Here is a 56858-nt window from a genome sequence, read left to right as displayed (position 1 = left end):
CATATGGTTTGCCTGCATTAATCCGTCCTTATCACTCAGATTTACCCGATTGTTGATAGCTGATCATTGATAGTTGCTGGTTGCTGGTTGCTGGTTGTTAATAATCGATTGTGCCAGCGTTTAACAACGGCTACGCTGTTTTGAATAGCGCTTTGCTTTCAAGAGGTTGTGCATGACGGATAAGATCGGCTGGATTGATAACCTGCGGGCGTTGGCCTGCATGATGGTCGTTCTGATTCATAGCACAACGTACTATATTACGGCGGGTGGCACGCCGGGCGACGGGCACTGGGATGTGGCGAATATCCTGAATTCTGCCTCGCGCGTCTGCGTTCCGCTGTTTTTCATGATCTCGGGCTATTTATTCTTTGGTGAACGTCGCGCGGGGAAGAAACATTTTCTGCGTATCGGCTTATGTCTGCTTTTCTACAGTACGGTCGCGCTGATCTATATTGCGACGCTCACGCCGATTAATGGCCTGAATTCATTGCATCATGCACTGCAAAAACCGATCTTTTATCACTTATGGTTTTTCTACGCGATTATCGTGATTTATCTACTCTCTCCACTTATTACTATTAAGCCAGTATCGGGTAAATATTTAGCCGTCTTGATTATCTTGCTGGCCGTTTTCGCTAACCCCAATACGGGACGAGTGGAATTTGAAGGATTTAAATTACTGCCCGTGAATCTCTATATTTACGGCGATACGTTTTACTATGTGCTGTACGCCGCGCTGGGGCGTGCGCTGGGCATGCTGGAAGTACCAAAGAAAGTTGTGCTAGCCGCTATCCCCTTCTTCATTGCGTGTGTCGCGTTGATTGCGATGGGAACGAAGCACCACACATTACTGAACGATACGTTCACCCAGACATTTTACATCTACTGTGGCCCGCTGGTGTTTCTTGCTGCGGTCAGCCTTCTGGTGGTGTTTAAGCATTACGGAAGCCAGCGGATTTTACCGGGCTTCGCCACCATTTCGCGCCACTCGCTGGCGATTTACGGTTTCCACGCGCTGATCATTCACTATCTGCGTACGCATGATGTGATGCTGCCATCCCACCCGGTTCTCGACATCTTCTCTGTTTTCGCCATCGCGCTGGGGGCCAGCCTGCTGCTTTCGATGGCGTTACAGAAAATCGATGTGCGTCGCTGGGTGAGTTGACGATTGGTGCTACATCAGCGGACTAAGCTGCTGGTAGAGCGCTTTAAATGTACGCCTCCGTTCGGCATAGTTGGCGTGACGCTGGGGATCCGGTTGATGAATTTGTTCCAGCGGTAGCGGCGGCAGGAGTGCTGCCAGTGGCGTATGCGGATGCATGGCGATTTGCGCCAGACGTGCGGCACCCAGCGCAGGGCCGACATCCCCTCCCGTGCGGTATTCCAGCGTTTGACCGCTGATATCCGCCAGCATTTGCCGCCAGTAGGCGCTACGTGCGCCGCCGCCAATCAGCGTAATACTATCGGGCTTGAGCCCCGTCATATGCAGTGCATCCATGCCGTCGGCAAGCGCAAAGCCCACCCCTTCCAATACCGCTTTTGCCAGTTCCGGGCGTCCGTGCTGATGGGTGAGCCCCCAGAATGCGCCTTTGGCATCGGGATTGTTGTGCGGCGTGCGTTCGCCGGAAAGATAAGGCAAGAACCACACTGGTGTTATCGTGTCATCGGCTGGTGTCGAGGCGATTTCCTGCAGCAGCGCGGGAACGCTCTCCGCGTGCGTCAGACGGGCGACCCAGTCGAGGCAGGATGCGGCGCTTAACATCACGGACATCAGGTGCCAGGTATTCGGCAGCGCGTGGCAGAAACTGTGGACGGCATGCTGCGGATTGCTAAGAAAGCCATCGCTGACGGCGAAGTAAACGCCGGATGTGCCGAGAGACAGCATCGCCTGACCCGTTTGATACAGCCCGACGCCAATTGCACCTGCTGCGTTATCCCCACCGCCAGCAATGACGGGGACGGGATCCATGCCCCAGCGGCTGGCGATGTCAGCTCGCAGATAGCCGGTAATCTGGCTGCCTTCATACAGCGTGGGCATATGCTTGCGGCTCAGCGCGCAGGCTTCCAGCAGGGTATCGCTCCAGTCTCGTTTGGCAACGTCTAGCCAAAGCGTTCCAGCCGCATCGGACATATCGCTGGCAAATTCCCCCGTCAGACGCCAGCGGAGATAGTCTTTCGGCAGCAGAACTTTATCGATTTGGCGGAAGATCTCACTTTCGTTTTCTTGCACCCACTTCAGTTTGGGCGCGGTAAAGCCCGGCATCATCAGGTTGCCGGTAATCTGACGCGATGTTGGTACCTGTTGTTCCAGCGTTCGGCATTGGGCTGCGCTACGTCCGTCATTCCAGAGGATCGCGGGTCGCAGCACATTCTGACGTGCATCCAGCAAGGTCGCCCCGTGCATTTGCCCGGTCAGCCCCAGCGCTTTCACGGCACGAAGGCTATGTGCTGCCGCCAACCCGTGTAGTGCTTGATCGGTTGCCTGCCACCAGTCTTCAGGCGCTTGCTCCGACCAGAGCGGATGCGGACGGGAAATGCTCAGTGCGGCGCTATGGCTGGCAACCACCTTGCCTGCTTCATCCAGCAGGATGGCTTTCACACCGGAAGTACCCAGATCAATACCGATATACATAGTGGCTCCTGATAAGCCCCTGCGACAGGGTTTAGTCTGTCGCAGGAGGTGAGCGTACTGTTTTAGCCAAATAGGTGGCGGTTAACCAGATTTTCCAGCAATTCCTGCTGGCCACTCTGGTGCTGCGGTGCCAGTTGATGGCTTTCCGCATACCGAGCAAGCGATTCCAGCGAGGCTTTACCTTGCAGGATTTGCTGACCCAGTTCCCCGTTCCAGCCTGCATAGCGTTTAGCGACTAGCTGATTGAGCTTATCATCTTCAATCATTCTGGCGGCAGCCTTGAGCGCCAGTGCCATCGTATCCATCGCGCCGATATGCGCATGGAAAAGGTCATAGCGATCGGTACTCTGGCGGCGAACTTTGGCATCAAAGTTCAGGCCACCCGTTGTGAAGCCACCCGCTTTGAGAATTTCGTACATGATCAGCGTGTTCTCTTCCACGCTGTTAGGGAACTGATCGGTGTCCCAGCCGAGCTGCGGATCGCCGCGGTTTGCATCGACAGATCCGAAAATGCCTAGCGCGACAGCGGTGGCGATTTCATGATGGAAGGAATGGCCTGCCAGCGTAGCGTGGTTGGCTTCAACGTTGACTTTAATCTCTTTTTCCAGCCCAAACTGCTTCAGGAAGCCATAAACGGTGGCGACATCATAATCGTATTGATGTTTGGTCGGTTCCTGCGGCTTCGGTTCAATGAGCAGCGTGCCCTGAAAGCCGATTTTGTGTTTATGCTCGACGACCATCTGCATGAAGCGGCCGATCTGTTCACGTTCCTGACGCAGGTCGGTATTGAGCAGGGTTTCATATCCCTCACGCCCGCCCCACAGCACATAGTTTTCGCCCCCCAGTTTTTGGGTCGCGTTCATGGCGGTGAACACCTGCGTGGCGGCCCATGCAAAGACGTCTGGGTCAGGATTGGTCGCCGCGCCTGCGCCGTAGCGGGGATGGGTGAAGCAGTTGGCGGTGCCCCACAGCAGCTTCACACCGCTATCCTGTTGTTTTTCTGCCAGTACATCAGTAATGACCGCAAAGTTATGCAGATACTCTTTCAGTGAGTTCCCTTCCGGTGCCACATCGACGTCATGAAAGCAGTAGTAAGGCACGCTGAGCTTTTGAAAAAATTCGAATGCGATATCCGCCTTGCGCTTCGCCAGCTCCAGTGCATCACCTGACTGCTGCCACGGCCGGGCAAAAGATCCGACGCCGAACATATCCGCGCCGTTCCAGCAGAACGTATGCCAATACGCGACGGCAAAACGCAAGTGGTCCGCCATACGTTTACCGAGTATTTCCTGATCGGGGTTGTAGTGACGAAAGGCGAAGGAATTGTTGCTTTGGCTACCTTCATAACGGACTTTTTCGATCTGTTCAAAATAGGCTTGCATCGTTAACTCCTTAGAAACCACCCAGACGGAAGAGACGGGAATGGGATTAATTTTCGGAGTGGATGAAGGTTTCCTCAATTACGTTATTTCACACTGAAATTCAGAGAATTATTAAATGTGCGCTGTGTCGCAAAAATAAGGGCTTTTACTCTGAATACGCTTCGCAATAGGTAACAAAATGAAAATGTGACTCGACAATAAAATATGACCCGTATCAAAAAACGGAAATTAAACCAAAAAACATAATTGGAGGATAAAAATCTGTAATTGATGGAGGGATGTTTAGCGACAATACTTTGCTGGCGATTGGAGTCTTAGGCCCTGCATCTTAAATAAAAAAGGTACTCTATGATGAAAGTTAACCATTTTTTACTCTCAGCTTGTGCCGTATTCATTCTTGCTTGTCAGCCCGGATTCGCGAAGGACGTTAAAATAGGTATGGCGATTGATGACTTGCGTCTCGAACGCTGGCAGAAAGATCGCGATCTTTTTGTTGAGCAAGCCAAAAAGCAGGGTGCTGATGTTTTTGTTCAATCAGCAAACGGCAATGAAGCGACGCAAATTTCTCAAATAGAAAACATGATCAATCGCGGTGTCGATGTATTAGTGATTATTCCTTATAACGGTCAGGTACTTGGTAATGTTATTGCGGAAGCAAAACGTGAGGGAATAAAAGTGCTTGCTTACGATCGCATGATTAATAATGCGGACGTGGATTTTTATATTTCATTTGATAATGAGAAGGTTGGAGAACTGCAGGCGAAATATCTCGTCGATAAGGTGCCTGGCGGGAACTATTTCTTAATGGGAGGCTCACCGGTCGATAATAATGCGAAGCTGTTTCGTCAGGGGCAAATGAAAGTGCTCACGCCGTTGATCGAAAGTGGGAAAATAAAAGTGGTCGGCGATCAGTGGGTTGATGCCTGGCTACCAGAGAATGCGCTGAAAATTATGGAAAATGCGCTAACGGCGAACAGCAATAAGATTGATGCGGTTGTGGCATCGAACGATGCTACGGCGGGCGGGGCGATTCAGGCGCTTGCCGCACAGGGATTGGCAGGGAAAGTGGCGATTTCCGGTCAGGATGCCGATCTGGCAGCAATCAAACGCATTGTGGCAGGCACGCAAACCATGACGGTCTATAAACCGATCAGCAAGCTGGCGAAAGACGCCGCAGATATCGCCGTGGCGCTCGGTTCCGATAAAGCCCCGGAATCCAACGCTAAATTAAACAATGGGCTGAAAGACATTCCTTCCTTCTTACTGACTCCTATTCCCGTCGATAAATCCAATATCGATTCCACCGTTATTGCCGATGGCTTCCACAAAAAAGCGGATGTGTATTAACGCACTCCACCGCCAATAGATTTCAGGATGTAGGAAAGAAGTTTACGGGCCACGACATAACGTTGTGGCTCGCCACTGTCGCAGGCGAGGCCTGAGACACCTGAATCACGGAGGCCAATGATGCCGCATCTGTTGGAAATGAAAAACATCACCAAGGCGTTTGGCGCGGTGAAAGCCGTAGACAACGTTAGCCTGATGCTGGACGCGGGTCAGGTCTTGTCACTGTGTGGCGAGAATGGCTCAGGGAAATCCACCTTAATGAAGGTGCTGTGTGGCATTTATCCGTATGGCAGCTATGACGGGCAGATCGTGTTCTCTAGTGATGAGCTACGTGCCAACCATATTCGCGATACGGAACAAAAGGGCATCGCGATCATTCATCAGGAACTGGCGCTAGTGAAAGAGATGACGGTGCTGGAGAACCTCTTTTTGGGCAATGAGTGGGCGCGTTTTGGCGTGATGGATTACGACAATATGTATCTCCGCTGCCAGCGCATGCTGGAGCAGGTCAAGCTGGCTGTCGACCCGAATACCAAAGTGGGTGAGCTTGGATTAGGTCAGCAGCAACTGGTGGAAATCGCCAAAGCGCTGAACAAGCAGGTACGTCTGCTGGTGTTGGATGAGCCAACGGCCTCATTGACCGAGCGGGAAACCGCAATCCTGCTGGAGATCATTCAGGATCTGCGCGATCACGGTATTGCCTGCATCTATATCTCGCACAAGCTTAACGAAGTTAAAGCCATTTCCGATGTGATTTGTGTGATTCGCGATGGGAAGCCGATTGGTACGCGTCCGGCTGCCGAGCTGAGCGAGGACCAGATCATTGCCATGATGGTGGGGCGTGAACTGACGGAGCTTTATCCCAATGAACCGCATGTTATTGGTGAAGAAGTGCTGCGCGTAGAACACCTGACCGCCTGGCACCCTGTGAATCGCCACATTCGTCGGGTGGATGATGTCTCGTTTGCTCTACACCGAGGCGAAATTCTCGGCATTGCCGGGCTGGTTGGATCAGGGCGTACGGAGACGGTGCAGTGCCTGTTTGGTGCCTATCACGGTCATTGGCAGGGCGACATCTTTATTGACGGTAAGCCAGTGACCATCAGCAATTGCCAACAGGCGATGGCGCAAAGCATTGCGATGGTGCCGGAGGATCGTAAGAAGGACGGCATCGTTCCGGTGATGAGCGTGGCGCAGAACATGACGCTGGCGGCACTCGACCAATTCACAGGGTCGTTTTCCATGCTGGATGATGCCCGTGAGCAGGACATCATCCGGCAGTCGCTCGCGAATCTGAAAGTGAAAACCTCCAGCCCAGAGCTGGCGATTGCCCGGTTAAGCGGCGGCAACCAGCAAAAAGCGGTGCTGGCAAAGTGTCTGCTGTTGAATCCCCGCATTCTGATTCTCGATGAACCCACGCGCGGCATCGACATCGGTGCTAAATACGAAATTTATAAGCTCATTAATGCGCTGGTAAAACAGCACATTGCCGTCATTGTCATTTCTTCTGAATTGCCCGAAGTGCTGGGGTTGAGCGATCGGGTTTTGGTGATGCATCAGGGGCGGATCAAAGCGGATTTGGTCAATCGTGATTTAACCCAGGAACAGGTTATGGAAGCTGCATTGAGGAGTGAACATCGTGCTGAAAACATCGCAGTCTGAACAACAACATATCGCGGGCTCTGCCTCGATGCTGCAACGGTTGAAAAGCATCAATCTTCAGGTCTACGTGATGATTGCCGCCATCATCGCCATCATGCTCTTTTTCACCTACATGACCGACGGGGCGTATCTCAGCGCACGTAACCTCTCCAACCTGCTGAGGCAAACGGCGATCACCGGCATTCTGGCGGTCGGTATGGTGTTTGTCATTATCTCCGCCGAAATCGATCTGTCGGTCGGTTCGATGATGGGGCTATTGGGCGGTGCGGCGGCGATTTTTGATGTCTGGTTTGGCTGGCCCTTGCCGTTGACCATCGTTGTGACGCTCGCGCTGGGATTATTGCTGGGGGCGTGGAATGGCTGGTGGGTCGCCTACCGGAAAGTCCCTTCTTTTATCGTGACGCTGGCGGGGATGCTGGCTTTTCGCGGCATTCTGATCGGCATCACTAATGGGACCACGGTTTCCCCGACCAGCGAGGCGATGTCGCAGATTGGGCAAAGCTATCTGCCTTCCGGTATGGGTTTTATGTTCGGTGCCATCGGACTAATGGTGTTTATTGCCTGGCAGTGGCGTCGGCGCAGTAGCCGCGCCCGATTAGGGTTACCGGTAAATCCACCTGCAGGCGATATTGGCCGTCAGACATTTACGGCACTGGTGGTGCTGGGCGCGATTTATCTGCTGAATGACTATCGCGGTGTGCCAACGCCGGTTCTGGTGCTGACGCTGTTGATGCTGGGCGGCATTTTTCTGGCGACGCGAACCGCATTTGGCCGCCGCATCTATGCTGTGGGCGGGAATATCGATGCTGCCCGCCTATCGGGCGTGAATGTCGAGCGCACCAAAATGGCGGTGTTCGCGATTAACGGCCTGATGGTCGCGGTTGCCGGGCTGATTCTCAGTTCACGACTGGGGGCGGGGTCGCCATCCGCCGGGAACATTGCCGAGCTGGATGCGATTGCTGCCTGCGTGATTGGCGGCACCAGTCTGGCTGGCGGCATTGGTAGCGTCGCGGGTGCGGTGATGGGGGCATTTATCATGGCGTCGCTGGATAACGGGATGAGCATGCTCGATGTGCCGACGTTCTGGCAATACGTCGTAAAAGGCGGAATCCTGCTGTTGGCGGTGTGGATGGATACCGCAACAAAGCGGCGCGTATGATGCGACGTCGAGTCTGCGAAGGAAATACGTGGCGGCTCGCAATAATCAGCAAATTATTTTGGCCTCTTGGGGCGCTGTGCTATTCAAGGAAGAAGAATTTATTCAAGGAACTTGCGATTAATGAGCGCCAACTGCCATGTTTGAAAAACGCTATCGCATCACGCTGCTGTTCAACGCCAATAAAGTGTATGACCGTCAGGTGGTTGAAGGCGTTGGCGAGTATTTACAGGCTTCCCAGTGTGACTGGGACATCTTCATTGAAGAGGATTTCCGTTGCCGCATTGATAACATCAAAGAGTGGCTGGGCGACGGCGTGATTGCCGATTTTGACGATGGCGAGATCAGGCGGCTGCTACAGGATGTGAATGTTCCGCTGGTGGGTGTGGGCGGTTCCTACCATCAGCCCGAGGATTATCCGCCCGTGCATTATATCGCGACAGATAATTATGCACTGGTGGAAAGCGCGTTTATGCACCTCAAAGAGAAAGGGCTGAACCGCTTTGCTTTTTATGGCCTGCCGGCATCGGGCGGGAAAGGCTGGGCGCAGGAACGGGAGCATGCTTTCCGGCAGTTGGTTGCGGCAGAAAAGTATCAGGGCGTGGTGTATCAGGGAATGGAAACCTCGCCGGATAACTGGCAATACGCGCAAAATCGGCTGGCTGATTGGGTGCAGGGGTTACCACCGCAGACGGGGATTATTGCGGTGACGGATTCCCGCGCGCGCCATCTGTTGCAGGTCTGCGAACACCTGAATATTGCCGTACCGGAAAAGCTGTGCGTCATCGGGATCGATAACGAAGATCTGATTCGCTACCTTTCACGCGTTGCGCTCTCGTCAGTGGCGCAGGGTACGCGCCAAATGGGGTATCGCGCAGCGAAACTGCTGCACCAACTGCTGTTGAATCAGGCCGATGTGCCGCTGCAACGTATTTTAGTGCCGCCGGTTCGGGTGGTTGGACGTCGCTCAACGGATTATCGCTCTGTGCACGATCCTGCCGTTATTCAGGCGATGCACTTTATCCGCTATCACGCTTGCAAAGGGATTAAGGTTGAGCAGGTACTGGATGCAGTAGGGATTTCCCGCTCGAATCTGGAAAAACGCTTCAAAGACGAAGTCGGCCAGACCATTCACGGCATGATTCATGAGGAGAAGCTGGATCGGGCGCGTAACTTGCTGATATCGACCTCGCTCTCGATTGGTGAGATCTCGTTGATGTGTGGCTATCCTTCGCTGCCCTATTTCTATGCCGTCTTTAAGAAAGGGTATGACATCACGCCGAAAGAGTACCGCGAGCGTTATGGGGAAGGTTATTAAGGCTATCCATAAAAGAAGGTCATGCTGGAAGGTCACGCAGGAAGGCGCGAGGGTGCGCGCCTTATCATTAGGTTGGTGAACGGTTACGCTGGCACGCGCCAGTAATCGTAATCGATGTGCTCAACCTGAAAGTTGGCGTTTTCTTTGTCACCGGTCAGACGGCTGGCGAGGGTAAAGGCAAAGTCGAATGTGACTCCCAGCCCTTTGCCGCTGATCAGATTGCCGTCTTCCACGACTTTCTCGTCAACATAAACGCCATCGGTCACGTCCTGCCATAAATTCCCGGAGCAAACGTAGCGGCGGCCTTTCAGCAGTTTGTTACCACCCAGCACGCGGGCGGCGGCGGAACACAGTGGGCAAATCAGTTTTCCCGCGTCGTCGTGGCGACGGATAAACTCGACGACCATCGGGTTTGCGGCCAGATTTACCGTTCCCTGTGGGCCGCCAGGAATGACTACGGCATCAAACAGCGTGTCCTGATTTCTTTCCAGCAGAGCATCGGCAAACATGCGAATATTGTGATAACTGTGCAGCTCCAGTCTGTCATAGCATGACAGCATGGTGACTTCTATCTTCATACGGTGCAGTACATCAATCACCATAATCGCTTCTGCTTCTTCAAACCCAGGAGCCAGCAGAACGGCGACTTTCTTAGACATAGCATCTCCAGCAATATGCAAGGGAAGGTGTTAACCGCAAGAGAATAGCAAAGAAATATCGCCAAAATGAAACGATGTTTTATTAATGTCGGGTGGGTCTCGTAAACGATTTTTGCTGCTTAGCCTGAAGAGAAGATAGCGCTATACTTGCTAACTTGGTCGTGAATTGGCCACGAATTTTTTTGCATGAAAGTATGACTCTTCTCTTCCTGTCCCGCCAAAAAGATGTTTAAATTATCACTCACTTATTTTGCATAAATATGCATTTGTGAGTGTGTCGATGTTGGCCATCGACCGGTCCGTTTGATGCAGGATGTGCACAGGGCCCGAGCGCTCATGAGTGTATGGCGTAACATAATGGTGTGGGCGACTCAGCTTATCTCCAGAGATCTTTCGAGCAGGGATTATATATATGACAACGATTCTCAAGCATCTTCCGGTTGGTCAGCGTATTGGTATTGCGTTCTCGGGTGGTCTGGATACCAGCGCTGCACTGCTTTGGATGCGTCAAAAAGGCGCGGTTCCTTATGCGTATACCGCGAACCTGGGGCAGCCAGACGAGGATGACTACGAGGAAATCCCACGTCGGGCTATGGAATACGGCGCAGAAAATGCTCGCCTGATCGATTGCCGTAAGCAACTGGTTGCTGAAGGTATCGCTGCGATTCAGTGTGGCGCATTCCACAACACGACGGCGGGCGTGACCTATTTCAACACTACACCGCTGGGCCGTGCGGTTACCGGTACGATGCTGGTTGCAGCAATGAAAGAAGACGGCGTAAACATTTGGGGCGACGGCAGCACCTATAAAGGCAACGATATTGAACGTTTTTATCGTTACGGCCTGCTGACCAATGCTGAACTGAAGATTTACAAGCCGTGGCTGGATACCGATTTCATTGATGAGCTGGGCGGCCGTCAGGAGATGTCCGAGTTTATGTCACAGGCAGGGTTCGGCTATAAAATGTCGGCCGAGAAAGCTTATTCCACCGATTCCAACATTCTGGGTGCGACGCATGAAGCGAAGGATCTGGAATTCCTGAATTCCAGCGTCAAAATCGTTAACCCGATTATGGGCGTGAAGTTCTGGGACGAGAACGTCAAAGTGCCGGCAGAAGAAGTGACCATCCGCTTTGAACGCGGTCACCCGGTTGCGTTGAACGGCAAGACCTTTGCCGATGACGTTGAACTGATGTTGGAAGCGAACCGCATCGGCGGTCGTCACGGCCTGGGCATGAGCGATCAGATCGAAAACCGTATTATTGAAGCGAAAAGCCGCGGCATCTATGAAGCGCCGGGCATGGCACTGCTGCACATTGCCTATGAGCGTCTGGTTACCGGTATCCACAACGAAGACACCATCGAGCAATACCACGCCAATGGCCGTCAGCTGGGTCGTTTCCTGTATCAGGGACGCTGGTTCGATTCTCAGGCACTGATGCTGCGTGATTCTTCTCAGCGTTGGATCGCCAGCGCCATCACCGGCGAAGTGACGCTGGAGCTGCGTCGTGGTAATGATTACTCCATCATGAATACTGTGTCTGACAATCTGACCTATAAGCCAGAGCGTCTGACCATGGAGAAAGGCGACTCGGTCTTCTCGCCAGATGACCGTATCGGCCAGCTGACCATGCGCAATCTGGATATCACCGACACGCGTGAAAAATTGTTTAATTATGCTGAAACGGGCTTGCTCTCTTCCTCCGCCAGCACCGGTCTGCCGCAGGTAGGCCAACTGCAGGATAAAACAGAGAAATAACGCCCAGATTGAATAATATAAAAATCCGGAATCGTCTCGCGCTTCCGGATTTTTTTTATCCGTTTATCATATGTTTATATTGGTTCTTCTCGCGTTGTTTTTTGTGTATGAACTCTTGCTGACAATGCAGGTTGCATCTGTACAACCGCCGTGGAAAGGGACAGAATACCTATAAATAATCAGCCAAGATAATAATCTGAAGGCGAAGGATCTGTGGGATGGCGTATCGTTTTTTGAGGTTATGTATTAACTTTTCAATGGAGGAAAAATGTTAGAGATATTTGATGTAAATCACACCTTGTTGTCAGAAACGAAATCAGAAGAGCTATTTACCCTCAGAAAAGAGACGTTTAAAGATCGACTGAATTGGGCCGTGCAATGTACTGATGGAATGGAATTTGATCAGTATGATAATAATAACACGACTTATCTTTTTGGCATCAAAGATAACACCGTTATCTGTAGTTTGAGATTTATTGAAACAAAATACCCTAACATGATTACCGGGACATTTTTTCCTTACTTCAAGGAGATCAATATCCCTGAAGGGAATTACCTGGAATCTAGTCGGTTCTTTGTCGATAAATCACGAGCGAAAGATATTCTCGGCAATGAATATCCAATTAGTTCGATGTTGTTTCTTTCGATGATTAATTACTCAAAGGACAAAGGCTATGATGGAATATATACGATAGTGAGTCACCCTATGCTGACGATATTAAAACGATCGGGCTGGGGAATTCGCGTGGTCGAACAAGGTTTGTCAGAAAAGGAAGAAAGAGTCTATTTAGTTTTTCTTCCGGTTGATGATGAGAATCAGGAAGCGTTGGCTCGTCGTATTAACCGCAGCGGGACATTTATGAGCAATGAGTTGAAGCAGTGGCCTCTACGGGTACCAGCCGCTATTGCACAGGCTTGATGAGCTGTAACTCAACGCCGAGCCTGATGGCATGCTTGGCATTCAGGACGCCAAGTTTTTTCACAACGTTGCCGATATGAAATTTTACCGTGCTGGTTTTGATACCGAGAATAATAGCGACTTCCAGATAGGTTTTACCCATACTGGCCCAGTAAAGGATTTCATTTTCTCGTTGAGAGAATATTTCTTTATTATTTAATTGTTTTTTATTTTCAATCATCTCTCTGCAAAGGGAGATGATTTTTTCATATGCATCAATTAATAGCATCTGAAAGGTGTCTTTTTTCTCTTCAATGAATGTATCAACATCATCTGGATATGAGCTGTCCACGATAATCGATAGCATCGCCAGATTGTCGCCATGATCGTGAAGGACAAAAGTATATCCGTTGATAATATTATATTTCTTAGAGAGATCGAATATCTTGGCAAGCTGTAGTCGTGTGTTAATAACCAGACTTTTCTCCCAAGAGAAAGGCGATATTTTATTAAATGAAGCAAGAACAACGGGATCAATGTGCTGGTATTTATTTTCTTTGTAGAGATTAACCCATTCATCGGGATAGCTGGAGATAATGATCATTTCAGAGGGGTTTTTCTTATTCAGAACCATAAATGAGAATTTGACGCCATCGTAGTGATCCAGGTTTTCATTAAAATGACCTTTGATTACCCTGCTTATTATTTCGCTACTGGAGAATAATGGCGACATCTCATGACCTCAGTCTGAAGAATCAACATCCTTGTAACGGAAAAGTATATACCTACACCTGTACCTAAGTCTAATTGTTATGGGGGAGTGAAAAAACATACAATCGAACGACAATGCTAAGGGCGTGAAGCAAAAGAAATAAATAACGCTCTGGATAAGCGTGATGACTGGCTAACATCAGGGAATGCGAATTAAGCGAGATTTATCAGTAATATAATAAAATTCTTTTACTGTTCTATGGCCTGTATTGTTTACAGGCCGCCAGCAGTTCAGGTTAATTAATTCCATCAGTGCGACTCTTTCTCGAATAACACTCGCCTTTATATTGTTATCCCTTTCATTGTATCTCACGCCTCGTCGATATTGTGGTATTCCCACAGCCGATTGAAATGCACATCGTCGAGATTGCGGGCTGAATCCGCGTTACCCGCAAAGGCCCGTGCGGTGGTTGCCGCAGCTCCCCACGGGCGTTCTCTGTCATAGCTGGCGTCAATCGTGCTGTCGCGAATCACTAACTGGCCGTTTGCTGTCTGACCCGGCTGATATCCCGTCTGCCTTGCTCCCTGATCCCAGGCACGCCCCAGTTTGGCCTTTCTTCCTCCTCTGAAGCCTTCGTCTCCCGTGAAACGACACGCCACAGCCAGAAAGCCGTATTGCACCCACGGCATGCTGTCAGGTGCGAAGACGTGAATATCTTTCGCTCCACGGCTGGAAACCGTATGAAAGTGGACGCGCTCGAATACCGCGGTCGCGCGCCCAAACACGTAATCGACATCACCCTCAATGTAGCTGTCTGTAATGTAGGCCCGGCTGTGGCGGTCCGTGACGTACTCATTCTGGAGGTTGCTGGTGTTGACGAAAAACGTATCCTGACGACCGATGAGGCGGACCTTTTCAAGCTGAACCTTGTCGCCGTCGGTGCGTAGCGCCACGGCCTGATGGGCGCGATTATCTACGGAATCCAGCAAGGTATTCACCACCGTCAGGTTCTTCATCTGGAAATTGTCGCTTTGCGACCAGACCACGGCGGCACAAATGGTATCAATCGTTGCGTTTTGTTTTGATGCACAGAGATCGTACATGTACCAGGCGGGATCGCCGGGCTGATATTCACCGTGCGAATTTACTGTTTCTCGGTAGGTTGCTGGTGAGAACATCGAATCCAGCGCGAGTTGAATCACTACGTCATCCGGTTGATCTCCCGCCCCACATAGCGTGAGCGGTGGCGCATCAGCGGGGATGTAGACCGTGCCGGTATAGGTGCCCGGCAGCAGTTTAATCTCAATCCGCGCCCGACCTTGTTGCGCCCGCAGCGCGGCGTTTACCGCCTGTTGAACATGGGCGTGCGTTGCACCATCCACACCCACGTGCGGCCCGACAACCCAGGGCGTCGCCGGATCGATCTTAATCGGAGCGGGCTGCCAAACGTCAGCTTCTGTCTGATCATTGTGCCCACGCAGCGTGAAATAGTGTGGGAGCGTGAAGCGTTCGGCTTCCTGCGCGGAGAGAATGGGGCGATGAACTGTGCCGGAGTACGTCGTTTTTGTCATGATCTTATCCTCTCTTAGCGGCAAGATTCTCTGGGATATCATCGGTTCTCTGCCCGAAACGTAACCGATAAGTTGAGGGCGTGAGCTGTAGCTGCTGGCGAAAATGATGGCGTAACGAGGCTGCGGTCCCGAATCCTACCGTTTCGGCGATTTTCTCGATCGATAAGCGCGTGTTTTCCAGTAAATCGCGTGCGGTATTCAGCCGTTCGGCCAGTAACCAGCGTGCAGGTGTCGTACCCGTAGCGGCAGAAAAACGGCGAAGGAACGTGCGTGGACTCATACAGGAAATTGCCGCCAGTTTCTTAACGGAATACTCTTCCGCGAGGTTGGCTCGGACATGATCGATAAGCGGCCCGAGTCGCGAGCGTTCGTAGTCTACCGGTACCGCTTTTTCAATATACTGTGCTTGCCCACCATCCCGATGCGGTGCGACTACCAATCGGCGAGCCACTTGATTGGCCGCTTTGCTGCCGTAATCCCGACGGATGAGATGTAGCCCAAGATCAATTCCTGCAGCACTCCCAGCTGACGTAAGCATGGTTCCTTCATCAATATAAAGAACGTCTGGCTCGATGTTGATATCAGGATATTGCATTTTTAACGTGTCGCTGTAGCGCCAATGCGTCGTGGCGCGTCGCCCGGAAAGCAGGCCTGTCGCAGCGAGGACAAAAACGCCAGAGCAGATAGAGAGCAGTCTGGCACCCTGTTGATGTGCTTGGCGTAACGCATCGACCAGATGGGCGGGGACGGGCACATCACTGCCTTTCCAGCCGGGAATGATAATCGTCCCCGCCTGTGTTAACAGCTCAAGGCCACCATCGGCAACCACGTGGATGCCACCCGTTGCCCGCATCGCTCCGCTGTCTAAACCCGCAACGGCAAACTGATACCAATTTTCCCCCATCTCGGGGCGAGGAAGGCCAAAGACTTCAACTGCGATACCAAATTCGAAGATACACAAGCCATCATAAGCGAGTACGACAACAAGCGGATTGAACATCGATTTCCTCACCTCAATAACTTGTCATGATATTGACGATATATGGCAATAATGCCATCTGCCAGCCTTTCTGTATCCGTTTTATAGTCGAGTCTCATTCCAATCAGTGAGAAAAATCGATGAGTTACGTGACTGACTATCCCTTTGCTGCTTCTGATATCGCCCTATCCCATTTTTCACGACGTCTGTCTGTGGAAACAGACTGCGCGGATGTGGCGGGCTCGCTCTCTGACACTCAGCAGGACTTCGTGTTACTGCATGTGGTGGGGTCGACGAAGCACTTTAGCACGCGCCATATACCGGGGGCGATTCATCTGCCGCACCGTGAAATCACACCTGAGCGTATGGCCGAGTGGCCTGATGACACGCGGTTTGTCGTCTATTGCGCGGGACCACACTGCAATGGTGCAGATCAGGCGGCATTAAAGCTGGCACAACTCGGTCGTCCGGTAAAAATTATGATAGGGGGAATCACGGGATGGGAAGATGAGGGCTTTGCCTTCGCCTGATATCCCCTGCCTATGGCAGAGGGGCCATCCCTTCTGCCAACTCCTAATTCTCCTGATACCACGTCCAGATTTTGACCAACAATGCCGCTGATACACTCCAACACACGACTGCTGCGAGCAGCGCCTGTGGCAATTTCATCCACGCGGTAAAGTAATAAAGCGAGATGAGATAAACCAGATAAGGAATAACGGACCAGATGCCAAACAGGATGGTGGCGCGCAGCGCTTCCAGTCCACGTTCGGTGCCAACGATATAATGGGCGATCAGCGCGAACGTGGGAAATAGCGGCACCAGCCCGGCAATATAATAGTTTCGACTTTTCGCCAGTATGCTGATGAGCAATACGATCAGCGCGCCAATAACCGATTTGATAAACAATGACATAAGTATAAATTCTGGCTGAATTAAGCATCGCGAATGCACAGAGAATAGCGAAAAAATGCCGGGATGGAATAGTGCGATCGCACAGCTTAAGATTTCAATTCGCGGTGATTTCGTTATTCTTAGCGTCAGAATGAATAAATACCGTACGTGATACCCGTCATACTTCGAGCTGCTTGTGCGTTGGCCGCCCTTACTCACCCCAGTCACTTACTTGTGTAAGCTCCTGGGGATTCACGCAGTTGCCGCCTTCACGCAACTCGAATTATTTAGGGTATATGGCACTGAAGGTACAACTAAAACGATAATGAATCTGGAAAGGATTGAAGTTGAAGACGCAAAGTCATGCAATCACTCAGGGATTGGTTCCACTCAAGATTATTTCTACCGGCAGCGCGCTTCCTGCGCAGCGGGTGACCTCGGCTGAATTAGATGCGCGGCTCAATAAGCCCGCCGGTTATGTCGAAAGCCGTTCAGGCATTATTTATCGCCACCATGCGGACAATCATGCCAGCCAGGCGGAACTCGGTGTGGCGGCGTTAAATGACGCGCTGGCGCGGGGTGTTATTCCGCCAGCGTCCATCGATCTGCTGCTGTTTGCTTCCGCGATTCCGATTCAGGCACTGCCTTATAGCGCCAGCCACTTATTAAAAGCGTCGTCCCTGCCAAAAGGGACGGCCAGTTTCGATATTAACAGCAGCTGCGTCAGCTTTATTTCCGCACTTCAGGTGGCGGCCGGGCTGTTAAATACCGGCGCTTATCGACGCATTGCCATCGTCTCTACCGAACTGGCTTCGCGCGGTATCGATTGGGATGACGAAGAGTCGTCGCTGATTTTTGGTGATGGTGCCGCGTGTGCGATTGTCGAACGCGGCGATGGGCGCAGCGGTATTGCGGCGTGTCTGCTGGAAACCTATCCGAAGGGTAACGAACTGTGCCAGATCCGCGCTGGCGGCACCTTGCGTAACCCGCGTGCGGGGATGGAGCTGCATGATTTTCTGTTCCATATGCAGGGGAAACGGCTATTCAGGCAGGCTTCTGCGCTGATTGAGGGCTATCTGCAACGACTGCTGGAGGCCAGCGGTTATTCGCTGGATCAGATGGCGGCGGTAGTTCCGCATCAGGCCAGCCACCTGTCGCTGGAACATATGCGTAAGCGACTGGCGATCCCGACGGAAAGGCTGATTGATATTTACCGCTATCACGGTAATCAGGTGGCGGCCTCGATTCCGACGGCGCTGCATCATGCCATCGTGACGCAGCGTCTGCCCGAGGGTGAACCCGCGATGCTGGTCGGTACGGCCGCCGGGTTGACGCTGGGCGGCATGGTATTGATCCCATGAGAGTCTTCGTCACGGGCGCGACCAGCGGACTGGGGCGTAACGCGGTGGAATGGCTGCTTCAGGCCGGGCATCAGGTGCTGGCTTGTGGGCGCGATCGCACGGTAGGCCAACAGCTTGAAGCACTCGGCGCGCAGTTTGTCGGTATCGATTTGGTGGAAACCTCAGTAGACCAGTTTCGAACGCTGATGGCGGGCTGCGATGTGGTCTGGCACTGTGCCGCGAAATCATCACCGTGGGGACAATATAATGATTTTTATCAGAATAATACTGAGGTGACGGCGCGGCTGGCCGACGCTGCCGGTCAGTTAGATATCCCGCGTTTTGTACATATCTCCACGCCCGCGATTTATTTCGACTATCAGCACCACCTGAATATTGATGAAAGCTACCGCGCGGCGCGTTTTGCCAATCACTATGCACAGACCAAATTTTTGGCGGAACAGCGCCTTCAGGCGCTGACATCGCGCTACCCAGAAACCACCTACGTGATTCTGCGCCCGCGTGGCCTGTTTGGCCCGCATGACCGCGTGATTCTGCCGCGAGTGCTGGAACAGATCGCGGTGGGCGGTGGTGTGCTGAGGCTCCCGCGCGGCGGTGAGGCGCTGCTGGATCTGACGTTTGTCGGCAACGTGATAGAAGCGATGGCGCTTGCCAGCCAGCGCTCGGGGTTAGTGTCTGGATCGGCGTATAACATCACCAATCATGAACCTGCCCGCCTTGTAGATATGCTTGAGCAACTGCTGACCGGGCAACTGGGGATGAACTATCGCGTCAGGGCAGTGCCGTATCCGCTGCTGCACGCGGTGGCGGGTGGCATGGAGCTGTTCTCGTGGTTTAGCCGGAAAGAGCCGCTGCTGACGCGCTACAGTGCGGGCGCGGTGAATTTTGATATGACGCTCAGCGCGGAGAAAGCTAAGCAGGAGCTGGGGTATCAGCCGCGTTTCTCCCTTCAGCAGGGCATCGAGCTAACGGGTAACTGGTTCAATGCGCACCTTGCACGGCGGGGTACTGACCGACATGGCTAATATCTCAACGTTTGAAGTCGGGTACTGTCTGCATCCCGGCTGCATGGCGCTGCGTGGTGCGGGATGGAAAGTGTGCCGTTTTCCGGCACGCGTCTGGATGCTGGAAAGTCAGGGCAAGCGCTGGCTGTGGGACACCGGCTATGCCCAGCATTTTACCGATGCCACGCGATCCGGCCTGTTTCAGCTGTACCGCAGGATGACGCCAGTGCATTTCGAGACGAAAGACGCGCTGATTCACCAACTGCACGGGCAGGGGATTCAACCTGCGGACATCGACGGCCTGATTATTTCCCATTTTCACGGCGACCATATCGCGGGGCTGCGGGATTTCCCCGATGTGCCGTTTATCTGTTCGGCGCTGGGATGGCAGCAGACGCGGAATCTACGCGGTTTCGCCGCTCTGAAACGGGCGTTTGTGCCTGCCCTGATCCCTGAACATTTTGAGCAGGCGCTCCAGTTTGTTGAGAACTTCCCGCTTACCGATCTGCCAGCCGAGCTGGCGCCGTTTACGCAAGGCTATGCGTTGCCGGGTAGCGATAAAGAGATCGTGCTGGTGCCGTTGCCCGGCCATGCTGTCGGACACCTTGGCGCATTTGTGCTGACGGAAAACGGCTGGGTGTTGCTGGCAAGCGATGCTGCCTGGTCGCCGCACAGTTATCGCGAAGGTCGTGGGCCGTCGCGATTGGCGAATCTGGTGATGGACGATCCAAAAGCCTATTACCACACGCTGGATCAACTGCACCAGTTGCACCTGAACGGGCAGGTTGAGATTCGGCTGTGTCACGAGGGCGACCTATGATTCCGCTGATGACGCTCTGGCACTATTTCCGTGCCAGACGCCTCACCTTTGCCACTCGTCAGGCGCTTGAGCGCCATCAGCAGCGCCAGCTTTCTCGTTTTGCTCGACGGGTGCTGGCTCGCAGCCCCTATTTTCGGCCTTACCGCCAGCTCCCCATGACATCCTGGCCGATGATGGATAAAGCCGTGATGATGGCCGAATTCGATCGGATGAACACCGCCGGGCTTCAGCGGGATGAACTGCTCGCCTGTGCGCGCCGTAGTGAGGAAGATCGCGACTTCACGCCGAATGTGAGTGGATTCAGCGTCGGGCTGTCGTCCGGCACCTCTGGGCAGCGCGGGTTATTTGTCGTCAGCCCACGCGAACAGCAGGTGTGGGCGGGAGGCATGCTGGCGAAAATGCTGCCGGACGGCTTACGCGCCGGTGAGCGGGTGGCGCTGTTCCTGCGGGCGGATAACAACCTGTATCACAGCGTGGATAACCGCTGGCTCAGCCTGTCGTTTTACGATCTCTTTGCGCCGTTTTCCGAGCATGTTTCGCGACTGGAAGCGTGGTCGCCCTCAATTATCGTCGCTCCCGCGCAGGTGCTGCGCGAACTGGCGCTGGCGGTACAGCGCGGTGAGTTACGGCTGACGGTCAAAAAGGTGATTTCCGTGGCTGAGGTGCTGGAACCGCAGGATAAGCAATTGCTCCAGCAGGTCTTCGGGCAGGTTGGGGAAGTGTATCAGGCGACGGAAGGCTTTCTGGCATCGACCTGCGAACACGGTACGCTGCATCTCAACGAAGAATTTATTCACATCGAGCCGCAGTGGCTGGATGACGAACGTTTTACGCCCATCATCACCGATTTCACCCGCAGCACCCAGCCGATTGTGCGCTATCGGCTGGACGATGTGTTGGTAAAGCAAAAGACGCCCTGTGCGTGTGGACGGGTGACGATGGCGATTGCCCGCATCGAAGGGCGTAGCGATGACAGCCTGAGACTGCCGAACAGTAACGGCGAGCCTCAGACCGTGTTTGCGGATCTCTGTAGCAGAATTATCGCCAACGCGCTGCCGCTGCATGCCGACTATCGGCTGGTGCAGCAGGGAGACGCGACGCTGCATTTATCCGCCGCATGCAACCTCTTAGAGCTGGAAGCCTGCCGGGATAGTCTTTCGCAGCAGTTTGCGTTGCAGGGGGTTGATACGTCGCGGCTACAGTGGCAGTTAAGCGCCGGTGAGATTGCGCCGGAGTTTACGCAAAAGCGCAGACGGATTACCCGCCTGAAGGAGAATGCATGAGGCTATTTCCGCAAGAAACGATGCTGTTGCGGCTGAAAGCGCTGCTCTTTGGCTGGGGAACGGTCGGGGTGGTGTATCAACTGAGCGCGCAGTTTCAGGGGCAGGGAACGGTGCTGCCGACGTCGTTCGTTGATGAATGGATCCCTTTTAGCGCCTCGGCGATCTGGCTGTATCTCTCCTTTTTTATCATCGTGCCGCTGTCTTATTTATCCTGTCCGATTACGCGTCTGGCGGGGCTACGCCGGGCAACGCAGCTGACCGCGCTGATCGCGGGCGCGGTGTATCTGATTTTTCCGACTACGATGGTGTACCCGCAGGTTGTTGGGAACGATCTCTCCACGCGTGTGCTACAGCTTTTGCTGCGTATCGACTCGCCGCAAAACTGTCTGCCGTCGCTGCATATTGCACTAACGGTGCTGGCGGTGTGGGCGATGAGCGATAGCCAGCAGAAGGTGAAAACCGGTTTGTACCTGCTGTGGGGAGCGGCGATTGCCCTTTCTATCCTGCAACTGCGCCGACATTTGTTCATCGATCTGGTGACGGGCGGGATGCTGGCGGGGATCGCTGGGTGGATTTTTCTGCGCAGCCGAGAGACGGTAAAGGCCATATCGCCACCGACTCCGCTGCCTAACGATAAGCGCCAGCAGGAATGACATTATGATCGATTTAGCATTACCCATTGTCTTCATGCTGGTTGTGGTGATTGGCGAAGCGCTGGTTTTACAGTGGATGCAGCGCGAGAAAGTGAACTGGCATGACGTGGTGTTCAACCTGAACTCAGGGCACATCATGCTGTGGCTCTTTCGCAGCGTGGAAATTTTTTGCTATGGCTATGTCGCGGCGCATTTCAGTTTTGGCTGGGTGGAAACCTGGCCGCCGGTGCTGATGTGGCTGTTCGCGTTACTCGCCTGGGATTTCGGTTTCTATTGGCTACATCGCCTGCACCATACCTTCGGCGTGCTGTGGGCGGTGCATGTGGTTCACCATCAGGGTGAACATTTCAATCTGTCGCTGGGCGTGCGTAACTCCTGGTATTCCTCGCTGACCTCGATTCCGTTCTTCCTGATTCTGGCGCTGCTCGGCGTTCCGTTGTACGTGTTCGTCACCGTTTCCATCCTGCATTACAGCGTTCAGCTCTTTAACCATAATGCAATGACGCCCAAGCTGGGCTGGCTGGAAAAGGTGCTGGTGACGCCAGCACACCATCGCGTCCACCACGTGAACGACCGTGCGTACGCCGATAAGAACTTCGGCGGCACCTTCATTTTTTGGGACAAGCTGTTTGGCAGCTTTTGCCCGCAACTGCCCGACACGCCTTTCCGCTACGGTGCAGGTAGAGAAACGCCATCGAACAATCCGTTTTGGGCCAGTAACCTGCCTTTTCTGTCGTACCTGAAACTGTCGGTGCGCCGTACGCGTCAGGCGACGTTTCACTGTACGCCGATGGCGTTGATTGCTGGGGCAATGCTGCTGTTTGCGCTGGTGGTGGGCTATGTCTACCTGTATGGCTACGGCTATGACGCCGCCGATCTGTCGCAGGCGGCGCTCTTCCTGCTGCTGGTGGGGGGGGCAGTTGCACTGGGTGGGATTTCCGAAGGAAGACGCTGGGGGATTTATGTTTGGCTAGCGGTGGTGCTGCTATTCCCTGCCGTGTTTCTTGTCTATCTGGGCTGGGAAGCGCTTTACTGGAAGATTGCGATGCTGATGTTGGCGCTGCACGGGCTGGCGATGGCAGCCGGCTGGGGCCGACGCCCTCTGACCGAGGAGCCTGAAAATGTCTAGTGTGCTTCCCGCCAAACCGTATCCTGCCAAGGGCGAACAGGCTTTCCATCGGGCATTACAGCGGGAAACGTCGGCCTATCTCCGCGCTAACCACGATCATCGCTTTGCCGATGGTGGGCAGTTCATTAAGGCCGGATTACTCTTTTTATGCTGCATCGCCTGTTATGCCCTGTGTTTGATGCAGCAGACGGCATGGGCGTTCTTCCTGAGCTATTTTTCTTTCATCATGCTGTCGATGTTATTGAATATCATCGTGAATCATGACGCCTCCCATAATACCTTTTTCCGCAATCGAACACTGAATCGCGTGGTCGGGCGCATCGTCACGTTGCCGTTAGGCATCGATCCTGACTACTGGCGCTTGCGTCATGTGGACTTCCACCACATCTATCCGAATGTGGAACATTACGATCTGGATACGGAAGAGAATGGGGTTTTTCGCCAAACGCCTTTTCAGCGCCACCGTCCCTACATGCGTTATCAGCACCTTTACTGGCCGCTGGTGGCTGCGTTCTCGCTCCCTTATATCGCCTGGATTTTTGACTGGGCCGATCGCTTGGGTAAAACCCCCGTCAATGCCCGTTCAGTACAGTTAGGCTACCGCGGATGGATGATTTTTATCGGCAGTAAAGTCGGTCATGTCCTGCTGCTACTGGTGATTCCCATCATGGTGGGCACGGCACACGGCATTAGCCCAGGCATCGTGCTGTTAAGCTATTTGTTGGGGCAGATGTTGGCCTCGTTGCTGGTGGTCTTTTTGCTGCTGGGTACGCACTGGGCGGAGGCGGAATTTTATGCCGTTACCGATACGGAAACGATGCCTCAGGGCTGGTATCAGCACAACTTTGCAACAGCCTGTGACTGGCTGCCGACGCCGCGCTGGCTTGAGCGCTGGACGGGAGGGTTGCACTTACATCTGACGCATCATCTTTTTCCGGGATGGCATCATCGTCATTATCCTGCGTTAGCCGATATCTTACGGCGCGTGGCCGCCGAGCATGGCATGAACTATCGCTGTATTACCTATCGTGAGTTACTGGCCAGTCAGCGCCGGTTTTTAAAATTGATGGGCGAAGGTAACGATCGGCGCACTGTGCAACGTGCCGTGGAACAGGGACGGGAGGAAGGATGATGCCCGCACCGCTAAAGCCGCTCCGCTATGAACAAAGCCGCGATCTGGCGTTGCATCGGGCATTGATGAAGGCGGCGAATGACTATCTGGCAGAAACGGGTGACCACCGTTTCGCCAATGCCGGATTTATCGGCAAGATGCTGTTTCTGGTGGCGCTGTGCCTGACGTTTTATGGTTTCAGCCTCTGGCAGACGACGCTGTGGGCTTTTGCGGGCTGCTACTTTGGCTTTATTTTTACCGCCATGTTTCTGGCGGTGAACGTGGTACATGATGCTTCGCATAACGTCTTTTTCCGACGACCGTGGGCGAATCGCCTGCTCAATATCGTCGTCAGTATTCCGCTCGGTATGGATTCCGACTGCTGGCGAGTGCGGCATGTAATTTTTCATCATGCGCACGTCAACGTGCAGCACTACGATCTGGATATCGAAGAGAACGGCGTCCTGCGACAATCGCCTTACCATCTGTTTCGCTTTTTCATGTGCGCTCAGCGCTACTACTGGCCTATAGTGGCGTCGCTGACCTTCCCCTGCATTATCTGGTTCTTTGACTGGAGCGATCGGGCGGGGAAAACGCAGGTGACGCGCAATATGGCATTTCAGGGCGTGAAGGGCTGGGGCGTGTTCCTGCTATCAAAAGCGCTGCATGCCCTGCTGGCGCTGGCGATCCCCTATTGGCTGTTGTCGCCGGCCATCATTAGCGTTGGATCGCTGCTGCTGGTTTATTTGCTGAGCCAGATGCTGTCGTCGCTGATTTTTGTTGTCCTGATTCTGGGTTCGCATTGGGCAAAAGGGACGTTCTATCAGGCACCGGAAGACGGCTTATTCCGGCATGGGCGCTATCAGCACACCTTTGCCACCACGGTGGACTGGGCTACGCGGCCCGCCTGGCTTGGCTATTGGTTGGGGCAGCTCAACATGCATCTGACGCACCATATTTTCCCTAACTGGAATCATCGGCACTATCCCGCATTGTCGAAAATTATTGCGGACGTCGCCCCGCATTACGGCATTGATTATCAATGTATTACGTTGAAAGCGATTTTGGTTGAGCAGCAGCGCTTTCTTAAAAAGATGGGAAATGGCAGCAAGAAATAGCTCGTTATCCATTTTATCAATCAGTTAGGCTTCATCCATGTTTAAGGAGTGATACGTTATGCGTTATTTATCTCTGACCGTTTCGTCCCTGCTGCTCTTTTTTACGTCGTCCGTCTGGGCGATGGATTGTAGCAAGGCCAGCACAGATACCGAGAAAATGATTTGTGCCAGCAGCCAGTTACAGCAGCTTGATGCGGTATTAAACAAGGCCTATCAGGGCTACGTGAAAAAGGAAGACAAAACGCAGGCACTTCAGGCACAGCGCGCGTGGCTGGCCGAGCGTGACCGCTGTAAGGATGACGTGTGTCTGGGGAATGCGATGGTTTCCCGTATTCAGACGCTGTCCGGCAGTGAAAATATCTCGCTGATTACGAAGGCATCAGATCAGTGGGACTTCGTTCTCGGCGTCGCGAAGTGCAATCTCGATCCGTCTTATCCAACCTGTGAAGGCCCCGGTACGCTGGATATCTTTAAGAAAGGGAGCGGCGAGTTGTTTCAGCGTATCACGATGGAAAATATGTTCATCGAGCTGAACAAGAAGGGCGAAACGACGGTGAATCTGGTCGAGGTCTATGGCGAGAACAACAGCGGGCTGGTGATTGATGACGCTAACTTCGATCACCATGCGGATATCATACTGCGTAATGGTAATAACGGCGCTTATGGCGGGCCATCTTACGATGTGTATCTGTTCGATGTAGAAAAGCAGCAGTTCACCCTGAATGCGCCGTTGACTGAGTTAGCCAGCTCCAATCTTGGTCTGTTCGAGATTGATGACAAGCGTAAAACCATTACCACGTCCACCAAAAGCGGCTGCTGTTGGCACCAATCGTCGACCTACCAGATCGCTAACAATAAGCCTGTCCTGATTGCCGAAACCACGGAAGAGTATTCTGAAGAGAAGAAGGCGATGGTTGCCACCACCCGCGAACTGGTGGGCGGCAAATGGAACGTGGAGGAAAAGATAGAGAAAAGCGACACACAGTAAGATCTCCCTACTTCATGCAGACGCCGTCGTTGAATGCGGCGTCTGCCACTGCTTCACCCCTTCCTACCTTGCCGTTATTCCCCGACGTTCTTCGATACTTTGCAAAAGTGTTACGTCAGGCGTGCTCAGTATGACTTTTTTGCCATGTGCCAGACTGAGATGGCAGCCATGAAAAGGTAAATGCCGCGCAGAACGCGCAGCATGGCAAAACTTCACAAAAAAAACGTGTTTCGTTAACAACTCGTTTATGCGTTGTATTCCCTTACCCTACTTTGGAGACGCCTGACATGAGCATCACCCAGAAACGTATGTACATCAACGGTGAGTTTGTTGAAAACAGAAGCGGGAAGTGGATTGATGTGGTGAACCCGGCCACAGAGCAGGTTATTTCACAGATTCCGGAAGGCTCCGCTGACGATGCGAAGAGAGCGATTGATGCGGCAGAAGCCGCACAGCCGGGCTGGGAAGCGCTGCCTGCGGTTGAACGCGGCGTCTGGCTGCACAAAATTGCCGACGGTATCCGCGAGCGCGAAGCCGAACTGACCGACACCATCATTGCGGAAGGTGGGAAAACGCACGGTCTGGCGCAGACGGAAGTGCTGTTCACCGCCGACTATCTGGATTACATGGCGGAGTGGGCACGCCGTTACGAAGGTGAGATCATTCAGAGCGACCGCCCGAACGAAAACATCTTTGTCTTCCGCAAAGCGATTGGCGTCACGACCGGTATTCTGCCGTGGAACTTCCCCTTCTTCCTGATTGCGCGTAAAGCGGCGCCGGCGCTGATCACCGGTAATACTATCGTCATCAAACCGAGCGAGATCACACCGAATAATGCGGTAATTTTCGCCGAAATCATTCACAAAATCGGTTTGCCGAAAGGCGTCATCAATTTTGTTACCGGCTACGGCCCGACGGTAGGGCAAGAGCTGGCTGCTAACCCGAAAGTCGGCATGGTCAGCCTGACCGGCAGCGTGGCAGCGGGCATTGCGACCATGACGGCGGCGGCGCAGAACGTCACCAAAGTGTCGCTGGAACTGGGCGGTAAAGCCCCAGCTATCGTAATGGACGATGCCGATCTCGATCTGGCGGTGAAAGCGATTGTCAGTTCCCGCGTCATCAACAGCGGGCAGGTGTGTAACTGCGCCGAGCGCGTTTATGTGCAGAAAGGCATTTACGACGAGTTTATCGCGCGTATTAAAGCCGCGATGGAGCAGGTGACCTTTGGCAACACGGCGGAGAAAAAAGCGCTGGATATGGGGCCACTGATCAGCGCGGCGGCGTTACAGCGTGTGGAAGACAAAGTGGCGAAAGCGGTATCGCAGGGCGCGAAAGTGCTGCTCGGCGGCCAGCGTGAAAGCGGTACGGGCTATTTCTATCCGCCTACGCTGCTGGTGGACGTCAAACAGGACATGCCGATCATGCACGAAGAGGTGTTTGGTCCGGTGCTGCCCGTCGCGACCTTCGACACGTTGGAAGAGGCGATCACGATGGCGAACGACAGCGAATATGGCCTGACGTCGTCGATCTATACGCAAAACATCAACACCGCGATGAAGGCGCTGAAAGGGCTGAAGTTCGGCGAAACCTACATCAACCGTGAAAACTTTGAGGCGATGCAGGGCTTCCATGCGGGCTGGCGTAAATCCGGTGTGGGTGGGGCGGACGGCAAGCACGGCTTGCAGGAATATCTGCAAACGCATGTCGCGTATTTACAGTTTCACTAACAGACAATTTTACCAAAGGTAATGCCGATCGTTTAAGCATCGAGATACACGGGGCGACCACAGGGGTGAGGTGTCCCTGCGGGAACCTCCCCCTGTGTTTCCCCTAAAAACGGGCTTATATGAACAGCATAATCTCACTAAAAGCAGCTCCAGTAACGGTCATTACTGACCGCAAGAATGACACCAACAAGAAGAAGGATGGGAAAGGACGATGATCATCTCTGCTTCAACGGACTACCGGGCGGCGGCGCAGCGTAAGTTGCCGCCGTTTCTTTTCCACTACGCCGATGGCGGTGCGTATGGCGAGCACACGCTCAGGCGTAATACTGCCGATCTGGCGGATATCGCGCTGCGTCAGCGCATCCTGAAAAATGTCTCCGACCTGAGTCTGGAAACGCAGCTGTTCGGCGAAAAACTGGCGATGCCAGTGGTGCTGGCGCCCGTTGGCCTGACTGGGATGTACGCCCGACGCGGCGAGGTTCAGGCTGCCCGTGCGGCTGCACAGAAGGGTATTCCCTTTACGCTGTCTACCGTCTCCGTTTGCCCGATTGAGGAGGTCGCACCGACTATCGATCGGCCGCTGTGGTTCCAGCTCTACGTGTTAAAAGACCGTGGCTTTATGCGCAACGTGCTGGAACGCGCGCAGGCGGCAGGGATCAAGACGCTGGTGTTTACGGTGGATATGCCGACGCCGGGCGCGCGCTATCGCGATGCCCATTCCGGTATGAGCGGCCCGAATGCGGCGATACGCCGTGTGTTGCAGGCGATGGTGCATCCACAGTGGGCATGGGACGTTGGCCTGAACGGTAAACCACACGACTTGGGGAATGTCTCCGCCTATCGCGGCACGCCGACGACGCTGGAAAACTATATCGGCTGGCTGGCCGAGAATTTCGATTCCTCTATTTCGTGGCAGGATTTGGCATGGATCCGCGAGATGTGGAAAGGGCCGATGATCATCAAAGGCATCCTCGACCCAGAAGATGCCAAAGAAGCTGTCAAATTCGGTGCAGACGGCATCGTGGTCTCCAATCACGGTGGTCGACAACTGGACGGCGTGCTATCGACGGCACATGCGCTGCCTGCTATCGCCGATGCAGTGAAAGGCGATATCACCATTCTGGCAGATTCCGGTATTCGTACCGGGCTGGACGTGGTGCGGATGATCGCGCTGGGTGCGGACGGCGTGATGCTCGGGCGCGCGTTTGTCTACGCGTTAGCGGCGGCAGGCGAAGCGGGCGTGGTTAACCTGCTGAACCTGATCGAAAAAGAGATGCGTGTGGCGATGACGCTCACTGGGGCTAAGTCCATTGCCGATATCACCACGGACTCACTGGTGCAGGCGACCCAGCGGCGATTGGATGGCTTGTAAGCACGGATGATGCGGCGAGAGGCATTTACCGTCCCCTCGCCGCGCTTTCTGATGGTATTTCACCGGACGACGGCTTTTTCCTATATTGCAAACGCCCCACTTCGTTCTATATTTCGAGGGCAGATTGAACGAAGGGGAAATCGTTGTGAATATTAAAGGGCTTACGAAGGGATTCTTCATCCTTATCTTATTTATCGTCACGCTGGCGTTTTTTGACATCCTGGCACCGTATTATTCCGCCATCTTGTGGGCGGCGGTGTTGGCCATTATCTTCCATCCGCTGAAAAGCAAAATTCGGCAAAAATTAAACGATCGCAACGGCGTTGCTTCATTGCTGACCGTCCTGATCATCTTCCTGCTCGTCTTCATTCCGTTGGGGATCATTGTTTCCTCGCTGGTGGTTGAAATTAATGGGGTTTACACCCGATTGCAGGACAGCAATACGCAATTCCCGGTGGTGCTGGCGGAGCTGATTCAGCATCTGCCGAAGTGGGCGCGACATTTCCTCGCGGAACACAATCTGGATAACGCCGCCAAAATACAGCAAGAGCTTTCTCAGGTTGTGCTGAAAGGTGGGCAATATCTGGCGGGAAGCGTGCTGCTGATCGGCAAAGGGACATTCACCTTCTTCATTGGTTTCGGGGTGATGCTCTACCTGCTTTTCTTCCTCCTGAAGGACGGCGCCTATCTGGTGAACCTGATTCTGGAATCGCTGCCGCTTTCTACCCATGTTAAACATCACCTGTTGGTGAAGTTTGCCGCGGTATCGCGGGCGACGGTGAAAGGCACCGTGGTGGTGGCGATTGTGCAGGGGACATTGGGCGGTATTGCGTTCTCCATTGCAGGAATAGAAGGCAGCCTGCTGTGGGGCTCGCTGATGGCGTTCCTGTCGCTGATCCCCGCTGTGGGTTCAGCGATTATCTGGGTGCCTGCGGCCATCTTCCTGTTCGCGACGGACATGCTCTGGCAGGCCATTTTCATTGTTGCGTTCTTCGTGCTGGTGATTGGGCTGGTGGACAACATTTTGCGCCCGCTGCTGGTGGGGAAAGACACTAAAATGCCGGATTACCTGATTCTGATCGCCACGCTGGGCGGCATGGAAATCTATGGTATTAATGGTTTTGTGATTGGCCCGCTGATTGCTGCGCTGTTCATCGCCTGTTGGAACATCCTCTCTGGTCGCGATAATCAGGAGAATATTGAAGGCATCGACGAAGATTTTATCGAGGAAGGTCGCCAGCATCCGAGTGTGGCGAAGCCGGAACAGGATGAGGCGCTAGAGGGTCAGGTAGTGAAAGGGCAGGCAGCGGAAGGTCAGGAGGCTGAACGTAAGACCACGGAGTAAGTTCGCTGCGAGTAATGTATCCGGTCATGAGTGAGAGGAATTGGCACTGGTTTGGCTGATTCCTCTTACGTCCAACTCTCTTGCCCCTCCGGCGTGATCCACACGACGCCTGCGGGCGCTTTGGCGAAGAACCACAGGCCAAATTCGTCGACATCATCCAATTCATCATCGGACATTTCAGATGGAAAGGCATGGCGGAGTTGGTCGACCTGATATTTCGGGTCGCCTTGCAGATAGTCTCCCTGACTGGCAAGCCTGATTCTGCCTTCCGCGATGAGCCGTTCCAGCAACGTAAAAAACAGCGCCTGACGCTGGGCGTAGGTTCTGGGAGTGACCCGACACTCCACCGCGATATGTTGCCATATCGCGCCCATCGACAGCCCGTATGCGCTAGTCGCAACAGCATCGTAAATGTCGTTGTCGTCCATATTCGCTTCTCTCTTCAGCATGCTCGCTGGCTCAGCGCGTTGGGTCGTAAGCCTTTGCTTCTGCATCCCACGGTATGTTGTGATCGTCGACTGCGACGTGCCATTCACAGTGTGTCAGGGCGACGCGGATTTCGGATAAACACTGGCACCAGTGTTGTACGCCAATCCAGGTGGCTTCTTCATCGTTGTCGGGAAGTTTGGTTGAGCCTGAGAACACGATTCCTTTTCTGAAAACGTTACCGATTTTCGCGTTGAGGGTGAAATTAAATGACTCCCAGTTTATGCCGTCGCCGGTCGTCAGATATTTCTCAATGTGTTCATTAACGGAATGGCGTTGGACAATCTCCTTCACGGCAGATATCTCTTGTGGACTCAGGGATTTTTTACGTCGTGCGGTGTAATAGAGAGAAATTGCCACGTTGCCTCGTTTATCATTAGTGTTTAAGGTGAGGTAATGCTTTAAGGTGAAGTAATACAACATAAATTTTCGAATAAAAAGCGGCGTAAAATAATCAGGATGTTCTGATTTTATAAAGGTAAGGGATGGTTATGTTCGGGAAAATGCTTCTGATTGGAATGGGCGCGGTATTACTTAGCGGATGTTCGGTCGCAACCTATAGTCATAAACTGGAAGATTATCAGGGTGCTGAACGCGTGGGTATGACGTTCGATAACCGCAACCTCGATTATGTTCGCGTTTATCCGACGACCGACAGATGTATTAATATTGATGCACCAGAAAATGGCTATACCAATAATGCGTTTGGGTTCCAAACTAAGCTCAATAATAAAGAACTCGGCTTTCCCGCTATTCCAGAAACGCCAACGATGATTCGTGAGTTTTGGGTCAGCGCGCAACACAATATCGCGGTCAGAATGATTGCTGCCAATGGTGGATTTAGTTCCGTCACGTTTAAACCTGTGGTCGGGAATTACTATTATGTTACTGGTAAATTTGTTGATGCTTATTCGCCACGTCGCATCGAAGTCTACGAAGTATTCAAAACCGAGAAAGGCTACTACGACCGCCGACCGGTCAAAGATTTGATGCTGAAAAACTGCGGTGGATTTGATCCCAGAGTGCATAAGTTTTAATGCTGCTACTCGGCCATACGCGATCTGTCTGGCCGCCTTCACTATGTTTAGGTGAGCTGTTTCCCGGAAAACGTGCCGGCATACCAGGCATCCATCACCGACAGCAGGTTTTTCACTTCTTCGACGGTCAGACCATAAGAATCCGCGTTTTCATGAGGTTTAACGACAAGCAGCGGAACATCGGCACGCGTGTGCAGGTAATCGAACTGATATTCTACCTCGGTGTTGTAAAACAGGCTTCCGCCAACGTTTCCGGCCTTACGTAATTGCTTGATCTGTTTATCTTGCGCGTTCGGATTTTCCGCCCAAATCAGGAAATCACGCAGCGGCTGCGTCTGACGGGAAAGATCATCACGCGTGAAGCCGAAATAGGCATAGCGCTTCCCTACCACTAACGCAATTTTGCTCTTATCGTCAGTAATTCTGACGTTAAAAGAGCGCTTATCCACGGTGCAGTCACGAAACTGCGGTTTGTAATCACAGGCAGAAAGGTTGTCGGCTTCATAGACTTCATAAAGGCGCATTGTGGCGTATTTATCGAAGGTGGTGAGCGCCTGACAGCCTGTTAAGGCAAGAAGTATGAAGGGGAGGACGAGATAACGCATGTCGGTTGTTTTTCCCTGTTTTCACTAGAATGCTAACAACATTTGATCACGCTGATATAGCCTGAGCAATACTTAATGATATTGCCATCGTTCGTTATCAATGTCAGACCTTCTATTTTCGCCTGAGAGACTAACATTCGGTCAAACGGGTCTTGGTGCATTTCGGGTAAGTCAGCGAGGTTATAGGCGTGAGTTGCCTGCATAGGAAGCTCAAGATAACCCGCTGATAATAAACCTTTCGTCATAGCCTCTGCATCAATGCTAAAGCGGGGTTTGTTCAACGCAGTTTTGATTGCTATCTCTTGTATGCTGATGGAAGAAAAGTAAAAACGGTTATTGTCATCGGAAAGAATGGCGATGGCGTCGCTGCTAAGTTTTTCCGGCTCTCCTGCTAACCAAATCAACGCGTGCGTATCTAACAAGTAGCCAGCAGAGCGTCGTTTTGGTACATCGTCCTTGTTGATTGTCATCATGATTTCCCATTAAACATGTCGATAATTTCTTCTTTATTCAAATCATTAAAATTATCTGGGGCTGAAACTTGGCCCTTCATGAAACCAATGCGTGGCGTTTTCTCAGTAACGGTAAGCGGAACGATCTTCGCTACGGGTTTACCGTTGCGGGCGATGACATAGGATTCTCCCGTTTCAGATACATGGTTGATAATTTTAGAGAAATTGGTCTTTGCCTCGTAGAGATTAATTTTTTGCACAGATCCTCCGAAGAGTTGGTCAAATTCTTCAAAAAAGTTGGTCTATATGAATGAGTCTACTGGTCATATAAGAATTGGTCAATCTGTGACCGATGAAAGCGTGGGTAGATTTTTTGTGTCGATTTCATCGACCGAGAAAATAGGACTGTATGCCCATTTTTGGCGCTATTCTGGGAATATAATCCCTGTTTGATTGTTTTTTGCTCATCGATAGGGACTGGAAGTTATCACTGGCCTTTGAGGTGATCGATTTCTTCCGCTTAAGCCGCGAGGACGCAACCCGTATCTATGACGAGGTACTTGGCGCCGTAAAAGGCTGGCAAGCGGCCGCAGACCGATTGGGTATCAGCCGCAATGAGCAACTTGCCAAACAAGAGGCGTTTAATGTGTAGCGCGTGTCGGTTTATTGGCATGTTTCTATAAGGACAACATGACGGGCTGCGTCTCTATATTGCGGGGTAATAAGGACAAAACGCCAGCCAATAAGGACGGTTCATCAGAAATTTGTCCTTACTGGGCTCGGATAGGGACAGTTTTAGGTGGGGTTTACAGTGTGAGTTGATGTGGCTTGTTCACTGATTACCAGCAATGCCGGAATCAAATGCGCGCAGGTGTTGAAATAGGCGCTGAGGTGTTGAAGATTTTCTGTGGTGGTTTCTTCGGTCAGCGATTCGCTAACATATTGTAAACCGTGGCACAGTCCTTCTACCGACTCTGCGGCGATTGCGCTGAGATCGTCACGTTGAGCACGACTAAGGTGCTCAACAGGTAACGAAGCGATCAGGTCTCGGAAAATAGTGATGGAACTCTCGGTAACGGCAGCGTTTATCGTGGTCATTGGCGATCCTCCTTGAAAGTCAGTGTCGCCAATTGTCGATGCTTTTTACGGGTTCAGATACTACGAGTTTCGTAGCGTGTTGCTGTAACGAAAAGAAAAACAAGTCGTGAAATTATCCGTTTGATTATTAATAACGGTGGAAGAACAGAGCGAGTTTATGTTCATACGCGAACAAGTATGTTTTGGCATGTCGTCTACTGATAATTAAGGCCAATTTACTTTCGGTCTGATTTTTTTGAAAAGAATTTCACGTCAACATAAACAATAGTGAAAATCGAAAGAATAGTCAGTTTTCCCCAATGCTCAGGGATGAATTCGTAGAATAAAAAACCTAAACCAATCATTAGCGCCATCGTGGTATAGGTATTAATAAATTCTTTAGCTGCATAAGAAAATATTTTCTTTAAGCCCATTTTTTATAATTCCGTTTATTGCTTCTATGATTTAAATATGATGGTGAGCTATCCAGCCAGTATGTACACGTCTATGTACACACAAAACACGCGCTGTAGTGATACGATATGAGACACTATAAAACAAAAAAGGCCATTATTTACAATGGCCTTTTTATCCTGACGAGACTTAGTGAGGCTCGAAGAGATCGCGTGAAACCTTACTCGATATTCTGAATCTGTTCCCGCATTTGCTCGATCAGCACTTTCAGTTCAATGGCTGATGCGGTGACGTCGGCGTTGATGGATTTCGAGGCCAGCGTGTTCGATTCGCGGTTGAATTCCTGCATCATGAAGTCGAGGCGGCGGCCGACGGCTTCTTCTTTTTTCAGGATTTTGTAGGTTTCTTTGACGTGAGCATCGAGGCGGTCGAGTTCTTCGGCGACATCGACGCGCTGTGCCATCAGCACCAGTTCCTGTTCCAGACGGTTATTTTCCAGCTGTACCTGCGCATCTTCCAGCTTGCTTTGCAGGCGTTCGCGCTGCCATAGCAGGATGTTCGGCATCTGGGCACGCACTTTGACGACTTCGGCGCTGACGCCCGCCAGACGCTGTTCGATCAGACCTTTCAGCGCATTACCTTCGCTTTCACGGGCGGCGATGAAGTCATCCAACGCGCCTTCTAGCGCGGTCAGCAGTTCGGCGCTGATGGCGTCCAGATCCTGCTCTTCCGCCGACATCACGCCGGGCCAGCGCAGGATATCAACCGGGTTGATTTCCCCTTCGTCGCTCTGCATTTTGACCCAGTTGGCGGCATTAACCAGCTGTTTCGCCAGCTTTTCGTTCAGGATCAGCGCACTTTGCGCGCTCGGGTCGAGCTCAAAACGCAGGTTGCATTCGATTTTGCCACGGGTCAAACGGGCGCGGATGCGCTCACGCGCGACAGGTTCGAGGCTGCGGAATTGTTCCGGTAAACGAAGATAGGTTTCCAGATAGCGCTGGTTAACGGAACGCAGTTCCCAGGCTGCGCTTCCCCAGTTGCCCTTGATCTCTCGGCGGGCGTAAGCGGTCATGCTGCGAATCATTGGTGCATACCTGTAAAGCAAATGATGAGAAGGATTATAGCGTTGAGTCCCGCGCAGGGGATAGAAAAAACCGCCTGCCCGGTGTCGCCCGTCGGGAATCAGGCGGCGTAAAGCAGCGTTTCGTTCTGTCTGGCGATGTCGCGACAGCGGTTTTTCATCATCTGTTTTAGCTGCAGCGTCGCCTGTGATTGCGGGTTATCGCGACGGCTGATCAGCGTGACTTCAAAAGGCAGCGGCTGGTCGATAGGGACGATTTTGAGCTGGTCAGCATAGCGACAGGCAGTGAAGAGATCGACGATGCCCGTACCGCCGCCCGCCAGCACCATGTCGGCAATCACCGAGTAGGTTTTGATATAGAGCGAAGCCGCCGGCTGTAGCGCTTTGTCGCGCAGCGCACGGTGTAACACCTGACCGAGCGGATCCTTATGCTGCATCATCAGCAGATTGTTGTTGCACAGCCATTCCAGCGAGACAGGGCCGTTTATCGGGCTGTCTTTCGGCAATAGGGCAACCATCGTGGACTGGAACAGCGGTTCTGCCAGCAGCTCGGATGGCACCTGCTGACCAAAAATCAGCGCGAAATCGAGCTGGTTTTGCAGGATGTTCTGGCATAGCGTGCTGAAGTGCTCGGTGACGAGTTCAACGTTAACCGAGGCCGCCTGCTTATGAAATTCCACCAGCGTTGGGGCTACGATCATTTGCCCGAACGCATGTGCCGCGCCCAGCCGTACGGAGTGCGCCTTGCTGGTTTTGATTTGTTCGGTGAGTGAACTGATGCTTTGCAGATGACTGAAAAGTTCCTGCACTTTCGGTATCAGGCGCAGCCCTTCTTCGGTGGCGATCATTCCCTGTGTGCGACGTTCAAACAGGGAAAAACCGAGCTGTTGCTCTGCGTGATTCAGTACCCGGCTGACGTTCGGTTGCGAGACGTTGAGCAAGCGGGCAGCGCCGCTGATGGTGCCTGCCTGAACAATGGCCTGGAAGATTTCAATATGGCGTAGTCGCATGAGTGCAGGCTCCGGCTGACGCTTTCTGGTGAGCGTCGTATGAGTAATAATCAAAATGCCTGCAATTATTACGCCAGTTTCTAATTTCGTTCCTGCGCGGCCAGCGGCGTTTCTCAATAATAGCAATGCACAATTATGGTGCGCAATGCTCCATAATTGTGCGTTATGGTCGAAAATGGTGCAATTCGACCTGGATAGGTAGGGCGACAGATTTAGCGATAAATATCGGCGACGGGGGCTTCTCCCACATAGCCATAGCCGCGGTACATCCCTTCGCTATTAAACGGCAGGGCGATGTTGCCCGCTTTATCGACGGCAATCAGCCCGCCGCTGCCGTCCATTTGCAGCAGTTTCTCCATGACTACGCGATCGCTGGCCTGCTGTAGCGTGAGTCCGGCGTATTCCATCAGCGCCGAGACGTCATAGGCGGCGACGGCACGCATGAAGACTTCGCCCGTGCCGGTGCAGGAAACGGCTACCGTCTGGTTATTGGCGTAGCAGCCTGCGCCGATGATTGGGCTATCGCCCACGCGTCCGGCCTGTTTGTTGGTCATGCCGCCCGTTGAGGTTGCTGCCGCGAGGTTACCCGCGCTATCCAGTGCTACCGCGCCGACGGTACCGAATTTACGGTCGGGATCGATAGGGTCGTTCTGGCCGTCATGGTCGAGGATGACGCGGCCTGAGCCTGCCTGCGCGTTATGCAGCTGCTGGCGGCGTTCGTCGGTGGAGAAAAACGTAGGATCAACCATCTCCAGACCGTGCTGCTGTGCAAATGCCTCTGCGCCGTCAGCGGTAAACATCACATGCTGGCTGGCTTCAAGTACGGTACGCGCGGCCAGAATCGGGTTACGGATATGGCTGACGCAGCTCACCGCACCTGCATCCAGCGAGCGTCCGTCCATAATGCTGGCGTCCAGTTCGTGGGTTTCGGCGTGGGTGAAGACCGAACCGTGTCCGGCATTGAATAACGGACACTCTTCCAACAGGCGAACGGCTTCCGTTACGGCATCCAGCGCGCTGCCGTTTTCAGCCAGAATGCGCTGTCCGCTGGCGACAATCTCGGACAATGCGGCCAGGTAGCGTTGCTCTTTTTCAGCACTCATAGCTGAGCGGGTCAGCGCACCTGCGCCACCGTGGATCACAATCACGGGCTTTGTCATGCGATAAATTCTCTTTTCAATCGGTTTACGCCCCGGAATAAGGGACGGATAAACTGGAATCAGTTTTGCGTTGTCGCCAGATAGGAGAAGGCACCTAGCAGGCTGGTGATTTCCCGCATGCTTTGCGCCGTATAACCTACGGTTATGGCATCCAAACGTTCCACATTCGGCAGCAGACAGAATAGATCGGCCAGTACCGGTTTTGCCACCATCAGTTCGAGGCGGTAGGGTGCCTGAATCCGCGAGTTCAGCGTCCGGTGCGCTTTTTCCACCGCCGCTTTTGCCGCGTCACGAATGACCTGACGCGCCTGTTCGGTGCTGAGGGATTCGGCCGCATGCTGCGAAATAGCGCGCTTGACGCAGGCATAGTCGGTGGCGGGGTAGTAGCGAGCGATCCAGCTCTGGAGCGTGTCGTCACCGCTGACCAGCCAGAGCGGCGTCTTCTGTTCCACACCGGCGGCAGCGTAGATGTCGCTCTCGCCCATGATTTCACCGTTGATGCGCACGCGATAGAACGCACGGCCGTTGATGGTATGCGACAACACGCCAAACTCGCCTGCGGCGCTGTGGTAGCCGATGAACATCAGGCCATCAAACTGCTGCTGCTCCAGCCCTTCTACCATCGAATAGCCGCGCGGTTTGCCCTGTACCAGTCGGGCGCGAGCGTCGATGTTCTCCGCGCGCAGATTGACCATTGCCGCATGGCTGTCGGCGACCACCACCTCTGTTGCGCCACCCGCGAACGCACCGTCAATCGCGGCGTTCACTTCCTGCTCCATCAGGCCACGTGCCAGTTGATATTCCGCGGTGCCAGGGCTGCACTGTTCTGGGCGCATCACGCCAGCGATCCCTTCGATATCAGCAGAGATAAACACTTTCATCATCAGTTTCCTACGGGAGAATTTGCTTATGGATAAAGAGTCGTAGCCAGCCTGTCCAACGCCTGTGGCAGCGTCGGACGATGATGGCCGCGAAAACCGGTCACGGCGTCTGCCTGAAGCATGGCGTCGAGTACAGCGTGTTCGGTGGCGTCGGCGGCGGCGCTTAACAGCGATTCAAGCTGCGCATCCTCCGGCGGTTGCGGCTGCGGGCAGGTGGAGAACGCGACGGCGATATCACCGGAACCGTGTCCCCAGTAGCTGCCGAGCCGGCCTAATCCTGCACCGGCACGCTTGGCGATACGCTTGAGCTGGCGGGCATCGAGCGGGGCATCCGTCGCCATAATAATGATGATCGATCCGGCATCCTGCTGCGGCGCAAGCTCTGGCAGGATAGGCGCGATGGCGTCTCCCATTTGTACGCCGTCCAGCGTCAATGAGGAAAGTGTGCCGAAGTTTGCCAGCACCAGCACGCCGAGCGTGGCGTTCAATTCAGGAATCAGGCGTGATGCGGTGCCGATGCCGCCTTTCAAGCTAAAGCAGCTCATCCCGCGTCCAGCGCCAACGCTGCCGCGTGCGAAGCGATCCTCGGCATTGTCCAGCGCTTGTTGCGCCATGTGTTCCGTCACCGCCAACGCCTGAATGTCGTTCAGCCAGCCGTCGTTGCACTCCAGCGCCAGCGGGTTCACCGTCGGCAGCGTGCGACCCAGTTCAGGATTGCGGGCAATGGCATCGCGTACCAGCGTAGTAAACAGCGTGCCGGTTGCCAGCGTGTTGCTGAGCAGGATGGGCGTTTGCAGCACCCCTAGCTCCTCGATCTGTACCAGCCCGACGGGTTTAGCGAAGCCGTTCAGCACCGCCGCGCCGCAGGGGAGAGGCTGGGTGAACAGGTTTTCGCCGGGCGGTATAATCGCGGTAACGCCGGTTTGCACTTCGCCTGCCGCCAATGTGCAGTGGCCGACGCGTACGCCTGCCACATCGCTAATGCTGTTATGCGGTCCGCTAGCCGAGCGCGGCGTACCCAACTGCCGCGTCGTTTTCCAGCGTTGTAGCAACAGCGCCTGCTGCTGCTGTTGATAGTCGTTCATCTGGTGATCGCCGTGCATCGCCTTCCTCAGCTTTTCAGTTTGGGATCGAGCGTATCACGCAGCGCATCCCCAAGCAGGTTAAACGCCAGCACGGTGAAGAAGATCGCCAGACCTGGGAACACGCTGACGTGCCAGGCGCCTGCCATCATCAGGCTGCGGCTCATCGCCAGAATATTGCCCCATTCTGGTACGTCCGGCTCTGGGCCAAGGCCGATGAAGCTCAGGCCTGCCGCGGTCAGGATGCTGGTACCGATACGCATGGTGAAATAGACGATCACGTTAGGCAGCGTGCCGGGCAGAATGTGGCGCATCAGCACGATGCGATCCGGCGCACCGGCGCAGCGTACCGCTTCCACATAGGCCGCCTGTTTCAGCGACAGCGTAGAGGCACGCACGATGCGGGCGAAGACCGGTACGCTGAAGACGGCGACGGCGATAATCACGTTATTCAGGCCGGGGCCGAGGATCGCGACGACTGCGATCGCCAGCAGCATGCCGGGAAAGGCGAACAGCACGTCGGAACCGCGCATGATCAGCGTATCGACCCAGCGACCGTAGTAGCCCGCCAGCAGGCCGAGCACGATGCCGACCAGCATGCCCAGCGTGACGGAGAAAATGCCGATATATAGCGAGATGCGTGCGCCGTAGATGATACGGCTCATCACATCGCGCCCGAGATCGTCAGTGCCCATCCAGTGCGCCGCTGAAGGCGGTGAAGCCAGCGCCATCCAGTCGGGCTCCATTGGGTTCCACGGTGCCAGCCAGGGGGCGAAAATGGCGACCACAACCAGCAGCAGGACGAAGCCGCTGGAAATTAGCGCCATCGGGTTACGGATAAAGACCTGAACGAAATCGCGCCACGGCGAACGTATCGTCTCTTCATCAAGCGTGGCAACGGCCACGACGGGTTCGGGAGGAAGGTTCATCGTGTCTCCTAACGTAGGCGAATCGCCGGATTGACCACCGCGTACAGCAGGTCGACCAACAGGTTAATGACAATAAATTCAAACACGAACAGCATTACCAGCGCCTGAATGACCGGCTGATCCTGCGTCTTGATTGATTCAATCAGCAGCCAGCCCAGACCCGGCCAGCTAAACACGCTTTCGACCACAATGGAGCCACCGAGCAGGAAGCCGAATTGCAGCCCCAGCATGGTGATGACTGGAATCAGCGCGTTACGCATCACGTGCTTCCAGGTGACCAGCCGATTGCGCAGCCCCTTGGAGCGAGCGGTGCGGACGTAGTCTTCCTGTGCGACCTCCAGAAACGCAGAGCGGGTAAAGCGTGCCATGACGGCAGCTACCGATGCCCCGAGCGTCAGCGCGGGCAGAATGATGTCGCTGGGTTGATTAAAGCCGCTGACGGAAAAGACGCCGAACGGCATGGCGACAAACTGAATCAGCAGCAGGCCGAGCCAGAACGGCGGCATAGAAATCCCGCCAACCGCGAAGCTCATCAGCGTCCAGTCCTGCCATTTGCCCCGCTTGAGCGCGGACACCACGCCGATCAGCAGGCCGAGCAGCACTGACCAGACAAAGCCCGCCAGCGCCAGCCACATCGTGGGCATAAAGCTCTTGCTGATGACATCGATGACCGGTTGCTGAGTGCGGTACGTCACACCCAGATCGCCGCTGAACAGGCCGCCGAGCCAGTGGACATACTGCTGCGGCAGCGGGTCGTTCAATCCTAACTGCTGACGGGCGGCTTCCACCGCCTCAATGGTCGCGTCAGCACCGGCGTAAATACGTGCCGGGTCACCCGGCAGCAGTTTTATAAAACCGAACACTAACAGGGAGACCACCAGCAGAACCGGGATCATTTCCAGCAAACGTCGGACGATATAAGCAAACATGGCGTTCTCCCTGACCGATTACTTAAATTCAGCCTGATCGAAGATCAGTGAGCCATCAGCCAGCATGTAGACGCCGTCGAGGTTCTTGGTTTTGCCGACAACGTTGTCCGGCGAGCCCAGGAAGACCACAGGTGCATCCTGCCAAATCTGACGCTGTGCATCAGCGTAAGCGGCGGCACGTTTGTCGGCATCGGCCGTCGCCAACCCAGCGGTAATCGCTTTATCCGTTACCGAATTGCTGTAGTAGGAGACGTTATACGCAACCGGAACCCAGGACTCTGTCGCGAACAGCGGACGCAGTGCCCAGTCAGCATCACCGGTAGATGGAGACCAGCCGTTGTAGAACAGGTCAAATTCGGCGTCTTTCGGATCTTTAACACCAAACAGCTTGGCGTTACGCATCCCGGAATCCATCGGGGTAACGGTGACTTTGATGCCGACCTGCTCTAACTGCTGCTTGAAGAACTGCGCGCTACGGATGTAGTCGGTACGGTTCGTCGTCCACAGCTTCAGGCTCAGGCCGTTGGCGTAGCCCGCTTCTTTCAGCAGCGCCTTGGCTTTTTCTGGGTTATAGGTGTAGTTCGGCGAGGTTTGGCGTGCGAAGAACTGCACGTCCGGTGCCATCGCAGAAGAAGCAGGAACGCCCATGCCAGCAAAGCCGACTTTCAGCCAGATATCGCGGTTGATCGCGTAGTTAAGTGCCTGACGCACGCGGATATCGTTCAGTGGTGGACGCAGGTTGTTCATCGCCAGCCAGAATTGATAAATACTTGGGTCGCGCTGAATCGCCAGCTTGCTGTCGTTTTGTACGGTGCCGATCAGATCGGAAGGCAGCGGATACACGGCATCCACCTGACCGGATTTCAGTGATGCCACGCGGGTGGAGTCTTCCGGCGTTGGGTAGAAGGTCACGCTGTCGACTTTCGGCCAGCCTTTCTGCCAGTAGTTGTCGAATTTCACCAACTTCACGTCTTTACCCTGCTGCCATTCGGTGAACTTGAACGGGCCAGTACCGACCGGGTTCACGCGCAGCTGTGCTTCGTCTGGGTATTTCTTCAGCGCTTCCGGGCTGTGCATGACGGCAGACGGGTGCGCCAGCGTATTCACAAAGGCACCGAAGGATTTGTTCAGCTCGATTTTGACCTGCGTCGGCGACAGCACGGTGACGCTTTGCACCATATTAAACAGGCTGTTGCGTTTTAAGCCTTTGCTCTGATCGGCCAGACGGTCGAGGTTAGCTTTAACGGCGTCGGCGTTGAACGGTGCGCCGTCCTGGAAGGTGATGCCTTCGCGCAGCGTAATGACGAACTCGGTGGCGGTGTCGTTACTGGTGTAGCCCGTCGCCAGACGTGGCACCAGCTTCATTTTATTATCGAACTGGAACAGACGCTCGAAGATGCCGCTCTGAATGGAGTAGCTCAGCGTGTCCGAGGTATCGTGCGGGTCGAGCCCGGTGATATCGGCATAGATGGAAATGCGAAGGTCTTGCGCCTGGGCGACAGCCGCCAGACACAGTGAGAGCCCGAGGGCAACGGCAGAGCGGCGAACAAATGGCTTCATGGTTTCTCTCCTGGTCAGCTATGAACGTGTGTTGTGTTTTGTTAATACGTTGTTTTTTATAAATACATCGTGTTTCAGGCGGCCGATTCGTTGTCGGCGACCCAGTGCTGCGGCGCGACCTCTCGGTAGCGCGTTTTGGCGACGGCCTCGCCTGCTTTACGCAAGGGGGAGGGGATTTCGCTGTCGTCAAACTGGCGTGCACCACGACGCGTTGGATCGGCAATCGGCACCGAAGCCAACAGGCGGCGGGTATACGGATGCTGTGGATCGTTAAACACCGACTGGCGCGGGCCGATTTCCACAATCTGGCCGAGGTACATGACCGCGACGCGGTTGGCGATGCGCTCGACAACGGCCATATCGTGCGAGATGAAAATCCACGACACGCCGGTTTTCTTCTGGAGATCCATCATCAGGTTGACGACCTGCGCCTGAATCGACACATCGAGCGCCGAAACGGCTTCGTCAGCAATGATGACCTGCGGCTGTAGCGCCATCGCGCGAGCAATCGCGATACGCTGACGCTGTCCGCCGGAAAACTCGTGCGGATAACGGCGCGCGTGCTCTGGCAGCAAACCGACGCTTTTTAACAGCGCCTGCACCTGCGGTGTCGCTTCTTCCAGCGATTTCACCAGCCCGTGCAGCAACAGCGGTTCGGCAATGGTGAAGCCAACCGTCAGACGCGGGTTGAGCGAGGCGTACGGGTCTTGAAACACCATCTGCATTTCCCGGCGCAGCGGCTGGAAATCCCGCTCTTTCATCTGGGAAATCTCGTTGCCCTGAAAATGAATGCTTTCGGCTTGGCTCTGTACCAGACGCAGCAGGGCGCGTCCGGTGGTGGATTTGCCACAGCCGCTTTCCCCGACGATAGCCAGCGTTTCGCCCGGCCAGACGTTGAAATCAATCTGCTCTACCGCATGAACGTGGTGAGTGATGGTGGATAAAATCCCGCTGCGCATGGGGTAATACACGCTCAGTCCGCGAATATCCAACAGCGGCTCGGCGTCATAACGGGCGGTAACCTGTTCACTATTTTCCGGATCGGCAGCCTGTCCCAGTAAAGGAAAACGCTTTGGCCACAGGCTATCGCGCATGTCGCCCAGCTTCGGTACCGCGGCCAGCAGCGATTGGGTATAAGGATGTTGCGGTGCGGCAAAAATCTGTTCGACGGTGCCTTGTTCGACGATCTCGCCGCGGTACATCACTACTACGCGGTCAGCGATTTCCGCCACCACACCCATATCGTGGGTGATAAACAGCACCGCCATGTCGCTCTGCTGTTGCAGGTCACGCAGGATTTGCAGAATACGTGCCTGCACGGTGACGTCTAGCGCAGTGGTCGGTTCATCGGCAATCAACAGCTGCGGATCGCAGGCCAGCGCCTGTGCAATCATCACACGCTGGCGCATTCCGCCGGACAGCGAGTGTGGATAGCTTTTCATCACGCGATCGACGTCTGCGATGCGCACCTTGTGCAGCAGCTCACGGGCTTTTTTGTCCGCGCTGGCGGCATCGCAAATTTTGTGGTCAAGCAGCGCTTCGGTGAGCTGATCGCCGACTTTCAGTACCGGATTAAGCGAAGTCATCGGCTCCTGAAAAATCATGGCGAGATCGCGGCCGCGCAGCTTACGACGCGCTTCTGCTTTCATGCTCAGCAGGTCATGCTGCTTGCCGTCGCGTGCGGTGAAACGGAGCGCACCACGTTCGATGTTGGCAGAGTCCGCCAGCAGCCCCATCACGGCGAGTGATGTTACGGACTTGCCTGAACCACTTTCGCCGACCACGGCGACCACTTCCCCTTTATTTACGGTAAAGGAAATGCCTTTTAGCGCCTGATGCGTGCCGGAACGGCCGCTAAAGCTGACGCTCAGATCGTCGATTTCCAGTACAGGCCTGGGGGCGTTACCGGGTGCTGTGGCGGCACCCGCGTGCATGATATCCGTCATGGTCACTCCGGTTGATGGTTTAGGGTTACTGCGGTTAATGGCGTCATAGCCAAATTCGGCCAAGGTTGTAGGTCAGATAAGGCGAACTGTCGGCGGCCAGCCAGATAGGGCCGTCGAGATCGACGTGCTCGGCATCGGCGGCGACGGGCAGGGCGGCTTCCATCGCCATCGACGAGCCCAACGTGCAGCCGACCATAATGCGCAGGCCGTGAAAATGGGCTTCGCGTACCATCGCCAGCGCTTCGGTTAGCCCGCCACACTTGTCCAGCTTGATATTGATCATGTCGTAACGACGGCGCAGCCCGACGATGTCTCCGCTGTGGCGACAGCTTTCGTCCGCGCAGATCGGAATCGGGTGAGAGAACCGCTGTAAATCCTCGTCCTTACCGACGGGAAGCGGTTGCTCAATCATGGCGACCTGATAAGGCACCAGAGCGGTAGACAGGCTATGTAAATCCAGCCCGCTCCAGCTCGCTCTCGCATCGATAATCAATCTGGCGTTGGGCGCGGCGGCACGAATGGCGGCGACCTTCTCCAGAATCAGCTCGCGATCCAGTTTGATTTTCAGCAGCAGGGCGCCGTGGGAAACGGCATTGGCGGCGGCAGCAGCCATTCTCTCCACGCTGTCGAGCGCCAACGTTTGCGCACAGATCACGGATGTAGGGGGATGAATGCCGATGCGCTGCCACAGCGTCTGTTTTTCCAATGCGGTGTTGAGCCGCCACAGGGCGCAGTCCAGCGCATTTCTGGCCGCACCCGGTGATAAATCTTTCTGGAGCTGTTCGATGGTCAGGCCGTGTTCTATTGCCTCACGGACCGCAGAGAGCTGGCGACATACGCTGTCGGCGGACTCGCCATAATGGGCGACTGGCGTACATTCGCCTTGTCCAATAAATCCTTTTTCTTCCAACGCGACGCGGATAACGGTAACCGCGCGACGCGTCCCGTTTTCAGCCGCCATAGGACGGGCTAGTGGCAGATTGACCGTTTCAATTTGCATATGCCGCATCATGATTTTTTCTCATCAACGCTCAGGGGATGAACGGACTATTTCATGATGCATCATCACTGACGAATACTTGTTCATCAGTAGGGTATAACCTCAGGTTATACCATAAGTTCAAGGTATGGCTTTCTGATGCCGCTTTCCCGCAACGTGAGTGATTTCGTGTATAATGCGCGGCAGTTTTCATTGACCCACCGGAGATGAGCCATGCGCCCAACAGGCCGAAGTGCACAGCAAGTACGCCCCCTTACATTCACCCGTCATTACACGAAACACGCTGAAGGTTCCGTTTTAGTCGAATTTGGCGATACCAAAGTGTTATGCAATGCCACGGTAGAAGAGGGTGTTCCGCGCTTTCTGAAAGGCCAGGGACAAGGATGGGTCACCGCCGAATACGGCATGCTGCCGCGTGCGACTCACAGCCGTAACTCGCGTGAAGCCGCCAAAGGTAAGCAGGGCGGCCGGACGCTGGAGATTCAGCGCCTGATTGCGCGTTCCCTGCGTGCGGCAATCGACCTGAAAGTGCTCGGCGAATACACCATTACGCTCGACTGTGATGTCTTGCAGGCGGACGGCGGCACGCGTACGGCGTCCATCACTGGTGCCTGTGTGGCGCTGGCCGATGCGCTGAACCAGATGGTTGCCAAGGGTAAGCTGAAAAAGAACCCGATGAAAGGCATGATCGCCGCCGTGTCTGTCGGCATCGTGAACGGCGAAGCGCTGTGCGATCTGGAATATGTGGAAGATTCCGCTGCGGAAACCGACATGAATGTGGTCATGACCGAAGACGGTCGCATGATTGAAGTGCAAGGGACGGCCGAAGGCGAACCGTTTAGCCACGAAGAATTGCTCACCCTGCTGGCGCTAGCCCGAGGGGGAATTGATACCATCGTTCAGGCGCAGAAAGCGGCCTTAATCGATTGATTTTTAAAGCGACCAATTGGTCGCTTTTTTATACCCGTCATACTTCAAGCTGCATGTGCGTTGGCTTTCCTCGCTCACCCCAGTCACTTACTTGTGTAAGCTCCTGGGGACTCACTGCGTCGCCGCCTTCCTGCAACTCGAATTATTTAGGGTATATATAAATTACTCAACAACATGATTAATCCGTAAGACGAGGAGATGCCGTAATGAAAGCCTACCAGCGCCAGTTTATTGAGTTTGCACTCAGCAAGCAGGTATTGAAGTTTGGCGAGTTCACCCTGAAATCTGGGCGTATCAGTCCCTATTTCTTTAACGCCGGGCTGTTTAATACCGGGCGTGACCTGGCCTTACTGGGGCGTTTTTATGCGGAAGCCTTGGTTGATTCTGGCGTGGCGTTCGATCTGCTGTTCGGGCCGGCTTACAAAGGCATTCCGATTGCGACTACCGCTGCTGTCGCGCTGGCAGAACATCACGATCGTGACCTGCCGTACTGCTTCAACCGCAAAGAAGCCAAAGATCACGGCGAGGGCGGCAGCCTGGTCGGTAGCCCGTTACAGGGCCGCGTGATGCTGGTGGATGATGTGATTACGGCCGGGACGGCGATTCGCGAATCGATGGAAATCATCGGTGCACACGGGGCGACGCTGGCGGGTGTGATGATTGCGCTGGATCGTCAGGAACGTGGCCGCGCCGAACTGTCCGCGATTCAGGAAGTGGAGCGCGACTATCAGTGCAAGGTGATTTCGATTATTACGTTAACGGATTTGATCGCCTATCTGGCGGAAAAACCAGAAATGGCAGCGCATCTGGATGCGGTGAAAGCCTATCGTGAGCAGTACGGGATTTAACGTTGTGAATCAGGAGCCCGCCAGAGGTGTCTGGCGGGTTTTAATCGCGGTGTTTAGTTCAACTGTGCGGCCAGCAGCGGCCAGCGGGTGTCGAATTCCTGCGTCGGACGATAGCGGAATTCAGAGCGAATGAAGCGCGACAGCATCCCTTCGCAAAACGCTAACAGCTGGCTGGCCAACAGCGTTTCATCATGCTGGAAACCTTTACCATCGCGTAGCTTGTGCTCGCGCAATACCTGACGCAGCTGCGATTCAATACGCTCAAACAGCTGGTTAATACGCCCTTGCAAGCGATCCTGTTCAAACATCAGCGCGTGGCCGGTCATGATGCGAGTCAGCCCCGGATTCCGTTCCGCAAACCCTAAAATAAGCAGCAAAATCAGACGAAGACGATTAAACGTTTCTTTTTCGTCTTGCAGAATCAGGTTAATGCGGGTGGTCAGGCTGTCCTCAATAAATTCAATCAGGCTATCAAACATCCGCGTTTTACTGGGGAAATGCCGGTAGAGCGCCGCTTCGGACACGCCAACATTTGCAGCCAGTTTTGCTGTGGTGATGCGTTGGCTACCGTCGCTGGATTCCAGCATCTGTGCCAGCGCCTGCAAAATTTCCTCGCGGCGATTCCTTTTCGTATTTTCTTTTTCTGCCATGTCTGAAAAGACCCTTGCTAAATATTTGACTGACAAGCACCCGTTAGCGCCACAGTAGCCATTTCCTTTTGGATAGATAGGCGCTGTGGCTTATAGGAATTTTTTACACTATGGGTGGCTGGAGCGCGTTAGCTACGGCCGGAGTGGCCGAAGCCGCCTTCTCCACGTTCGCTGCCGACGAAGTCTTCGACCAGATTAAATTCGGCCTGAACGACGGGCACAAAAACCATCTGTGCGATGCGCTCGCCTGGTTCAACCGTGAACGTTTGTTGACCACGGTTCCAGACAGAAACCATCAGCTGCCCCTGGTAGTCCGAATCAATCAGCCCCACCAGATTCCCCAGCACCACGCCGTGCTTGTGGCCCAGTCCGGAGCGGGGCAGGATAACCGCCGCCAGCCCGGTATCGGCAATGTGAATCGCCAGCCCGGTTGGAATAAGCGTGGTTTCCCCTGCTTTGAGTTCAATCGCCTGATCCAGACAGGCACGCAGATCGAGCCCGGCAGAACCCGGTGTGGCATAGGTTGGTAACGGGAATTGCTGCCCAACGCGTGGGTCAACAATCTTAACGTCGATTTTTTTCATCATAACGGCTGATAATCTCGTCGATTAATTTTTGGCCAAGAAGACGCTTGTCGCACTGCGGCAACGGCGTGTCTCCACCTTGCCAAAAAAGGTGTAACGCATTGGTTTCACTGTTAAAACCATGCCCGGAAAGAGAGACGTTGTTCGCGCAAATCAGATCCAGCTTTTTACGCGCCAGTTTTTGCCGAGCGTATTCTTCCACATTCTGGGTTTCGGCAGCAAACCCGACAACATAAGGACGATTTTTCGTCATGGCGGCGACACCGGCGATGATATCCGGATTTTTGACCAGAGTGAGAGTCATTTCATCGCCCTGCTGATTCTGTTTTTTAATCTTCTCATCGGCGATATGTTTGGCGCGATAGTCGGCAACCGCCGCACAGCCAATAACAATGTGCTGCTGGGCCGCGTGTGCCATCACCGCATTCTCCATCTCCAATGCGCTGCCGACGTCAATACGAGTGACGCCCTGCGGTGTGGCGAGCGAAACCGGGCCGCTTACCAGTGTGACATTCGCACCACGGGCGGCAGCGGCCTGTGCGATAGCAAAGCCCATTTTCCCGGAGCTGTGGTTGGTGACAAAGCGAACGGGATCCAGCGCTTCTCTCGTCGGCCCGGCGGTGACCAGAATGTTCAGATGTTGCAGATCGTTGATGGCAGAAAAATGACGCTGCGCCAGCCCGACAATCTCCATTGGGTCGATCATGCGGCCCGGCCCAACATCGCCACACGCCTGACTGCCGCTATCCGGCCCCCAGATCGGTAAACCACGCGCGGCCAGCGTGCGCAGGTTGTCCTGCGTGGGCTCTGCGCGATACATCTGCTGATTCATCGCAGGGACAACGGCGATAGGGGCGGATGTCGCCAGACAGATTGTGGTTAGCAGGTCATTCGCCATGCCGGCGGCGACTCGTGCGATCAGATCGGCAGTCGCTGGGGCAAGAATGACTAAATCAGCCCATTTTCCCAGCTCGATGTGGCCCATTGAGGCTTCCGCCGCGGGGTCAAGCAGATCGTCTGATACCGGATAGCCGGAGACGGCTTGCAGCGTCAGCGGCGTGATGAAAGCTTTAGCGGCAGAGGTCATGACAACTCGTACGTCGGCTCCGCCATCGCGCAGGCGTCGCACCAGTTCCGGACACTTATACGCGGCGATGCCGCCGCTGATACCCAGCACGATTCGTTTGCCGGAGAGTGCATTCAGGCTGGAAAATTCCGTCATCATCATGGTCCGATTGAAAGTCAGAAGATGCGCCATTTTACCATAACCTTGCGGCCAGATAGGAATCTTAAGGTTGTTACCGTGGTTTCCCCTAAGAAGATTGCGAAGCGCTTCGCAGCCTTTTATCACCAGTGTCGTCCGGTTTTTACGGGCGTGACATGATGCCGTCGAGCGGTATAGGGAGAAGGTGATGGGCTGGGAAAAGGGATTGGCGCCGCGTGAAAAACTGGTGCGCTTAGGGGCGGAATCACTGACGGATGTCGAATTGCTGGCGATTTTTTTGCGCACGGGGTTGCCGGGCGTGCATGTGATGCAGTTGGCAGAGGATTTACTGGCGCAGTTTGGCTCGCTCTATCAACTGATGGCGGCCGACCAGTCAGCGTTTCATCGTGCCAGAGGCGTTGGGATATCAAAATATACGCAGCTCAAGGCGATCGCAGAGCTGTCGCGGCGGCTATTTTTCTCTCGTCTGGCGAAAGAGGACGCCATGCTGAACCCGGAAGCGACCGGCCAATATTTGCAGTTGCTGCTGTCCCGGCGTGAGCGTGAAGTTTTTTTAGTTCTATTTTTGGACAATCAGCACCACGTTATTCGCCATCAGGAGATGTTTGTTGGTACGATTAACAGCGTAGAAGTCCACCCGCGTGAAATTGTGCGTGAAGCGCTAAAAGCAAATGCTGCCGCGCTAATACTGGCGCATAATCATCCGTCGGGAAAAGCGGAGCCGAGTCAGGCTGACCGTGCGATAACCGAACAGATTGTTAAAGCCTGTCTGTTAATGGAGATCCGCGTGCTCGATCATTTGGTTATTGGGCACGGCGAATACGTTTCTTTTGCCGAGCGTGGCTGGATTTAACAGATATTTCCGCGATCCAATGGGATCTTTAGCTGTTCGGGACTTGAGCACTTACGCTTCAGAGCGTATACTACGCCACCTTTGAGAATCTTGGGTGTGGCGTTAAGAGCCTATCTCAGCAGGTTTATCCTGATGACAGAGTCTTTTCAGTGAAGTTGCTGAGATGGGCTCTAAAGCCTGACGAGGCGGCCAAACCCTATACGAAGCTCGAGCTGATTTGATTTTTGGAGAATAGACATGTCCCGAGTCTGCCAAGTTACTGGCAAGCGTCCGGTGGCCGGGAACAACCGTTCCCACGCACTGAATGCGACCAAACGCCGTTTTCTGCCGAACCTGCATTCACACCGTTTTTGGGTTGAAGGCGAGAAGCGCTTTGTAACACTGCGTGTATCTGCTAAAGGTATGCGTGTTATTGATAAGAAGGGTATTGAGACGGTTCTGGCCGATCTGCGTGCCCGTGGTGAAAAGTATTAAGGAACTGAATCATGGCTAAGGGTGTTCGCGAGAAGATCAAGCTGGTTTCTTCTGCTGGTACTGGTCACTTCTATACCACTACGAAGAACAAACGTACTAAGCCGGAAAAATTGGAACTGAAGAAATTCGATCCAGTTGTCCGTCAGCACGTTCTCTACAAAGAAGCTAAAATTAAGTAATTTCTGCTTCTTGATGAAAACCCGGCCTTGGTCGGGTTTTTTTTCGCCACATGCCAGCCAGCATGTCGATTTGATTTAACGGTTTTGTGTTAAATACTGTGGGTAAAATACGCCAGCAGTGACTCTGTTTCTCACCATATCCCCTGTCTTGCGTGCTGTCACAGAGGGTATCCTGCTGTTTATGCTAACGTAGCCACCTTTATCAGGAGACGCACATGCCTGAATTACCTGAGGTTGAAACCAGTCGTCGGGGAATTTCACCGTATCTTGTCGATCACACCATCCTTTATGCTGAAGTGAGGAACTCGCGCCTGCGCTGGCCGGTATCGGCTGAGATTCTCTCGCTGAGCGATGAACCGGTGCTCAGCGTGCGTCGGCGGGCAAAATATCTGCTGATTGAGCTGACTCGCGGCTGGATTATTGTGCATCTCGGCATGTCTGGCAGCCTGCGGGTGTTGCCAGAATATAGCGAGCCGGAGAAACACGATCATGTTGATTTGGTGATGGACAGCGGTAAGGTGCTGCGTTACACCGATCCCCGGCGTTTTGGTGCCTGGCTGTGGACGGATAATCCAGAAACCTGCTCGGTGTTGGCGCATCTGGGGCCGGAACCACTAGAGGCGGAATTCTCTGCCGATTATCTTTATCAGGCATCACGCGGTAAAAAGACGGCAATCAAACAGTGGATTATGGATAACAAAGTCGTCGTTGGTGTAGGCAATATTTACGCGAGCGAATCGCTGTTTGCTGCGGGTATCCATCCTGACAGAGCTGCGGGATCGTTAAATGAAAATGACGCAGCCGTATTGGTGGACGTGATTAAACAGGTGCTACAGCTTTCGATTGAGCAGGGGGGCACAACACTGCGTGACTTTTTGCAATCAGACGGTAAACCCGGGTATTTCGCGCAGGAGCTGCGAGTCTATGGCCGCAACGGTGAACCTTGTCGGACATGCGGAACGCCGATAGAAACCGCGAAGCATGGACAGCGCAGCACGTTTTTCTGTCGTCGCTGCCAGAAGTAGTCGGTATTGTGGATAAAAATTCAGATAAATAACAGTGACGATAATGCTTATTAAGGGAAAGGAAGTATGCAGCGCATTTTGTTGATAAGAATCGATTTTCTAGGTGACATGGTATGCACGACAGCATTGATTCACTCTCTGAAAAGAAAATGGCCGGCTGCTGAAATCCATGTATTAGCGAACAAATATAATTCATACATACTTGAAGAAAACCCAGACATAAAAGAAGTGCATCATTATGTTTACAGTAAAAGCCGAGAGAGAAATAATCGCAGTGGTTTAATCAGCTCATTAATCGATAAATTTCTTTTGATTATGCGCTTAAAGCGTTTGAATTTCGATTTGCTGATTATTCCTAATGGCGGAATGAATAAGAATGCAATCCAGTTTGCCAGATGGATGAATGTTCCTGACTCGCGTTGGCACAAGGCTGAGACTGAGTTTGACGACCGCAATATTGAACATGTTACCAATCGACCCATAAAGCATGAAGTATTGGCGGGGTATGATTTAGTGCCTGAGCTTGGTGTAACGAGCACTGACGAACTAAAGCTTTATATTTATCCTAATCCAGAATTAAAAAAACAATGGTCAGAAAAATTAGAAAATAACGGCAAAGCGAATATCGGGTTTTTTATATCCAATAAAGCATATGAACGTCGCTGGCCGTGGGAAAACTGGTACTCACTTGCTAAGTTACTCGGCAATGATTTCAATATCATTATTTTTTCTAGTCCAGGTGAGAAGCCGGAGCAAGATGCGCTTAATGGCATTACGGTTCAGTGTATCGATACTGGAACAGTGCCTGATCTTATCGCAGCGATGAGCCAATTAGATCTGGTGGTTTCGGCTGATAGCGCACCTGTTCATCTTGGTGCGGCGTTGCAGATACCGGTTGTCGGTCTATTCGAAGCAAGACCAGAGAAATATTTGCGTTGGTATCCGATTGGTGTCAATCACGTCTTGCTCCATTCAGGCAAATGCATCGACAGCATTAGTGTGGCTGATGTCAAAGAGGCCGTCATTTCTCTTATCCCGTAAACGGATTATCAGCGGAGCTTTTCCAGTAAGGCACTAACGATGGCATCGGGTAAGAAGTGCGATACGTCACCGCCGTGACGAGCCACTTCTTTGACCAGAGAAGATGAAATAAACGACCACTCTTCTGATGGCATCAGGAACACGCTTTCGAGAGTAGGCATCAGGTGGTGATTCATTTTTGCGAGCTGGAGTTCATATTCGAAATCGGCAACGGCTCGCAAACCCCGCACAAGAATATTGGCTTTTTGCTGTTGTGCGAAGTGCACCATAAGATCGCTGAAACCGACTACTTCGACGTTCGATAAATGTTGCGTCGCACCCTTTGCCAGCGCCACGCGTTCATCCAGAGTGAAAAGTGTATGTTTGCTCGGACTGGCAGCGATGGCCAGCACCACATGGTCGAACAGTCGTGATGCACGCGTCAGCAGATCCAAATGACCATTGGTTAGTGGATCGAACGTTCCAGGATAAATCGCTTTGGTTGTCATCACGTCAGCCCTTCATTCACTGTCTTGGTAACGCTGTTTTACTGTGTCCGCTGGGGTAAATAAGGTTCCAGTAGCGTAAGCAGCATCTGTAGTGCACCCTGGTTTTGGTGTAACACTTCCACGGCATGTCGACCATAGTAAAGACGATAATCTTCGTCAGCGAGCAGTTTCCCGACTTCTTTTCCAAGTGAGTCTGCATCGGTCACGGTGATCAGTCCGTCGGCCTGATCGAGTTTGTTGCAGATGTCTTTAAAATTGAACGTGTGTGGCCCCATCAATACCGGGATAGCATGTGCTGCCGCTTCTAGCGGATTATGCCCGCCTCGTTCAACCAAGCTTCCCCCGACAAAAGCCAGATCGGCGATGCCGTATAACAGCATCAGCTCGCCCATGGTATCCCCAATGACGACCTGCGTGTTTGCAGGTGGCTGTTCACCACTGCTGCGCAGCGTGTAGGTGAACCCCAAATTCTCTGTCAGCGCCTGCGTGGTGGCGAAACGTTCTGGGTGGCGAGGCACAAGAATGAGGAGTAAGTCAGGATAGGTGGCAAGTAGCTGTCGGTGAGCGGCCAGAACGATCGCTTCTTCACCTTCGTGCGTACTGGTGGCTATCCATACCGGACGGTGTGGCGCCCATTGTCGACGTAATGTAATAGCTCGTGCCGCCAGCTCTGGCGTCACGGAAATATCAAACTTGAGGCTGCCGGTCACTTTCAGGCTGGAGCGCTTCAGACCAAGATCGATAAATCGATTCCCGTCCTCCTGATTCTGCGCAGCGACGAGGGTAATGCGCCGCAAGATATGGCGCATGAGCTTTCCGATTTTTTTATAACCCGCAGCAGAGCGTTCTGACAGTCGAGCATTCGCAATAACCAGCGGAATGTCGCGTTTATGCAGTTCCGCGATCAGATTTGGCCACAGCTCGGTTTCCATAATAATGACGATTTTCGGACGAACCTGGTCAAAAAAGCGCTTCAGGGCACAGGGTAAATCATAAGGCAGGTAAACGTGATAGACCGTGTCGCCAAACGCTGAACGCACGCGTTCGGAACCGGTTGGCGTCATGGTTGTCACCGTGATCGGCAGATTGGGATAACGATGGCGCAGCGCTCTCACTAAGGGAATGGCGGCCAGCGTTTCACCCACCGACACCGAATGCAGCATGATACCGTCTGGTTTAACCTTCTCTGCACAAAAGCCGTAACGTTCACCCCAGCGCCGACGATAGGCAGGAGCCTTGCGGCCACGAAGCCACAGGCGAAGCCAAATCAACGGTTGGATGAGGTACAGGATAATGGTGTAGAGAGTTTGTAGCATAAGGTTTACTGTTATCGGTTATCGCTAGGGTGATTTTATCGGGTTCGTGAGGATAAGGCTATGTTTGGTGGTATCACCCATTCCTCACAACTTTATATTATTACGGGACCATAACCCAGCGTATTTATTGAATGTGTACTGCGCATTAATAATTGCGAGTAGAAAACCGTATTTCCCATCCAAAAACCCCGCACGTAATACCCAAGTTTTTAAGAATGCCGAAGCAGTATGCGTAAGGATACTCAGGTAGCGACATTTTTTCCCCTGGCGGTGCCGTTCTTCCGCCCATGCTGAAGCATAGCGTAGCTGTTTCTGTTGAAAAACGGCGAAGTCTCGGCAGGTTAAATGTAATAAATCGCCTGATAGATGGCTCAATGTGGCTGAACCATAGTCAAGAGACTCGTGCACGCTGTTGTCATTATAACGGTAGTGCTGGTTTGCATAGAGGCGGATAACCTTGTCGGGATACCATCCGCTATGTTTCATAAAACGACCAAGGAAAAAATTGCGTCGTGAGCAGCAGTAAACCGTATTAGCGCCAGTGTCCGAAGCAGTGAGCACGGATTCGATTGATTGCCGTAGCTCAGATGTCACTCGTTCGTCAGCGTCAATCATGAAAATATAATCACCGCTGGCATAGCTCTGCGCGCGCTGCCGCTGCTTGCCATACCCTGGCCAATCGTCGTGCTGATAGACTTTTGCACCGTATTGATGCG

Annotated in this window: 57 protein-coding genes (1 of these 57 only partly in view); 28 read left to right on the top strand and 29 right to left on the bottom strand. The window is 53.4% G+C overall.

The annotated features are described in order from the left end of the window. Positions 1–172 precede the first annotated feature (172 nt). Positions 173–1165 (top strand): acyltransferase, encoded by a 993-nt coding sequence (locus ACIPUG_RS12630; protein ID WP_400338615.1) that lies wholly within the window; start codon positions 173–175, stop codon positions 1163–1165. A 9-nt stretch (positions 1166–1174) separates the two neighbouring features. Here ACIPUG_RS12630 and xylB read toward each other — a convergent pair whose 3' ends face one another. Continuing rightward, a complete protein-coding gene (gene xylB, locus ACIPUG_RS12625) occupies positions 1175–2632 on the bottom strand; it encodes a xylulokinase (RefSeq protein WP_400338613.1) in 1458 nt (485 codons plus the stop codon). 62 nt (positions 2633–2694) lie between these two features. Continuing rightward, positions 2695–4014: a xylose isomerase gene (gene xylA / locus ACIPUG_RS12620; RefSeq protein WP_039463449.1), complete on the bottom strand. Its 1320-nt coding sequence runs from the start codon at positions 4012–4014 to the stop codon at positions 2695–2697. A 351-nt stretch (positions 4015–4365) separates the two neighbouring features. Here xylA and xylF point away from each other — a divergent pair, with 351 nt between their 5' ends. The 4 genes from xylF to xylR all read left to right on the top strand — a co-directional run bounded on the left by xylF (position 4366) and on the right by xylR (position 9497). After that, a complete protein-coding gene (gene xylF, locus ACIPUG_RS12615; RefSeq protein ID WP_039483224.1) occupies positions 4366–5361 on the top strand; it encodes a D-xylose ABC transporter substrate-binding protein in 996 nt (331 codons plus the stop codon). A gap of 120 nt (positions 5362–5481) precedes the next feature. Then, positions 5482–7023, top strand: coding sequence for a xylose ABC transporter ATP-binding protein (locus ACIPUG_RS12610; RefSeq protein ID WP_400338683.1), 1542 nt, complete (start codon positions 5482–5484; stop codon positions 7021–7023). Positions 7024–7051: 28 nt separating this feature from the next. After that, complete coding sequence (xylH, locus tag ACIPUG_RS12605; protein ID WP_219606105.1) at positions 7052–8182, top strand: xylose ABC transporter permease XylH; 1131 nt, start codon at positions 7052–7054, stop codon at positions 8180–8182. A 136-nt stretch (positions 8183–8318) separates the two neighbouring features. Further along, positions 8319–9497 (top strand): D-xylose utilization transcriptional activator XylR, encoded by a 1179-nt coding sequence (xylR, locus tag ACIPUG_RS12600; RefSeq protein WP_039498396.1) that lies wholly within the window; start codon positions 8319–8321, stop codon positions 9495–9497. 83 nt (positions 9498–9580) lie between these two features. Here the strand turns inward: xylR and ACIPUG_RS12595 are convergent, their stop codons facing one another. Then, complete coding sequence (locus ACIPUG_RS12595) at positions 9581–10156, bottom strand: DJ-1/PfpI family protein (RefSeq protein WP_010284196.1); 576 nt, start codon at positions 10154–10156, stop codon at positions 9581–9583. Between the two features lie 412 nt (positions 10157–10568). Here ACIPUG_RS12595 and argG point away from each other — a divergent pair, with 412 nt between their 5' ends. After that, complete coding sequence (argG, locus tag ACIPUG_RS12590; protein ID WP_010284197.1) at positions 10569–11915, top strand: argininosuccinate synthase; 1347 nt, start codon at positions 10569–10571, stop codon at positions 11913–11915. Between the two features lie 268 nt (positions 11916–12183). Further along, complete coding sequence (gene carI, locus ACIPUG_RS12585) at positions 12184–12834, top strand: acyl-homoserine-lactone synthase CarI (protein ID WP_014913704.1); 651 nt, start codon at positions 12184–12186, stop codon at positions 12832–12834. Here carI and ACIPUG_RS12580 read toward each other — a convergent pair. From ACIPUG_RS12580 to ftrA, 3 genes are all read right to left on the bottom strand, one after another. Beyond that, the gene (locus tag ACIPUG_RS12580) at positions 12818–13546 is read right to left on the bottom strand and encodes a LuxR family transcriptional regulator (protein ID WP_014913705.1); all 729 of its coding nucleotides are present in this window, start codon (positions 13544–13546) and stop codon (positions 12818–12820) included. The two genes, carI and ACIPUG_RS12580, sit on opposite strands and share 17 nt — an antisense overlap. A 347-nt stretch (positions 13547–13893) precedes the next feature. Continuing rightward, positions 13894–15096, bottom strand: a complete 1203-nt coding sequence (gene pemB / locus ACIPUG_RS12575; protein ID WP_400338611.1) for a pectinesterase PemB — start codon at positions 15094–15096, stop codon at positions 13894–13896. 4 nt (positions 15097–15100) lie between these two features. Then, entirely contained in the window at positions 15101–16096 is a 996-nt protein-coding gene (gene ftrA / locus ACIPUG_RS12570; protein ID WP_400338609.1) for a transcriptional regulator FtrA, read from the bottom strand. A gap of 119 nt (positions 16097–16215) precedes the next feature. Between ftrA and ACIPUG_RS12565 the strand changes: the two genes are divergently transcribed. Next, on the top strand, positions 16216–16605 hold the full coding sequence (locus ACIPUG_RS12565; protein WP_400338608.1) for a rhodanese-like domain-containing protein: 390 nt from the start codon (positions 16216–16218) through the stop codon (positions 16603–16605). Between the two features lie 43 nt (positions 16606–16648). Here ACIPUG_RS12565 and ACIPUG_RS12560 read toward each other — a convergent pair whose 3' ends face one another. After that, a complete protein-coding gene (locus tag ACIPUG_RS12560; RefSeq protein WP_400338606.1) occupies positions 16649–16990 on the bottom strand; it encodes a GlpM family protein in 342 nt (113 codons plus the stop codon). A 326-nt stretch (positions 16991–17316) separates the two neighbouring features. On the opposite strand from ACIPUG_RS12560, the gene ACIPUG_RS12555 reads away from it, so the two are divergent. The 12 genes from ACIPUG_RS12555 (at position 17317) to ACIPUG_RS12500 (ending at position 30880) form a co-directional block, all read left to right on the top strand. Beyond that, complete coding sequence (locus ACIPUG_RS12555) at positions 17317–18330, top strand: ketoacyl-ACP synthase III (protein ID WP_400338604.1); 1014 nt, start codon at positions 17317–17319, stop codon at positions 18328–18330. Further along, a complete protein-coding gene (locus ACIPUG_RS12550; protein ID WP_400338602.1) occupies positions 18327–19355 on the top strand; it encodes an NAD-dependent epimerase/dehydratase family protein in 1029 nt (342 codons plus the stop codon). Before ACIPUG_RS12555 ends, ACIPUG_RS12550 begins: the two co-directional genes overlap by 4 nt. Then, positions 19348–20154 carry an MBL fold metallo-hydrolase gene (locus tag ACIPUG_RS12545; protein ID WP_080164203.1) on the top strand — a complete coding sequence of 269 codons (807 nt, stop codon included), beginning with the start codon at positions 19348–19350 and terminating at the stop codon, positions 20152–20154. The genes ACIPUG_RS12550 and ACIPUG_RS12545 overlap by 8 nt, the downstream gene beginning before the upstream one ends. Next, positions 20151–21437, top strand: coding sequence for a F390 synthetase-related protein (locus ACIPUG_RS12540; RefSeq protein ID WP_400338600.1), 1287 nt, complete (start codon positions 20151–20153; stop codon positions 21435–21437). Before ACIPUG_RS12545 ends, ACIPUG_RS12540 begins: the two co-directional genes overlap by 4 nt. Then, positions 21434–22090, top strand: a complete 657-nt coding sequence (locus ACIPUG_RS12535) for a phosphatase PAP2 family protein (RefSeq protein WP_400338599.1) — start codon at positions 21434–21436, stop codon at positions 22088–22090. Before ACIPUG_RS12540 ends, ACIPUG_RS12535 begins: the two co-directional genes overlap by 4 nt. 4 nt (positions 22091–22094) lie before the next feature. Then, complete coding sequence (locus ACIPUG_RS12530) at positions 22095–23219, top strand: sterol desaturase family protein (protein ID WP_039556034.1); 1125 nt, start codon at positions 22095–22097, stop codon at positions 23217–23219. After that, complete coding sequence (locus ACIPUG_RS12525; RefSeq protein ID WP_039556036.1) at positions 23212–24351, top strand: acyl-CoA desaturase; 1140 nt, start codon at positions 23212–23214, stop codon at positions 24349–24351. The genes ACIPUG_RS12530 and ACIPUG_RS12525 overlap by 8 nt, the downstream gene beginning before the upstream one ends. Continuing rightward, on the top strand, positions 24351–25448 hold the full coding sequence (locus ACIPUG_RS12520) for an acyl-CoA desaturase (protein WP_039556037.1): 1098 nt from the start codon (positions 24351–24353) through the stop codon (positions 25446–25448). The genes ACIPUG_RS12525 and ACIPUG_RS12520 overlap by 1 nt, the downstream gene beginning before the upstream one ends. A 58-nt stretch (positions 25449–25506) precedes the next feature. Next, positions 25507–26436, top strand: a complete 930-nt coding sequence (locus ACIPUG_RS12515) for a lysozyme inhibitor LprI family protein (protein WP_040043970.1) — start codon at positions 25507–25509, stop codon at positions 26434–26436. A 287-nt stretch (positions 26437–26723) separates the two neighbouring features. Beyond that, complete coding sequence (gene aldA / locus ACIPUG_RS12510; RefSeq protein ID WP_039285048.1) at positions 26724–28163, top strand: aldehyde dehydrogenase; 1440 nt, start codon at positions 26724–26726, stop codon at positions 28161–28163. A gap of 211 nt (positions 28164–28374) precedes the next feature. Further along, positions 28375–29535: an FMN-dependent L-lactate dehydrogenase LldD gene (lldD, locus tag ACIPUG_RS12505; protein WP_039285051.1), complete on the top strand. Its 1161-nt coding sequence runs from the start codon at positions 28375–28377 to the stop codon at positions 29533–29535. A gap of 145 nt (positions 29536–29680) precedes the next feature. Then, a complete protein-coding gene (locus ACIPUG_RS12500; protein WP_052238850.1) occupies positions 29681–30880 on the top strand; it encodes an AI-2E family transporter in 1200 nt (399 codons plus the stop codon). A 65-nt stretch (positions 30881–30945) separates the two neighbouring features. Here ACIPUG_RS12500 and ACIPUG_RS12495 read toward each other — a convergent pair whose 3' ends face one another. Next, positions 30946–31329: a DUF596 domain-containing protein gene (locus ACIPUG_RS12495; protein ID WP_039510353.1), complete on the bottom strand. Its 384-nt coding sequence runs from the start codon at positions 31327–31329 to the stop codon at positions 30946–30948. A 10-nt stretch (positions 31330–31339) separates the two neighbouring features. Continuing rightward, on the bottom strand, positions 31340–31726 hold the full coding sequence (locus ACIPUG_RS12490; protein WP_400338597.1) for a hypothetical protein: 387 nt from the start codon (positions 31724–31726) through the stop codon (positions 31340–31342). Between the two features lie 131 nt (positions 31727–31857). Here ACIPUG_RS12490 and ACIPUG_RS12485 point away from each other — a divergent pair, with 131 nt between their 5' ends. Next, positions 31858–32403 carry a hypothetical protein gene (locus tag ACIPUG_RS12485; protein ID WP_400338595.1) on the top strand — a complete coding sequence of 182 codons (546 nt, stop codon included), beginning with the start codon at positions 31858–31860 and terminating at the stop codon, positions 32401–32403. A 47-nt stretch (positions 32404–32450) separates the two neighbouring features. On the opposite strand, the gene ACIPUG_RS12480 is transcribed toward ACIPUG_RS12485, so the two are convergent. The 14 genes from ACIPUG_RS12480 to ycjG all read right to left on the bottom strand — a co-directional run bounded on the left by ACIPUG_RS12480 (position 32451) and on the right by ycjG (position 46538). Then, a complete protein-coding gene (locus tag ACIPUG_RS12480) occupies positions 32451–33008 on the bottom strand; it encodes a hypothetical protein (protein WP_400338593.1) in 558 nt (185 codons plus the stop codon). A gap of 32 nt (positions 33009–33040) precedes the next feature. Next, on the bottom strand, positions 33041–33481 hold the full coding sequence (locus tag ACIPUG_RS12475) for a type II toxin-antitoxin system VapC family toxin (RefSeq protein ID WP_400338591.1): 441 nt from the start codon (positions 33479–33481) through the stop codon (positions 33041–33043). Then, the gene (locus tag ACIPUG_RS12470) at positions 33478–33720 is read right to left on the bottom strand and encodes a type II toxin-antitoxin system Phd/YefM family antitoxin (protein ID WP_095701176.1); all 243 of its coding nucleotides are present in this window, start codon (positions 33718–33720) and stop codon (positions 33478–33480) included. The genes ACIPUG_RS12475 and ACIPUG_RS12470 overlap by 4 nt, the downstream gene beginning before the upstream one ends. Positions 33721–34255: 535 nt before the next feature. Beyond that, the gene (locus ACIPUG_RS12465; RefSeq protein WP_400338590.1) at positions 34256–34558 is read right to left on the bottom strand and encodes a hypothetical protein; all 303 of its coding nucleotides are present in this window, start codon (positions 34556–34558) and stop codon (positions 34256–34258) included. Between the two features lie 613 nt (positions 34559–35171). After that, the gene (locus ACIPUG_RS12460) at positions 35172–36035 is read right to left on the bottom strand and encodes a YicC/YloC family endoribonuclease (protein ID WP_010284271.1); all 864 of its coding nucleotides are present in this window, start codon (positions 36033–36035) and stop codon (positions 35172–35174) included. A gap of 98 nt (positions 36036–36133) precedes the next feature. Beyond that, positions 36134–37042 carry a LysR family transcriptional regulator gene (locus tag ACIPUG_RS12455; RefSeq protein WP_014913736.1) on the bottom strand — a complete coding sequence of 303 codons (909 nt, stop codon included), beginning with the start codon at positions 37040–37042 and terminating at the stop codon, positions 36134–36136. A 212-nt stretch (positions 37043–37254) separates the two neighbouring features. Next, complete coding sequence (locus tag ACIPUG_RS12450) at positions 37255–38202, bottom strand: isoaspartyl peptidase/L-asparaginase family protein (protein WP_010284276.1); 948 nt, start codon at positions 38200–38202, stop codon at positions 37255–37257. A gap of 59 nt (positions 38203–38261) precedes the next feature. Further along, positions 38262–39083: a M55 family metallopeptidase gene (locus tag ACIPUG_RS12445; protein WP_014913737.1), complete on the bottom strand. Its 822-nt coding sequence runs from the start codon at positions 39081–39083 to the stop codon at positions 38262–38264. Positions 39084–39109: 26 nt separating this feature from the next. Then, positions 39110–40168, bottom strand: coding sequence for a P1 family peptidase (locus tag ACIPUG_RS12440; protein WP_400338588.1), 1059 nt, complete (start codon positions 40166–40168; stop codon positions 39110–39112). Between the two features lie 26 nt (positions 40169–40194). Next, positions 40195–41094 (bottom strand): ABC transporter permease subunit, encoded by a 900-nt coding sequence (locus tag ACIPUG_RS12435; RefSeq protein ID WP_014913739.1) that lies wholly within the window; start codon positions 41092–41094, stop codon positions 40195–40197. 8 nt (positions 41095–41102) lie between these two features. Further along, positions 41103–42023: an ABC transporter permease gene (locus ACIPUG_RS12430; protein ID WP_014913740.1), complete on the bottom strand. Its 921-nt coding sequence runs from the start codon at positions 42021–42023 to the stop codon at positions 41103–41105. Positions 42024–42041: 18 nt separating this feature from the next. Continuing rightward, positions 42042–43583: a glutathione ABC transporter substrate-binding protein gene (locus ACIPUG_RS12425; RefSeq protein ID WP_039463320.1), complete on the bottom strand. Its 1542-nt coding sequence runs from the start codon at positions 43581–43583 to the stop codon at positions 42042–42044. Positions 43584–43657: 74 nt separating this feature from the next. Further along, positions 43658–45529, bottom strand: coding sequence for an ABC transporter ATP-binding protein (locus ACIPUG_RS12420; RefSeq protein ID WP_039316748.1), 1872 nt, complete (start codon positions 45527–45529; stop codon positions 43658–43660). A 43-nt stretch (positions 45530–45572) separates the two neighbouring features. Next, complete coding sequence (gene ycjG / locus ACIPUG_RS12415; protein WP_400338681.1) at positions 45573–46538, bottom strand: L-Ala-D/L-Glu epimerase; 966 nt, start codon at positions 46536–46538, stop codon at positions 45573–45575. Positions 46539–46742: 204 nt separating this feature from the next. Here ycjG and rph point away from each other — a divergent pair, with 204 nt between their 5' ends. After that, a complete protein-coding gene (gene rph, locus ACIPUG_RS12410; protein WP_014913743.1) occupies positions 46743–47459 on the top strand; it encodes a ribonuclease PH in 717 nt (238 codons plus the stop codon). Positions 47460–47665: 206 nt separating this feature from the next. Beyond that, a complete protein-coding gene (pyrE, locus tag ACIPUG_RS12405; protein ID WP_039498430.1) occupies positions 47666–48307 on the top strand; it encodes an orotate phosphoribosyltransferase in 642 nt (213 codons plus the stop codon). A gap of 53 nt (positions 48308–48360) precedes the next feature. Here pyrE and slmA read toward each other — a convergent pair whose 3' ends face one another. The 3 genes from slmA to coaBC form a co-directional block, all read right to left on the bottom strand. Next, positions 48361–48957: a nucleoid occlusion factor SlmA gene (gene slmA / locus ACIPUG_RS12400; protein ID WP_005967978.1), complete on the bottom strand. Its 597-nt coding sequence runs from the start codon at positions 48955–48957 to the stop codon at positions 48361–48363. A 128-nt stretch (positions 48958–49085) separates the two neighbouring features. Continuing rightward, entirely contained in the window at positions 49086–49544 is a 459-nt protein-coding gene (gene dut, locus ACIPUG_RS12395) for a dUTP diphosphatase (RefSeq protein WP_010285710.1), read from the bottom strand. Beyond that, positions 49522–50799: a bifunctional phosphopantothenoylcysteine decarboxylase/phosphopantothenate--cysteine ligase CoaBC gene (coaBC, locus tag ACIPUG_RS12390; protein WP_400338586.1), complete on the bottom strand. Its 1278-nt coding sequence runs from the start codon at positions 50797–50799 to the stop codon at positions 49522–49524. The genes dut and coaBC overlap by 23 nt, the downstream gene beginning before the upstream one ends. A gap of 154 nt (positions 50800–50953) precedes the next feature. Here coaBC and radC point away from each other — a divergent pair, with 154 nt between their 5' ends. The 5 genes from radC (at position 50954) to ACIPUG_RS12365 (ending at position 54338) form a co-directional block, all read left to right on the top strand. Next, positions 50954–51619, top strand: a complete 666-nt coding sequence (gene radC / locus ACIPUG_RS12385) for a DNA repair protein RadC (protein ID WP_014913746.1) — start codon at positions 50954–50956, stop codon at positions 51617–51619. A gap of 237 nt (positions 51620–51856) precedes the next feature. Beyond that, the gene (gene rpmB / locus ACIPUG_RS12380; RefSeq protein ID WP_005967968.1) at positions 51857–52093 is read left to right on the top strand and encodes a 50S ribosomal protein L28; all 237 of its coding nucleotides are present in this window, start codon (positions 51857–51859) and stop codon (positions 52091–52093) included. Positions 52094–52104: 11 nt separating this feature from the next. Next, positions 52105–52272, top strand: coding sequence for a 50S ribosomal protein L33 (gene rpmG, locus ACIPUG_RS12375; RefSeq protein ID WP_002208990.1), 168 nt, complete (start codon positions 52105–52107; stop codon positions 52270–52272). 215 nt (positions 52273–52487) lie between these two features. Further along, positions 52488–53297, top strand: a complete 810-nt coding sequence (gene mutM, locus ACIPUG_RS12370; RefSeq protein WP_400338584.1) for a bifunctional DNA-formamidopyrimidine glycosylase/DNA-(apurinic or apyrimidinic site) lyase — start codon at positions 52488–52490, stop codon at positions 53295–53297. A gap of 66 nt (positions 53298–53363) precedes the next feature. Next, complete coding sequence (locus tag ACIPUG_RS12365; RefSeq protein WP_039463306.1) at positions 53364–54338, top strand: glycosyltransferase family 9 protein; 975 nt, start codon at positions 53364–53366, stop codon at positions 54336–54338. Between the two features lie 8 nt (positions 54339–54346). On the opposite strand, the gene coaD is transcribed toward ACIPUG_RS12365, so the two are convergent. From coaD to ACIPUG_RS12350, 3 genes are all read right to left on the bottom strand, one after another. Further along, positions 54347–54826 carry a pantetheine-phosphate adenylyltransferase gene (gene coaD, locus ACIPUG_RS12360; protein WP_039285138.1) on the bottom strand — a complete coding sequence of 160 codons (480 nt, stop codon included), beginning with the start codon at positions 54824–54826 and terminating at the stop codon, positions 54347–54349. 38 nt (positions 54827–54864) lie between these two features. Next, positions 54865–56142: a lipid IV(A) 3-deoxy-D-manno-octulosonic acid transferase gene (gene waaA, locus ACIPUG_RS12355; RefSeq protein WP_010285722.1), complete on the bottom strand. Its 1278-nt coding sequence runs from the start codon at positions 56140–56142 to the stop codon at positions 54865–54867. A gap of 84 nt (positions 56143–56226) precedes the next feature. Further along, positions 56227–56858: the 3' portion of a glycosyltransferase family 2 protein gene (locus ACIPUG_RS12350; protein ID WP_180790904.1), read on the bottom strand. 142 nt of this gene lie beyond the right edge of the window; 632 of the gene's 774 nt are visible here — the last part of the coding sequence; its start codon lies beyond the right edge, outside the window; the stop codon is at positions 56227–56229.

It is taken from the genome of Pectobacterium sp. CHL-2024 (assembly GCF_044751765.1).
GTDB classification, from domain to species: Bacteria; Pseudomonadota; Gammaproteobacteria; order Enterobacterales; family Enterobacteriaceae; genus Pectobacterium; species Pectobacterium brasiliense.
The sequence above is the reverse complement of the archived record's forward strand: the minus strand, read 5'-3'. Positions and strand labels throughout refer to the sequence as shown.

Excerpts from the sequence above, each read along its gene's own strand:
- ACIPUG_RS12630 (WP_400338615.1), top strand. The coding sequence starts at position 173 with ATGACGGATAAGATCGGCTGGATTGATAACCTGCGGGCGTTGGCCTGC.
- xylB (WP_400338613.1), bottom strand. The coding sequence starts at position 2,632 with ATGTATATCGGTATTGATCTGGGTACTTCCGGTGTGAAAGCCATCCTG.
- xylA (WP_039463449.1), bottom strand. The coding sequence starts at position 4,014 with ATGCAAGCCTATTTTGAACAGATCGAAAAAGTCCGTTATGAAGGTAGC.
- xylF (WP_039483224.1), top strand. The coding sequence starts at position 4,366 with ATGAAAGTTAACCATTTTTTACTCTCAGCTTGTGCCGTATTCATTCTT.
- ACIPUG_RS12610 (WP_400338683.1), top strand. The coding sequence starts at position 5,482 with ATGCCGCATCTGTTGGAAATGAAAAACATCACCAAGGCGTTTGGCGCG.
- xylH (WP_219606105.1), top strand. The coding sequence starts at position 7,052 with ATGCTGCAACGGTTGAAAAGCATCAATCTTCAGGTCTACGTGATGATT.
- xylR (WP_039498396.1), top strand. The coding sequence starts at position 8,319 with ATGTTTGAAAAACGCTATCGCATCACGCTGCTGTTCAACGCCAATAAA.
- ACIPUG_RS12595 (WP_010284196.1), bottom strand. The coding sequence starts at position 10,156 with ATGTCTAAGAAAGTCGCCGTTCTGCTGGCTCCTGGGTTTGAAGAAGCA.
- argG (WP_010284197.1), top strand. The coding sequence starts at position 10,569 with ATGACAACGATTCTCAAGCATCTTCCGGTTGGTCAGCGTATTGGTATT.
- carI (WP_014913704.1), top strand. The coding sequence starts at position 12,184 with ATGTTAGAGATATTTGATGTAAATCACACCTTGTTGTCAGAAACGAAA.
- ACIPUG_RS12580 (WP_014913705.1), bottom strand. The coding sequence starts at position 13,546 with ATGTCGCCATTATTCTCCAGTAGCGAAATAATAAGCAGGGTAATCAAA.
- pemB (WP_400338611.1), bottom strand. The coding sequence starts at position 15,096 with ATGACAAAAACGACGTACTCCGGCACAGTTCATCGCCCCATTCTCTCC.
- ftrA (WP_400338609.1), bottom strand. The coding sequence starts at position 16,096 with ATGTTCAATCCGCTTGTTGTCGTACTCGCTTATGATGGCTTGTGTATC.
- ACIPUG_RS12565 (WP_400338608.1), top strand. The coding sequence starts at position 16,216 with ATGAGTTACGTGACTGACTATCCCTTTGCTGCTTCTGATATCGCCCTA.
- ACIPUG_RS12560 (WP_400338606.1), bottom strand. The coding sequence starts at position 16,990 with ATGTCATTGTTTATCAAATCGGTTATTGGCGCGCTGATCGTATTGCTC.
- ACIPUG_RS12550 (WP_400338602.1), top strand. The coding sequence starts at position 18,327 with ATGAGAGTCTTCGTCACGGGCGCGACCAGCGGACTGGGGCGTAACGCG.
- ACIPUG_RS12545 (WP_080164203.1), top strand. The coding sequence starts at position 19,348 with ATGGCTAATATCTCAACGTTTGAAGTCGGGTACTGTCTGCATCCCGGC.
- ACIPUG_RS12540 (WP_400338600.1), top strand. The coding sequence starts at position 20,151 with ATGATTCCGCTGATGACGCTCTGGCACTATTTCCGTGCCAGACGCCTC.
- ACIPUG_RS12535 (WP_400338599.1), top strand. The coding sequence starts at position 21,434 with ATGAGGCTATTTCCGCAAGAAACGATGCTGTTGCGGCTGAAAGCGCTG.
- ACIPUG_RS12530 (WP_039556034.1), top strand. The coding sequence starts at position 22,095 with ATGATCGATTTAGCATTACCCATTGTCTTCATGCTGGTTGTGGTGATT.
- ACIPUG_RS12525 (WP_039556036.1), top strand. The coding sequence starts at position 23,212 with ATGTCTAGTGTGCTTCCCGCCAAACCGTATCCTGCCAAGGGCGAACAG.
- ACIPUG_RS12520 (WP_039556037.1), top strand. The coding sequence starts at position 24,351 with ATGCCCGCACCGCTAAAGCCGCTCCGCTATGAACAAAGCCGCGATCTG.
- ACIPUG_RS12515 (WP_040043970.1), top strand. The coding sequence starts at position 25,507 with ATGCGTTATTTATCTCTGACCGTTTCGTCCCTGCTGCTCTTTTTTACG.
- aldA (WP_039285048.1), top strand. The coding sequence starts at position 26,724 with ATGAGCATCACCCAGAAACGTATGTACATCAACGGTGAGTTTGTTGAA.
- lldD (WP_039285051.1), top strand. The coding sequence starts at position 28,375 with ATGATCATCTCTGCTTCAACGGACTACCGGGCGGCGGCGCAGCGTAAG.
- ACIPUG_RS12495 (WP_039510353.1), bottom strand. The coding sequence starts at position 31,329 with ATGCTGAAGAGAGAAGCGAATATGGACGACAACGACATTTACGATGCT.
- ACIPUG_RS12485 (WP_400338595.1), top strand. The coding sequence starts at position 31,858 with ATGTTCGGGAAAATGCTTCTGATTGGAATGGGCGCGGTATTACTTAGC.
- ACIPUG_RS12480 (WP_400338593.1), bottom strand. The coding sequence starts at position 33,008 with ATGCGTTATCTCGTCCTCCCCTTCATACTTCTTGCCTTAACAGGCTGT.
- ACIPUG_RS12475 (WP_400338591.1), bottom strand. The coding sequence starts at position 33,481 with ATGATGACAATCAACAAGGACGATGTACCAAAACGACGCTCTGCTGGC.
- ACIPUG_RS12465 (WP_400338590.1), bottom strand. The coding sequence starts at position 34,558 with ATGACCACGATAAACGCTGCCGTTACCGAGAGTTCCATCACTATTTTC.
- ACIPUG_RS12460 (WP_010284271.1), bottom strand. The coding sequence starts at position 36,035 with ATGATTCGCAGCATGACCGCTTACGCCCGCCGAGAGATCAAGGGCAAC.
- ACIPUG_RS12455 (WP_014913736.1), bottom strand. The coding sequence starts at position 37,042 with ATGCGACTACGCCATATTGAAATCTTCCAGGCCATTGTTCAGGCAGGC.
- ACIPUG_RS12450 (WP_010284276.1), bottom strand. The coding sequence starts at position 38,202 with ATGACAAAGCCCGTGATTGTGATCCACGGTGGCGCAGGTGCGCTGACC.
- ACIPUG_RS12445 (WP_014913737.1), bottom strand. The coding sequence starts at position 39,083 with ATGAAAGTGTTTATCTCTGCTGATATCGAAGGGATCGCTGGCGTGATG.
- ACIPUG_RS12440 (WP_400338588.1), bottom strand. The coding sequence starts at position 40,168 with ATGAACGACTATCAACAGCAGCAGCAGGCGCTGTTGCTACAACGCTGG.
- ACIPUG_RS12435 (WP_014913739.1), bottom strand. The coding sequence starts at position 41,094 with ATGAACCTTCCTCCCGAACCCGTCGTGGCCGTTGCCACGCTTGATGAA.
- ACIPUG_RS12430 (WP_014913740.1), bottom strand. The coding sequence starts at position 42,023 with ATGTTTGCTTATATCGTCCGACGTTTGCTGGAAATGATCCCGGTTCTG.
- ACIPUG_RS12425 (WP_039463320.1), bottom strand. The coding sequence starts at position 43,583 with ATGAAGCCATTTGTTCGCCGCTCTGCCGTTGCCCTCGGGCTCTCACTG.
- ACIPUG_RS12420 (WP_039316748.1), bottom strand. The coding sequence starts at position 45,529 with ATGACGGATATCATGCACGCGGGTGCCGCCACAGCACCCGGTAACGCC.
- ycjG (WP_400338681.1), bottom strand. The coding sequence starts at position 46,538 with ATGCGGCATATGCAAATTGAAACGGTCAATCTGCCACTAGCCCGTCCT.
- rph (WP_014913743.1), top strand. The coding sequence starts at position 46,743 with ATGCGCCCAACAGGCCGAAGTGCACAGCAAGTACGCCCCCTTACATTC.
- pyrE (WP_039498430.1), top strand. The coding sequence starts at position 47,666 with ATGAAAGCCTACCAGCGCCAGTTTATTGAGTTTGCACTCAGCAAGCAG.
- slmA (WP_005967978.1), bottom strand. The coding sequence starts at position 48,957 with ATGGCAGAAAAAGAAAATACGAAAAGGAATCGCCGCGAGGAAATTTTG.
- dut (WP_010285710.1), bottom strand. The coding sequence starts at position 49,544 with ATGATGAAAAAAATCGACGTTAAGATTGTTGACCCACGCGTTGGGCAG.
- coaBC (WP_400338586.1), bottom strand. The coding sequence starts at position 50,799 with ATGGCGCATCTTCTGACTTTCAATCGGACCATGATGATGACGGAATTT.
- radC (WP_014913746.1), top strand. The coding sequence starts at position 50,954 with ATGGGCTGGGAAAAGGGATTGGCGCCGCGTGAAAAACTGGTGCGCTTA.
- rpmB (WP_005967968.1), top strand. The coding sequence starts at position 51,857 with ATGTCCCGAGTCTGCCAAGTTACTGGCAAGCGTCCGGTGGCCGGGAAC.
- rpmG (WP_002208990.1), top strand. The coding sequence starts at position 52,105 with ATGGCTAAGGGTGTTCGCGAGAAGATCAAGCTGGTTTCTTCTGCTGGT.
- mutM (WP_400338584.1), top strand. The coding sequence starts at position 52,488 with ATGCCTGAATTACCTGAGGTTGAAACCAGTCGTCGGGGAATTTCACCG.
- ACIPUG_RS12365 (WP_039463306.1), top strand. The coding sequence starts at position 53,364 with ATGCAGCGCATTTTGTTGATAAGAATCGATTTTCTAGGTGACATGGTA.
- coaD (WP_039285138.1), bottom strand. The coding sequence starts at position 54,826 with ATGACAACCAAAGCGATTTATCCTGGAACGTTCGATCCACTAACCAAT.
- waaA (WP_010285722.1), bottom strand. The coding sequence starts at position 56,142 with ATGCTACAAACTCTCTACACCATTATCCTGTACCTCATCCAACCGTTG.